Genomic DNA, 57,186 nt, shown 5'->3' on the forward strand with positions numbered 1-57,186 from the left:
AAAGAACATACCGGTCCTGCTCGGCCTTCTCGGCTTCTACCACCGCAACGTGCTCGGCTACCCGTCGCGGGCAATCCTGCCCTACGACCAGCGCCTGTCGCGTTTCCCCGCCTACCTGCAGCAGCTCGACATGGAATCGAACGGCAAGGCGGTGACGCTCGACAGCAAGCCCGTGGAATATTCGACCGGTCCGGTCGTCTGGGGCGAGCCCGGCACCAACGGCCAGCACGCCTTCTACCAGCTCATCCATCAGGGCACCGACGTCATTCCGGCCGAGTTCATGATCGCCGCCAACGGCCATGAAAAGAACCTGCGTCACCAGCACGAGCTACTGATCGCCAATTGCCTGGCCCAGTCGGAAGCGCTGATGAAGGGCCGCACGCTCGCGGAAGCCAAGGCGCAGCTGACAGCCAAGGGCATGGCGGACGCGAAGGCCGATAGGATCGCGCCGCACCGCGTTTTCACCGGCAACCGCCCGTCGCTGACGATCGTCTACGATCAGCTCGATCCCTTTGCGCTCGGCCGCCTGATCGCGCTCTACGAACACCGGGTCTTCGTCGAGGGCGCGCTCTTCAACATCAACTCCTTCGACCAGTGGGGCGTCGAGCTCGGCAAGGAACTGGCAACCGGTCTGCTGCCGGTCGTCGAAGGTAAGGAGAGTGCTGCCAGCCACGATTCTTCGACGGCAGGTCTGGTCGCGGCCCTGCTGAAGGCCGCTCGATAGCAACCGAGATTTCGGGCCGATCGCGCCCTCCATCGCCTGCTACCGTCACAAGATCTGGCCGCTGCTGCCGAATTGTCATTTCGGGATCTTTGCGATCGCTGCATGCCTTGCAGCTTTCACGGTTTCCGGCAGAAGCCTATTATCGACCACAACCTGCTTTGTAGCCTCGTCTCCGCCCACAACGTGGTCGACATCGCCCATCAATGCATCGAAGCCTTGTTTCGCAACGAGGACACGATCATTTTTGCGACTTCTGCCGATCGGGGAGTTCCCCATCCCGGCATTCGCGTGGAAGTCGGTGTCCGTTGCACCTGGCAGCAATGCGGTCACTGTGACTCCGCTTCCCCTAAGTTCCTCCCGCAGGGATTCTGCGAACGAGAAGCCGAACGCCTTCGAAGGTCCGTAGGTGGTTTCGAATGGTGTTGGTGAAGTCGCCGATATCGACGACACGACGAGGATACGGCCTTTCCCCCTTGCCACCATATGTTTCACGACGTGTTTGGCCAGATGCACGGTTCCGGTCACGTTGACCGCAATCACGCGAAGTTCGTCCTCGAGTGGAGTGTCTGAGAAGGCTCCTCCGACTGCTATGCCGACATTCAAGGCACACGCTTCGATTGGTCGGCCGAGGTCGATGACAAAACGCCAGAAGCCTTCCACACCCTCATAGGTTCCGGCGTCGGCCTGAAAAGGGAATGCCTCGCCGCCTTCCTGGCGAAGCTGCACAGCGGCCTCAAGTATTCTCTCGCTTGAACCAGAGATTGCGACATCGAACCCATTTTGCGCAAATTGCTTGGCAAGCTCCAAGCCGATACCTGACGAAGCACCTGTCACCATCGCAAGCGGACGACCGTTCATTTTCAACTCCAATTCAATTCCACGGGGAGATTTCATCGCTAGGCGATCACGCGGACAACGAACGGATCACCACTTTCCGAATCTAGGGGACGGGGCATCTGACGTGGAGAATGGACGGGTTCAACATGGCGATGAGCCGAGTTCATCACTGAATCCGGAACAGACGGCGGTAAATCCCGCCTGGGACTAATTGCACGTCAGCCCCAATAGCGCGTCAAATCTGACCCGCGCAGCATTTTTCGGAACTGACGTCCCAACTCCAAGACCCGGTTTGCGGTCGCGCCGTGTTGTCGCTGCCAACTACTGGCTGGCAAGCTCCGGCAATTCCACCATATCGTCGAACAGAACTTCTGGATTAAGTGCAGCAAGCGCCATCCGGTGGCGGTAATTTCGCGCATGGCTGCCGCCGGCAAAGGCAAAGACCCTCATGCCCGCTGCCTTTGCCGCTTCGATCCCGGCCGGACTGTCCTCGACGACGACGCAATCCTTGGGAGCAAACCCCATTTCCCGACAAGCGTAAAGGAACAGATCCGGTGCCGGCTTGCCCTGTGTCACCATCGTAGCGGAAAAGATATTCGGTTCGAACGTATCGATGAGACCGGTAACGGTCAGCGACAAGCGGATGCGTTCGGGCAGGCTCGAAGAGGCAACGCAGGAGGCCGCCCCCAAAAGTTCTACCGCTGTCCGAACTCCGGCAACCGGCCGAAGCTCACGCCGAAACCTTTCGTACAGCCGCTGGCGCATGTCGTGGAGAAACGCCTGATTTGTCGCGAAACCGTAGTCTTCATGGAGGATCGCCGACATGCTTTTAAGACTGCGCCCAAGAAAACGTTCGTTTGCCTCTTCGGCTGATATTGTCACGCCGGCCGAGGAAAGCAGTTCCACCAACATCTGCAGAGAGATCGGTTCGCTGTCGACCAAAACGCCGTCGCAGTCGAAGATCACCAGCCTATGCGCTGCGTCCGCCATCGCACTTCACCCCTCCAATTTGCCGTTCAGATAGTGTTGGAGCGTAGAGCGAGTTCCTTCAGACTGGAGCGAATGCAGGGCCTTGGCAAACCGCTGTCTGAAAACATTGGAAGCAGCAACATCACCGAAAATATCCTCGAGTTTGAGGAACGCATACGGATCGGTCTTCGCCTCGATCGCCGCAGCGCGGAGGCGTTCGATGTTTGGGTCGTTGAAGGCGATGGCCTTGCCGCTGTCGGTAGTGCCGGCAAAGTAGCGGCACCAAAGCGCCGAAACGAGCGAAAGACCGCGACATCTTTGCCCCTCGCCAGCCGATCGGCGGTCGACGGCAGGATGAATTTCGGCTGGCGATTGGAGCCGTCCTGCGCCAGCCGCGGGATCGTGTCGCCGATCTTCGGGTTCGAGAAGCGCGTCTCGATCAGCTTGTAGTAGTCGCCGAGGTTGGTGTTCGGCACCGGCGGGATGACCGGAATGATCTCGTCATGCTCGAGCTTGGAGAGAAAGGCGCGGATCAGCGGCTCTTCGATTGCCTCGGGCACGAAATGGATGTCGAGAAGCGCCGCGGGATAGGCGATCGCCGCATGGCCACCGTTGAGGATGCGGATCTTCATGTGCTCGTAGGGTGCTACGTCGGGCACGAACTGGACACCCACCTTCTCCAGAGCCGGCCGTCCGAGCGGAAAATGTCTTCGAGCACGCATTGCTTGAACTCTTCGCAGAACACCGGCCAGGCGTCCTCGATGCCGTAGTCGTCGGCGACGATGGCGATCTCGCGCAAGCCGGTTCCGGCGTGATCCGGTCGACCATGCCGTCCGGAAAGGCGACATTGGCTTCGATCCAGTCGGCAAAGACGCGGTCATGAAGACGGGCAAGGCCGGAAACCGCCGCATGAGTGACCTCGCCATTGCCGGGAATGTTGTCGCAGGACATCGCCGTGAAGGGCGGGACGTTCTTGTCGCGGCGGGCTTTCAGGCCGGCGACGATCAGCCCGAACACGGTTTTCGGTTCGGGATTGGCCGCATCCTCCGCGATTGCCGGATGCTTCGGATTGAACGCCCCCGACGCCGGCTGGCACACAAATAGGGGCCAGCCGCATGTCTCTTGGCGTGCTGTAGCCCTTCACACCGGGCCGAGCGCTTCGATCGCGGAGGCAGGCCTGGAAATCGCCAGCATTTTACCCGGCTCTAAGCGACCTGATGACCACGCAGGTCGCGGCCGAACGCCTTTCCTCTCTTCGAGTCGGTTGGGCACGTGGCCGCGGTCGCAAACACCGTGTGCTGGCTTCCTCAAGCGATACGGACCATCCGAACGAAGCGCACTGCAAGCCTATCGCTCTGGAGTAATGTGCTCTTGCTCCTGGCCGTTACACTCTGGTGCATCTATGGGCTCGGGATCGGGGCCGTCCCTGTATGATCGCGAACGCATGCTCGATAGTTCTGATCAGCATCATCATCTTCTTGAAAGTTAGACACGGATAGCGCCTTCGTTGGAGCGGCACCCGAGTGGAAACGACCCTAACCGCGCGCAAGCAAGTGGTGGGTCCGAGCGGCTGCGATATCGGCGACCACCGAAAGCGCGATCGCCGAGGCATCCCTAGCTTTGCCAAAGATCCCAATGGGCGCTTTGATGCGAGCTATATCCGCCTCGGCGACGCCAGATTTGCGTAGCGCAGCGACGCGCTTCTCATGCGTTCTTTGGCTTCCAAGCGCGCCGATGTAGAACGGTCTCGAAATCAGTGCCGCACCCAGGATCGGCAATTCACGATCAAGATCGTGAAGGAGAAGCGCGACGGCTGAGTTCTCATCGATCATCGAAAGGAAGGGACCGGGGTCCTTTTGCGGGTCTGCGGCGTGAACCTCGAAACCGGCCGCTTGGGCAACCCGCACCGTCATCGTCATTTCGATGGCACTTCCGCAAACGAGCAGGCGAGCGCGCGGACGGTATCCGGTTACAAAAGCGCCGCCTCTCCAGCCGCTTCGACTGTCGCCGACGACTTGGTGAACAACAGCTTCCAGCTTTGGATCGTATTCGAGCCCCGCGGGGCGTCGAGCCGCCAGTTCCGTCAAAATCCGGCCAACAGCGTCCGTGCTGCGCAAAATATGGATCGACAGACTGATCCCGCCACCGCACGGCAAAACAATGTCGAAGAATGGCGATCCCTGCCCCAGGCGCAGTACTCGATCATGTCCCGCGCGAAGGGTTTCAACGGCCTCGGCTGCTACAGCCGGCTCGGTGCAGCCACCTGAGACGAAGCCACAATAGAGACCGTCAGCGCGCACCGCCATCTGAGCTCCGAGCGGCCTAGCACTGCCACCCGTTATCTCCACCAGGGTCACTAAGGCGACTGGCATACCGTCGCGCGCCGCTGCATAAGCGTACTCGAGTATTTCGATCGGGTCGTCGGTCAAGAACGCGATTTTGGGCGCTGCGTTCTCGAAATTGCGACTATCAGCCTTTACCCTCCCCGCTGAGCGTTCCGTCATCATTTTTCGCCGAACAAGCGATCAATCTGCCCCGCCACTTCGGCAATGCTCTGAGTGGCGTCAATACGTCGGAGCAACTGCCGCGACTCATAAAAAGGCAGCAACACCATGGTCGCGCGGGTGAAGTCGTCGACTCTCCTTCTAAGTGCTTCGCTATTGTCGTCCGAGCGGACTTGAACGCCTGAACTCTTGGACTGGGCAACTCTCTTGGCTATTCGCTCAGCCAGTTCGCCAATCGCAATGTCAAAGACCACCACATGGTTCAATGGCTCGGCCATTTTTTGTAGAAGGACTTCGAGGGCGCGCGCCTGTTCCAAGGTTCTTGGGAAGCCGTCCAAGATGAATCCTTGCGCTTCGGCTTTGTGCGAGAGGGTTTCCTCGACCAAACCTATCACGACCTCATCGGGGACGAGTTCGCCGCTGTCTACGGCTTCTTTGGCTTTCAGGCCGAGAGGTGTCCCCTTTGCGATTGCTTGACGTAAAAGATCGCCTGTTGAGATATGAAGTAGACCGTAGTCTCGGACGAGGCGCTCCGCTTGCGTTCCCTTGCCCGCTCCGGGAGCGCCGATAAGGACCAAATTGACCATCGTCAGATTCCTTTGCACATATATTCTGTTTTCGGGGATGTCATGCTGGCCGTCCTCAGAGGCATTGTCGCCGTCAGCGCCTCCCGCGCACATCGACTTCAAACGGTGATGTCCAGCAGAAGAACGCGGTGAACGAAATTCCACGCCCAGCATCGATGGCCACCGCCGAGATTGTTTCGACGGCGGCCTTTGTTTAGCTTGTCAAAGCGTCGCTCATGACAAGTGGTCCCAGTACCCGCCTGGCCGCGTCGCCAAAATGATTGGGTCGCCGCGAGGCACGATTGACATTCACATGGATGAAGAAGCCCTCTGCCGCCGCGATCTCGTCGTCGTTGCGGAAAAGTCCGATCTCGTATCGAACGGACGAGTTACCAAGTTTCGCGACCCGAATTCCCGCAGTGATAACATCCGGGAATGCCATCTCAGCATGGTAGCGGCAGCCAGTTTCGACAACGAGAAAGATTTCTGAGCCGCCGCTTATGTCCAACACTCCGTTCTCGATCAGAAATCCGTTCACTGCGGTGTCGAACACGCTGTAGTGAACGACATTGTTCATGTGCCCGTAGGTGTCGTTGTCCGACCACCGTGTCCCTATCGTCCGAAAGACTTGGTAGGCCGACCGTTTGCTGGGCTCTATCCGTTCCTTCATCACCAAGCCGCCTTGTAAATGAAGAGTGCGTCCGCTTCGCTCACATCGCGTGGGTTGTTCGCCAGCAGCCGCGTTTGCTTCATGGCGTCACGCGCCATTGCTGTCAGGCTTTCCTCCCCAATGCCGACGTCACGCAGACGAGACTGCAACCCGAGCCCCGCGGAGAGTGCCGAAAGCCGTTCGATAAACGCAGCACAACGTCCCTGAACGCTTTGCTCAGAGGCGAGGTCCGGAAAGACGTCTGTGGCTACCTCGGCATAAGCCGGAGCAGCTTGAGGAGCATTGAAGCGCAATACATGCGGCAGCACGAGCGCGTTCGAGAGGCCGTGCGGAACGTGGAAGGTCCCGCCGATGGGATAGGCGAGCGCATGCACGGCGGCGACGGGCGAGTTTGCGAACGCCTGCCCCGCGAGCATCGACCCGAGAAGCATTGCGCCTCTCGCTTCCCGATCCTTGCCGTCGAGTACAGCCGTTTCAATGTTTGATCCCAGAAGCTGCAGGGCTTGCCTGGCGAGCAATTTCGACAAGGGGTTGTTGTTCGCGTTCTTGGACGTGTAGGCCTCTATCGCATGCACCATCGCGTCAACGCCCGTGGCGGCTGTGATGTGAGGCGGAAGGCCCACCGTAAGGTCCGCGTCGAGTATCGCCACATCTGGCAGGATAATCGGCGACGAAACACCGCGCTTCTCATCGCCCCCAACCGTGATGATGGAGACCGGTGTGACTTCCGATCCGGTGCCGGCTGTCGTTGGAATGAGCGCCAGAGGGAGCCGCGGTCCCTTTGCGTTCCCAACACCCCAGGCTCCGTCGACGTCTTCGCCGGAACCGCAGAGAAGGGCGACCACCTTCGCCACATCGAGGGACGAGCCGCCGCCGAAGCCGATGACACCGGTCACTCCAGCCGCCTTCGCAACGTCCGTGGCTGCGAGAAGCGTTGTAAGCGAAGGGTCTGCTTCGACGCTGTCAAATATGATCACGTCGATTCCCGAGTTCGCCAGGGATTTCAGGGCAAGGTCGCAGAGGCCGAGCCTGCGGAGTCCTGTGTCGGTGACAAAGAGGATGCGGTCACCGAGCTTGTGCTTCACTAGACCGCCGATTTCGGACGAAGCACCAGGCCGAAAAACGATCTGGGCGGTCGTGCTGAAAACAAAGGGATTCATGCAAAACTCCATTCTGTATACTTAGTTACGCCGCTGGAAGCCTCTCACGAAGCTTCACTCGCAGGATCTTGCCTGATCCGGTGCGCGGAATTTCATCCACGACGTAGATCCGATCGGGAATCTTGTATGCGGACAGACGTGCCTTGCAGTGGCCGATGAGGTCATCTTGGTCGAGCGTGGCTGCAGTTTTGAGTACCACGCAGGCGACCGGTACTTCTCCCAACATGGCATGAGGCATGCCTATGACTGCGCAATCCATCACTGCATCGAGGAGAAGGATCGTCTCCTCGACTTCCGCCGGCGCGATGTTCTGCCCACCGCGAATGATCAACTCTTTCAGACGGCCGGTGATCGTCAGGAAGCCGTTCTGGTCGCATCTCGCCAAATCCCCGGTGTGATACCATCCGTCTATGACAACCTTCTGCGTCTCCTGGGGCTTGTTGTGATAACCCTGCATCAGGTTGGGACCCTTGCAGATTAGCTCGCCTTCCATATCGACAGGCATGTCGAGACCTGTGTTGGGGTCGACAAGCCGGACACTTAAACCCGGCAGGGGCAAACCACAGGAACCCGAAACACGCCATTTGCCTGGCCAATTCATGGTAACCATCGTCGAGGTCTCGGTAATGCCGTAACCGTCAAGCAGAGGGACACCGAAGAAATCCTCGAAATCGTTGTTCAAGCTGCCTGGCAAGATTGCTCCGGCGGATACACAAAGCCGAACCGAAGATAGGAGTCTTTCGCCGCTCGTCTGGCATGCCGATAGGAAGTAATGGAAAACCGTCGGAACGCCCGGCATGAACGTGAAGCGGCCTGTCCGAAGCAAGTCCGTGGCTTGAGAAGTCGAGAACTTCTCCATGATGTACTCACTCGCACCAGTGGCGATGATTGAGAGTACTGCGATGTTCAACGCATATGAATGATAGAGGGGTAGCGTATTCAAGACGACGTCGTTTTCGCTCAACCCTGCGATCGGCGCCCAACACGATGCAGTGACCCACAACATCGATCGCGTCGATAAAAGCACTCCTTTGGGCTGCCCCGTCGTTCCCGACGTGTAGACGATATAGGCAGGCCGGTCGATATCCCGGTCGTCCTCAAAAGACGTAGTGGAAACGTCCAACTGAATCTGAAAGTCAGCGTTATCGCTCTCAGTCACAACTAAGGTAGAACGGCCCAGCCGCCGCACCAATTCTTCCGCCATCGCTCGCTTTTCCGGCGGGACCACCAAGAACGCGCAATCGGCATCTGTGACTCGATAGCTAAGTTCTGCTTCCGTAGATTCAATGCTGACGGGAACTGCGACGCCTCCAGCGCGCACGGCCGCAAGACACGCGACGACCCAATTGACAGAGTTCGGCAGAAAAATCGCCACAGCCTGTCCCTTTTCGAGACCCATAGCGATGAATTGAAAGGCCAGGTTCCGTGTCTCGCTTTCCAGACCTCGATAGGAGACGGACCGCCTCCTGTCCTCGAATGCCAGCTTTTCGGGGTACAGGCCGGCATTCCGCCGGAGCATCTCTCCGACGGGCGCGATAAGCTCAAAGTGTATCATGTTTCCTCCTCCCGCTCCTTCGGTTAGACCATGCAGAAGCCGCCGTTCACGCTGATAACCTGCCCCGTCACCCAAGACGCCGCCTCTGAAGCCAGGAACGTAACCATCGGAGCAACGTCATCAGGTTTTCCGATCCGGCGGAGCGGATAGGCCTTGACGATCTTGTCGAGGTTCCGGGCTAGGAATTCGGGGTCGGAATGGGACGTCTCGATCAAACCGAGCGACACGGTATTGACGGTGATATTGTTGCGGCCAAACTCCCGGGCCAAGGACTTTCCAAGCGCTATAGTGCCGCCCCGCGCAGCCGCGGCGAGCGCCAAATTGGCCTCCCCAATTCGCGAGCTGTCACCCACGAGATTAATGATGCGGCCGGAGTTCTGTGCGATCATTGATGGCGCAACCGCATGGCAGCAGTTGATCGCGCCGTAGAGGCATACGTCGATCTGCTTCTTCCAGTCCTCCGGAGTCGATTCCACGAACCGCTGGTATTTGACGTAGCCGGCATTGTTGACCAGCACGTCAATCGTTCCGAAATCCGCATGCGCGGCAGCGACCATCGCCTTGACCTGTTCGTTGTCACTGATGTCGGCTTGGTAGGCTTTGGCCCTTCCGCCAGCGTCCTTGATGGACCTGACAACGGACTCGGCCTCCGCTTGCGAGCGGCTATAATTGACCGCCACAATCGCGCCTTCGGCAGCGAGTGCGCGAGCGATGTCACCGCCAACGTCTCGCCCGCCGCCTGTAATCAGCGCGACCTTGCCATTCAGATTGGTTTGCACTGCGATATCTCCTTGAAGTCTTTGCTGCCCTCGGCAGCCCGATTTGCGGCCACACGATGTGGCGGCTTAATACGTCGAGGCGTGTTGGCTACCGCCCCAAGAATCGCGGCGACCGCTTTTCCTTGAAAGCCTTGCGCCCTTCGACATAGTCATGACTGGCGCTTGCCTCGTCGATCAACCGCTCGGCGGCGTTTCGATTTAGTTCGCCGCGCGCGCAGCCGTTCAGAATGAACTTGGCGCCCTTGATGGTAAGGGGAGCGCTCTCGGCCATTTCCGCAGCGCGATCACGGGCCGCGGCTTGCGCTTCCATCGCGATCTCATCGACGAAGCCAAGCGCAAGGGCCTCCTCGGCATTGAACCGCCGCCCCGTGTAAAGTATGCGCTTCGCCTTCGTGACGCCGACGAGTGAAAAAAGCTTACGCGTAGCGGAGACGCCGTAGACGATAGATAGACGCGCGGCCGGGATGCCAAACACGGCGCTGCTTTCCGCGATCCGGAAATCACAGGACATAGCGAGATGCGCAGCTCCACCCAGGCAATAACCCCGCAAAACTGCAATCGTCGGCTTCGAAACTCCGTAGATCGCATCACCCGCGGCATCGACGGCTACTTCGTAGCGCTTGCTTTCTTCAAGTCCCTCGCGAACTGCCTCGAACTCGCTGATGTCGGCTCCCGCTGAGAAATCAGCGCCAGCGCCCGTCAGGATGATCGACCGCACTGCGGAGTCGTGATTAAACCGTTCAAATAGATCCGCAAGCTGCTGCCACATCTCGTACGTAACAGCATTACGATGCTGAGGTCGGTTCAGCGTGACCAACGCAACCCCACCGGCATTCTCTACTAAGATGTTACTCATGTTCCCGCTCGCATAACGTCCTACTGCGCGCTAAGTCGCATCGGCATCTCGATTGTTTGGGGTGCCCGGCCCACGGATAGCCGGACACCGCTTGGCTTAGTTTTTGACCAGCGGGCACTGGCTTTCCGACAAAGGCCTAAAAGCCTTGTCTCCCGGAATAGTCGTAACAAGCTTGAGCAGATCCCATTCGCCGGTAGATTCTGCGGGCGTCTTGACCTGGTAGACGTACATATCGTGCACGAAACGGCCGTCCTCCCGGATCTTTCCGTTCTTCGCAAAGAAGTCGTTGACCGGCATCTCCTTCATTTTTGCCATGACCTGTCGAGTATCGGTCGTGCCCGCGGCCTGGACAGCCTGCAAGTAGTGCATCGTTGAAGAGTAATCCCCTGCGTCTCCCATATGGGGGGGACGGCCGACGCGTAGTTCAAACTTCTTGGCAAACGCTCTCGTTTCGTCGTCCCGGTCCCAGTAGAACGCGTTTGTGAGGATCATGCCCTGTGCGGTCTCCAAGCCGAGGGAATGTACATCGGTGTCCCAGACGAGCAGGCCTGCGACGATCTTTCCCGACGAGGTCAGGCCGAACTCGGCGGCCGATTTGACAGCGTTGACGAATGTCGTTCCTGATCCTGCCAAGGCAACGACTTGCGCAGGGGACGCCTGGGCCTGCAACATGAACGCGCTGTGATCCGAAGTCTCGATCGGATAGCGCACTGCTCCCGACACCTCACCACCGTTCGCCTTAACAATCTGCGTTGCATCAGCTTCGAGCGCGTGACCGAAGGCGTAGTCGGCAGTCAGGAAGAACCAGTTCTTCAACCCCTGTCGGATCAGCTCGTTTGCGGTTCCGTTCGCGAGAGCGTAGGTATCGTAGGAATAGTGAATGCTGTTTGGCGTACAGCTATCATTGGTCAGGCGGGACGAACCCGACCCGTTGACGATCGCGATCTTGTCCTCGTCTTTTGCAACCTGCGCGACCGCAAGCGCGATTCCCGAGTTGATCAAATTGTTGATCATCGTGACGCCTTGGGACTCGTACCACTCACGCGCTGTGGATACCGCGACCTCGGGCTTGTTCTGATGGTCGGCGACGACAACCTCTAACGGTCGATCCAGAACTTTTCCGCCGAAGTCCTCGACGGCCATCTTCACCGCCGCGATCGCCCCCTCGCCGGCTTCATGTGAAAACTGACCGCTAACATCGGTGAGCACGCCAATCTTTACAGGGCCCGCGCTTTGCCCCGCAGCTGGCATGGCTACAGTCCCGAACGCGGCAGCGCACGACAGCAACATCCTCAAATGTCTCATGATCCATCCTCCCAGTTTCGGCGTCTATGCCCTCAAAACGCCAACTTCGTAAACTTGCGCTATCATACTTGAACTCGCATGATCCTGTATCTTGATCGCTAATTCGTTGGGCGCATGATAAGTGTAAGCAGAAAATTTAAGTCAGCGCAAGCTTGCATTATTAGACTTGATGTGTTTTCCTGAATTCGCCTTCTCAAGCAAGCTGAAGGTTGCGGGCCGACTCTTGATCGCCCGCCGGAGGAGAAAAAAATTCGGTAAGGGAGGACTCGTGCCGGATAACGCACCCATCATCGAGGCGCGCGAACTGACGCGCGCATTTGGCGGCTTCATTGCCGTCAGCAACGTCAACCTGAAGATCAACGGCGGGACGATTCACGCGTTGATCGGACCCAATGGCGCAGGCAAAAGCACGCTCTTCAATCTATTGACGAAATTCCTCTCGCCGAGCAGCGGACGGATATTTTTCAAGGAGAGAGACATTACGAATATGGCGCCGGCGGAGATCGCTCGTCTCGGCCTTGTTCGGTCTTTCCAAATCTCATCGGTCTTTCCACACCTCAGCGCACATGAGAACGTCAGGGTGGCACTGCAGGCTCGCGAGCGCGAAACCTTCGCATTCTGGAAATCCAATAAGAACCTTCGACGGTTCAATGATGAAGCCACCGCCCTTCTCGAGAGCGTCGGCTTGGCTGATAAGGCTCGGACGAAGGCGAGCGAGCTGTCTTACGGACGAAAGCGCGCACTGGAACTGGCGACAACATTGGCGCTGGACCCGGACGTGCTACTCTTGGACGAACCCATGGCAGGCATGGGGACAGAAGACATCGGCCGAACGGCGGAACTCATTCGGACAGTCGGACGAGGGCGCACCGTTCTCATGGTCGAACACAACCTGGGCGTCGTCGCAGATCTTTCCGATAAGATCACAGTTCTAAGGCGCGGTGAGGTCATCGCCGAGGGGACCTATTCCGAAGTCTCCGCAGACGATGAAGTCCGCAAGGCGTATTTGGGAGGAGCCCATGGCTGAGATCCCGCTCCTAGCAATCGAAAACCTTGAGGCATGGTACGGCGAAAGCCATGTGCTGCATGGAGTCAACTTCGACGTCAAGAAAGGTGAAGTCGTCACGCTCATCGGCCGCAACGGCGCGGGAAAGACGACGACACTTAGGAGCCTTATTGGCGTAGTCAATAAACGCCGTGGCACGGGCATCTACAAGGGCGTCGACCTTTTGACGGTTGCGCCACACAAAGTCGCGCGTCTCGGTATCGGCTACGTGCCTGAAGAGCGCGGGATCTTTTCGACGCTGAGTGTACTTGAAAACCTGCTGTTCCCGCCCGCCTGGCAGGCAGGCGGGATGGAGATAGATGAGATTTACGGTCTGTTTCCAAATCTGAAGGGACGCGACAACACCCCAGGAACGCGCCTATCAGGCGGCGAACAACAGATGCTGGCAATCGGACGCGTGCTGCGGACAGGTGCCGATCTCATCCTGCTCGACGAGCCGACCGAGGGCATCGCACCTGTCATTATCGAAGAGATTGGTGCGGCACTGCGCATCCTCAAGGACAGGGGCATGACCATCATCCTGGTCGAGCAAAACCTGCGCTTCGCTGCCTCCGTTGCCGATCGCCATTTCGTCCTCGACCAGGGGAAAGTGATCGACGAAATCCCGAACAGCTCGCTCGATGCCAACATGGATCGGCTGAACCGGTATCTTGGAGTTTAGACCATGATCGTATTCTCAAAACAGGTGGAAGCCGATGACTGAGATCTTCGGGGTTCCGACACCCGTCCTTGTCGGCCAGCTGCTGCTCGGCCTCATCAATGGCTCCTTCTATGCGCTATTGAGCCTGGGGCTGGCGATCATCTTCGGCATGCTGAATGTGATCAATTTCGCTCATGGCGCGTTCTACATGCTTGGTGGATTTGCCGCCTGGTTCCTGCTTTCGACGCTGGGCCTCAACTATTGGGCGACCCTTATAGCAGCGCCCCTGCTGGTGGGCCTAGTCGGCATTGTGGTAGAGCGGCTCTTCCTCAGGCGACTGTATCGGATGGACCATCTCTACAGCCTGCTGCTGACCTTCGGGGTAGCACTGATGATCGAGGGACTGTTTCGCCATATCTTCGGTGCGGCAGGCAAGCCCTACCCGGTTCCATCCGCACTTTCCGGAGGAATCAATCTCGGCTTCATGTTCCTGCCGATCTATCGCGCCTGGGTGATCGCGATCTCCCTCGTGATTTGTCTCCTGACCTGGCTAACCATCGAGCGCACGAAACTCGGCGCCTATCTGCGAGCAGCGACAGAGAGTCCATCTCTAGTACAGGCGTTCGGGATCAATGTCCCACTGATGCTGACACTGACGTATGCATTTTGCGTCGGCCTCGCGGGATTCGCCGGGGCCCTTGCAGCCCCCCTCTACCAGGTAAGCCCAGGCATGGGGTCAAGCATCATCATCGTTGTCTTCGCGGTTGTCGTCATCGGCGGCATGGGATCGATCGGTGGAGCCATCATTACCGCACTGGCCCTGGGTGTCATCGAGGGCCTGACGAAAACATTCTATCCAGCAGCGTCCTCGATCGCGGTGTTCGTCGCCATGGTCCTGGTCATACTTATACGTCCGTCCGGCCTATTTAGTCGCGAGGCATGATCATGAGTTCGACCCTATCTCCTTCCATGCCGGCGCCCACCTTCGCCCGCAAAACTGGACCTATACTTCTCGCCGGCGTCGCGCTGCTGATGCTATGCGCCCCGCTGGTGATGTATCCGCTGTTCCTCATTAAAATCCTGTGCCTCGCGCTGTTCGCGGCAGCTTTCAACCTCGTACTCGGGTATGCAGGCCTACTTTCATTCGGACATGCCGCCTTCTTTGGTGGCGGGGCTTACATCGCGGCGCATGCCGCCAAGGTTTGGCACCTGCCGTTTGAACTCGCCGTGCTTTCCGGCACACTTTTCGCTGCCATCCTCGGCTTCGTGTTTGGAGCCTTGGCCATCCGTCGTCACGGCATCTACTTCGCAATGATCACGTTGGCGCTTGCGCAAATGGTCTACTTTATGGCCGTGCAGATGCCGTTCACAGGCGGAGAGGATGGGATTCAGGCGGTTCCGCGCGGGTACCTGCTTGGAACAATCGATCTGCGGAACATCACCGCCATGTACTATACGGTGCTCGGCGGGACCGTGTTAGGCCTCGTGGTCATCTGGCGAGCAGTGAACTCCCCCTTTGGCCACATCCTGGCTGCGATCCGTGAAAACGAGACCCGAGTGACGTCTCTCGGCCTCAAACCTGAGCGCTACAAGCTAATAGCATTCACGCTCTCAGCGAGCCTGTCAGGTTTCGCAGGATCCCTCAAGGCGATTGCCTTCCAACTCGCCTCGCTCGTCGATGTGACTTGGCATATGTCGGGCGAAGCCATCCTCATGACACTGCTGGGCGGCATGGGAACGCTAATTGGGCCCATCGTCGGAGCGTCTATCATCGTCGGCTTGGAGCATTTCCTGTCGACCAGCGGCCTGCCGATCACTTTCGTCATCGGCCTGTTCTTCGTCGTCTGCGTGATGGTCTTCAGGCGCGGAGTGTTTGGAGAACTTAAAGCGGCCTTAGAGCGCCGCTCAAACTAACCATAAGTCTCGTTATGCAAGCGTTATTGGCCGGGGTCTTGTGCAACCCCGGCTCTTTTGTTTATCAACCACGGATGCAGGAACGCGCTCCGAAGAGATAACCGATGGCGGCAGCCATAATCAGTTGCACGACGCTCGCCAGGTCCGGCGATATGTGCGCGCGGCCTTCTGCAGCCGGCGCAATACTGGGGAGCAATCCACCGAAAATCGCCCAAATGGCCACCACCACCGCTGCAAAGACAACCGCCGCAAGTATCGGCAGGCTCGGGGAAGCAGCCGTGCCCATGGCTGGCGCTGGCGAGGCGGGACGATGCGCAGACGCCGCGCTCACATCGGAACCGTTTGCTGCAGGCGTAGTGCCCTGCTGTTTCTGCTTCGTTTCAACAGGATCGGATCGATCGGTCGATTCACGCACCCCTTGGCGCGCTTGGATTTCTTGCGCAAAACGTTTGAAGAATTGGCCGGACATCTGTTTCGCCGTCACGTCGATAAGGCGCCCCCCAAGCTGTGAAAGCTTCCCACCTATCTGCGCGTCGACCGTGTAGTGCAAGACGGTTCCGTCTACGACCGACTCGAGCCGCACATTCGCGACGCCCTTCGCGAAACCGGCGACGCCGCCCTGCCCCTCGCCTGTGATCTTGTAACCGTTCGGCGGATCGAGATCGGACAATGTAACCGCCCCCTGAAAGCGCGCTTTTACGGGACCAACCTTGATAACTGCGACCGCCGCCATCTCCGTATCCGAGGACTTCGTAAGCTCTTGGCAGCCGGGGATGCACACCCTTAGCACCTCAGCGTCGTTAAGCGCGCTCCACACCTCCTCCTTGGTTGCTGCGATATGCTGTTGACCCGTCATATCCATGGACTTTCCTCCTCATATATCTTTGCGATCGCCCTTCCTGTCAGGGCCAGCAGGTCGCTTGACATTCGTACATTAAGTCTAATAATGCAAGTTACAATGACAATAATGACCCACTGAGGGCGAATATCGGAGGAAAGCCCAAATGGCATGTTTCCCACCAACTGCACACCGCACCGCGGTCACATCGGCCCAGCACTGTCGCCGGGTTCTTCACTCCTTGGTGGAAGCGTCCATCCGCAAGGCGACGATATGAAACCGGCGCAATTCGAATACCTCGCCGCATCGACCATAGCCGAGGCCGCTGAAGCACTAGCCGCTGCGGACGGTGACGGCAAAATTCTCGCGGGCGGCCAGAGCCTGATGCCTATGATCAATTTCCGCCTGGTAAAGCCAGCCATCCTCGTCGACATCAATCGTATCGCCGGTCTCGATCGGATCGAACTACAAGGGGATCGGCTGCGCATTGGAGCCACGGTCCGCCATCATATGACGGCTACTGACGCTCTGGTTCAGACGCATCTTCCGATCTTGCACGACGCTATGCACCACGTCGCGCACATGACCGTACGTAATCGCGGGACGTTTTGCGGGAGCGTTTGCCACGCAGATCCCGCGGCTGAAATGCCCATGATGACACTCCTTCTCAATGGCACGATCACGGCCTGCTCCATCCGAGGTGAACGACATATCCCAGCCTCAGAGTTCTTCGTCGGCTCACTCATGAACGCCCTTGAGCCAGACGAATTCGTCACTGCAATCGAAATCGACACGCTGCCTGCCGACACGGGATGGGGCTTCGAAGAATTCTCCAAGCGTCACGGGGACTTCGCGCTGGCTTGCGTCGCTACAACAATGCGTAGCGTTGACGGCGTGGCCTGTGACGTCCGCTTCGGCATGATGGGCGTCGGTGAGACGCCGCTGCGCCTGTCAGAGATCGAACAACTCATCGAGGGGAAGACGATATCCGACCACCTCCTAGCCGACATCGCGGAAACCCTGAACGGCGCACTGCACCCGAACACGGACATACATGCTTCCGCGGATTATAGACGGCATCTTGCCGGAGTACTTGCACGACGCGCCATTCGCAGCGCGTGGAAACGGGCACATCCTCAGGAGAGCAAGGCCGATGACTGAGAGAGCAATCACCGTCACCGTCAACGGTTTGAGCTACACGAAGTCGATCGAGTCGCGCTTGCTGCTCAGCGACTTCCTGCGCCATGAGTTGGGGCTAACCGGCACGCACGTTGGTTGCGAACACGGGGTGTGCGGGGCTTGCACGGTCATTCTGAATGGGCGGAGTGCCAGATCTTGTCTTACGCTTGCAGTGCAGACTGACGGCATGCAGATCGAGACCATCGAAGGACAGGGGGACGTGGAAAACCTGGGCCGCGTCCAAGACGCATTCCGGCAGCATCACGGCCTTCAATGCGGATTCTGCACACCCGGTTTCATTATGGCCGTGACCGACCTCCTGCGACACCACCCACTCGAGACCGACGACCAGATCCGGGAGGCGCTGTCAGGCAACATCTGTCGCTGCACGGGCTACGAACACATCGTCGACGCCGTCCGCGAACTGGCAAAAGAAAGAGGACCCCTGAAATGAAGATGCACTTTCTCGCGGGCGGCCGCTTGCGCATGCGCCGATCCATCTACTTCTCTGGGGCCGCAAAAGAAGAAACGATCGAGTTGCCGGTGCATGCAACGCTGATACGGCACTCTCAAGGCAACGTACTTTTCGACAGCGGATGCAACCCCGGAGCCGCAATCGATCCACAGGCGCGCTGGGGCGGCCTAAGCAAGGTCATGACACCGATCTTCGCACCCGAGCAAACGGTTGTGTCTGAACTCAAGCGACTTGGATTGACACCCGGCGATATCGACGTCGTGATCTGCTCACATCTTCATCCGGACCACTGCGGCTGCAATGCGAGTTTCCGGCGCGCCACGATCCTCTGTCACGAGGCGGAACTGGACGCCGCGAAAGCTGACGGCGCTGAGCAACAGGGCTATCTGAAAAGTGAGTGGGAGCAACCCCAAGGTTTCCAGACATTCAGGGATGAACACGACGTTTTCGGCGACGCGCGTGTCGTACTTCTTCCGATGCCGGGGCATACCCCTGGGATGACTGTAACTCGGCTGACGCTGGAACGAGACGGAACGTTCATTCTCGCTTCAGACGCGGCCCCTCTACAAAAGAACATTGACGACGGGATCGCGCCCAAAAACACGTGGAACATGGATCTAGCCGAACAGGCGCTTGGACGGCTCAAGACGTTCAGGGACGGTGGCGACACAGTCATCTCTGGGCATGATGACACGCAGTGGCAAACCTTGCGAAAAGGTACGGAGTTCTACGAATGAGCCAGCACGACCACTCCGTCGAGCTCCGCCCCAAACTCGTTGGCCAAAGGATAAGGCGCACCGAAGACCCGCGGCTCCTAGCGGGCGTCGGACAGTATGTAGATGACATGGCACCGGCGGGAATGCTCCATGTCGCGTTGCGGCGATCCGATCAGCCGCACGCGCGTATCGTGGGGGTCGATATTGGAGACGCCTTTTCCGTTCCGGGCGTCGTGGGGATATACGACGCAACGGACCTCGAAAACGACATCAAACCCGCCATTCCCACGTCGCGAATGCCCGGTTACTACGCCACCCCGATCTGGCCGCTGGCACGAAAAAAAGTGCGTTATGTAGGGGAACCGGTGGTCGCCGTCGTTGCGGAAAGCCGCTATGCCGCCGAAGACGCCTTGGAACATATCAACATTGAATACGAACCCCTGCCATTCGCCATCAGGCAGGTTGACGCAGTCAAAGACGATGCTCCCTTGTTGCACGAGGAAGCTGGGACGAACACGATCATTCGACGTGAATTCAAACGTGGCGACGTCGACGCCGTATTCGAGGGCGCAGCGGTCACGGTCAAAGGTCGTTTCCGCATGACGCGCAAGACCGCAGTCGCAATGGAGAACCGATCCTATCTCGCCGAATGGGATGCCCGGAAGCAGTCTCTGACCCTCTACACATCCTCTAACATCCCTGGCGTGATACGCGACGTGTTATCTGAATGTCTGGGGCTTCCCGGCACCCGCCTCCGAGTGGTCGCTCCGGACGTGGGCGGCAGTTTTGGCGGAAAGGGATCCCTGTATGGCGAGGAAATGCTGGTCTGCCTCCTGGCCCGGAAACTCAAACGGCCGGTGAAGTTTATCAGCGATCGCCTTGAAGATCTCTCCGCGACAAGCCAAGCGTTCGACGAGTTGATCGACGCCGAACTTGCGGTGACGAAGGATGGGATGTTGATCGGGTTGCGAGCCGAGGTCATCGGCGACGTCGGGGCGTACTCAATCTACCCTTGGACTGCCGCGCTGGAGACAGTCCAAGTAGTCAGTTTCCTACCCGGTCCCTATAGAATGGAACACTATCGGGGCCGCATCAGAGGGGTTCTTACACCAAAACCACCCACTGGCCCCTACCGCGGCGTTGGTCGTCCCTCGTCCACATTTGCGATGGAACGCCTTGTCGAGATGGCGGCACGGAAGCTCGGAATGGATCCTGTCGAGTTTCGTAGAAGGAACTTGGTCCGGGCCGAAGAATTTCCGTATCGCACCGCTTCGGGCATCATTTGGGACAAGTCGGCATTCCAGGAATGCCTAGCAGGCGCTTGCGATCACGTTGACTATCCCAATCTGGTTCGAGAACGCGACAGGGCGAGAAAGGAAGGCCGCTGGGTTGGGATTGGGCTTGCGAGCTACGCGGAATTGACCGGGATTGGATCGCGGATATCGGTGGCGCCTGGTATGCCCATCAACACAGGCACGGAAACGTCGAAGATCGAAATTGACGCCACCGGGGCCGTCACTGCGGCCTTCGGCATTTCGTCTCACGGCCAGGGGCTGGAGACGACGCTCGCCCAGGTGATTGTTGACGAACTTGGGTGCAAGCTCGAAGACATTGTGGTCAGGCACGGCGACAGTTCGCTGGTTCCGATGTCGAGCGGAACCTACGCTAGCCGTTCGGCGGTGCTGGGTGGAGGCGCGGCGACCTTGGCGGCTCGCGCGGTCAAGGCAAAGGTGCTGCGTGCCGCAGCCTATCTAATGGAGCAGAGCGCCGAAGATCTCGATATCCAAGACGGTATTGTCACGAGCCGCGCCTCGAACCTAACGATGACACTCAAAGAGGTAGCATCGGCGGTTTACACCCAGATGGGGCGTATACCCCGTGACCAGAGGGAGGACCTGATTGCGTCGGAGACATACGATCCCTATCTGGGCACGGCTTGCTCATCAACGCATCTTGCCATGGTAGAGGTTGATCCGGAGACCTACCACGTAAAGATCCTGCGGTACGTGGTGGCCGAAGACTGCGGCAAGATCATCAATCCGATGATCGTCGATGGCCAAGTGCATGGAGCCGTAGCGCAGGGGATTGGTGCCGCCCTGCTGGAAGAGATCATTCATGACGATCAAGGACAAGCAGTGGCCGCCAGCCTCGCCGACTACCTTGTTCCGGTGGCGAGCAGTATCCCCCCGATTGGGATCGTGCATATCGAGGCGGACCTCCCCAACAATGTCGGCGGCTTCCGAGGTATGGGCGAAGGGGGCACCATCGGCGCTCCGGCTACAATCGCGAATGCGGTGTCTGATGCGCTTTCGCATCTCGGTATTTCGGTGCAAACGCTTCCTGTGACACCTGAACGAATATTCCAGATGCTTCGCGACCGGATATAAGACAACCTTTCGCCGCCCAGAGGCGGACCACTATAGATGCCTATTCGGATTTTCGTGTGGGATCGGATCCGCACGGCACACGTTCCGGCACGAAGCGTCCGAATAGCCTATAGATCAAACGGATACCGAAGAACGTAGTCGGTGTCCTTAGCCGCAATTGGCTTCTTGCATTCCGAGCAAACGACGACCGCCGAGAAATCCTGCCCGCACGCCTTGTGCCGCAGCCGCATCGGCGGCTTGCCGTCCGCCAGCCATCGATCGCCCCAGGCCATCATCACCAGCATCGGCTTGTAGAGATCAAGGCCCATCTCCGTGAAGCGATATTCAAACCGGTCACCCGAATTGTACGGAACTTTTCGAAACACCTCCGCCTGCACCAGTCTCGCCAGACGATCGGCTAGAATATTGGTCGCAATGCCCAGGTTTTCGCGCATCTCCTCGAAGCGCCGAACTCCGTTCCAACCTTCTCTGAGAACCAAAAAGCTCCACCGATCGCCGATGATCCCGAGGGTTCGCGCTACCGAACATGGCCTAACCCTTTCCAGCAACGTCGCGTCCGAACTTCGACGCGACGTTGGCCGGTTCTCGACCGGTGCATAGCCGGCGCCTGGTCCGTCGCGGGGGGCAACCTCCCGTGCGGTAAAGGGCTCCAGGCATTCACTGCAGGCAGTCACCGGATGACACTCACAACCGCAGTTTTTGTGGATCAATTGGAGTGGCGGCTGCTTATCGCCTGCCAACCATTTGTCGCCGAATTCCATCATAGACAGCATGGTAGGAAACAGGTCTTTCCCTCGGACGGTCAGGAAATACTGTTGCCCGGGCTCTCCTGGCCGCTTTCCCACGCTTAGAATCTCGTTGGCCACCAATGACGAAAGCCGTGACGATAGCGTTTGTCGGGGTATGCCGAGCCTTTGTTGAAATTTGTCGAAGCGGCGAACCCCGAAATAGGCCTCGCGGAGAATCAAGAAGTTCCACGTGTCGAGAACGATCTCCATGGTCCGGCGCACCGACGACTGGCGCTGCATCAGCCGGCCCGGTTTACCTTCGTCCTTAGGAGGTTGATCGAAATTCAGCGGGGTCGTGTCTGTCTTATCCAAAGGAATTTCAACTCTTCACAAGGGCACGTTCGCCAACGATTGGCTGTGACATTGTAAGCAAAGAAGTCTAACAATGAAAGTCGTCTCTTGGAGCTCCCGCTGGGCACGGCGGCGGTTCTGATCTCTCCGCCGCCTTGTTTCCCTTATGCAACCTTCAAGGAGTGTCTTGGCAGTATGGCCGGCTGGGTGTCTGGCTGGCTGAGAAGCGTAAAATGGGAAAGACGCATCCGCAGATCACCGCTTTCTCTTGCAAGGTGAACGCTGGCGGCGCTCGTCTCTTCGACCATGGCGGCGTTCTGTTGGGTTAGTCGATCCATTTGCGTGATCGCCGTGTTCACTTCGACGAGGCCGATGGACTGATCTCGCGCACTATTCGCGATCTGTGACATATGTTGGTTGATCCTGGTCACATAGTCGCCGATCTCGCGTAACGCAGCTCAGGTTTCGCCCCGGGTGGCCGAGAATGCGGGGCGCACCAGACCAGGAGCGGCGAGCACCCCCACTCCGAGCGCTGAACCGATGATGAACCGGCGACGGCTGACCAGCGCCTTCTGCATGAAGTCATTCATGTCCATTTCAGCATTCCTCCTCTCGAGCGCCCAAAGGACGCAGGTGTTCGTTGCCAACTGTTGAGCGACAGCGGCGAAAAAAACTAGACGATTTTTACACTCGTAAATTTCCTACCCCTCCTCGGGCAGGCCATGACATCTAAATCCAAACAGGAGAACGGCCAATTGCTAAATGGATTTAGCAATTGGTTTAGCAAAAAATATTTCGACAGGGCGGCTGTCGCCGTGCCGTTTAAAGTCTCATGGCGCCGCCAACAAGCGTAGCTCAACGAAGCTTTGCAGGAATCAAAACTTTTGGCACGTCAACTTCTGGGAAATCGTCTATCAGCGCGAAGCTTGCGGCAATCATGGCGTCCACGTCTTGGCGAACCATCGTAACGTCGTAGGGCATCTGTGCGGCGAAGGGATCCCAGTCGAATGCCGCGATCTTAGTCAAATTCCAGCTATCCCTTGGCAGGTTCGCTAGGAACGCTGCGGCGCCTTCAAGGCCGGTGATGCCGTTGACGAAGAGACCCGCCGGCAGACGCCCGAGTTCCGCGTACCGTTCGGCAAGGGCCGCTTCCGCAATCCGCGGCGAGTACCCTTCGCAACGGAAAGCGCCTTCGCCGATTTGCACGCCGTGTTTCCCGAGTGCGGTTTTGAAACCTTCGATGCGTTCTCGTGTTGAGTTATCATCGCGAACACCCCCGAAGAAAAACCAGTCATCAACGGGGAGTCCGGCCTCGAAGAGTTTACTGATCATCAGTTCGGTAATGGCCAGGGCAGCTCCGCGGTTGTCCGACACGACTGACGGCGCTTTCGGCCCCGGAAGGTCAACATTGATACAGGGGATGCCCGCAGCTGCGCACATGTCGTTCAACGGCGAAGGATCGCGCACACCTGCGATAAACAAAAACTCGACCTGTTGCGCTAGCAGCGTTTCCGTTATCCGCGCCTCTATGGATGGCTCGCGCTGTGTGCTGACGACTATCGGACACAGGTTTCGCTCGCGAGCTTCGGCCTCGAAGGCCTCGGCCAGGCCAGCAAAGAACCGATTGCGGTAGTGCGGCAGAACCATGCCGCAAAGGCCGGATCTCGAGAGGCGCAAGGCCCGCGCCTTCTGATTGGCCGAATAGCCGAGTTCACCAGCGCATCTGAGGATGTGCGATGCAGTCTCCGGCTTGATGCGGTGTTTTTTCCACTGGCCATTCAACACCAGGCTTACTGCGGTCGTTGATGCGGAACTCGCCGCAGCGATATCATAAATGGTCGGCCTGCGTTTGGTGGTCTTCATAGCTTCAACCGTAATTCGATTTAGCGGTGGTCGTCGATTTCGCCGAGACTATTCCGCGTCATCACCACAACTGATTGATTTCATCATCACATTTGAGAATTCACTAGGTCAATTCCGTCAAATGCGTCCGCTGCTCGGGTAGGCTGCGACGGAGTTTGCCGAACGTGGCTCTGCGCGAAAGCCTCTCGAGAAGCGATCGCCTCTGAGCGCTATCGGGAACACAAACTGGTTAGCCCATCGCGGGCCGGATAACAAAATCGGGCAAGTGCATCCAACACTATAAGTTGTATAATTAGCCAATGCTAAATCTGGAACCAAGGAGATGGTCGATGAGGTACTTTTGTGCATTTGGACTCTTAGGGTTGGAAATCCTCTCGGCGGCGACCGCCAACTCTCAGGAAATCCTCGTTAATCGATACGATGTGCTGGTTCAGCACGACAAGCTGAACGTGTTCCAGAAAACAGGGCAAGAACTCGACACCGACGAAGGCAGAGCCCTCGTTGCCGCCGCGTGCGCATACTTCGGCTGTGATCCCAGCAAAGTCAGTGCCGGCATCGCGGGGGCGGCGAAGCTGATTGTGCCAGGCGGCCAGCAAGACATGAAAGGTCTGATCCAGACACCCGTCGGGTATACGATTTGCTATGCCGCACCCGCGAACCCGAATATGGGGTCGGGCGACAAGGGCGTAGAAACTCACGGCGACACTACGTTCAATACGACTTTGCTTCGCGTTGCGCCGGGCGTTAGCGACCTGGATGGACTTGCTTGGTACATGTCGGTGCCATTTAAAGCTGGAACCGATACCAGGGTGAATGCCGTTTTCGATGTGACGTGGGTTAAGGCAAGCCCCGGATGGCAGCAGAAATATCCTCAATGTCGCAAAAGAGGCGAGCATCCATGGCTTGCCAGAAATAACGAAACGCAGCTGAACGTGCCTTGCACACTCGGAACCGCTGTCTGTGAGTAGGCCTGACCTAAGACATAGGACGTGACTGTCATCACCAGCCTTGTTCGGTTCTTCACGCACGCCTGGAGTAGGCTATGTCTCAATCAACGTTGCGAACCATCTGGATGACAGCAGCGCTGCTCATATTCGTGTTCGTCTTCAACATGTACGGAGGAACTCAAAAGGCAGAGTTTTCTCTGGGCATCACGCTTCCCATCGAATTCAAGGCCGCCGAGAACATTACGCCTGTAGGCTACGCTCTCCATGGCCTCCGAGCGATTGCCCTGTTTTTCTGGGCGATACCTTTCCTAGCCTGGATACACGCGCGAGGCGAATCTGGATCGGCGGCCTCCGCCTTCCCGTTTCGCTTGCTGGACATCGCGCCCGCTAGCAAACCTGGCGTTGTCGTTCAGGTTTTAGCGTTCCTGCTTTTGATCTTGTTCCCCTTGGGTTCAGCGTACCACTTCTGGCAAATACTCGAACGCAGAGCGATGGTATGTCGTCCGGACCCTGCAACTCCCTGCCAGGGGATTTGGAGCAGACCAGAAGTTCCAGCCGGATTTTGGGATCATACCTACCGGTTGACTGAAGGCGCATCGAACAATGGCCCAACCTATGAACCCATCATCGAACCGGTACTTGCCTCGGTCATGTTAATCGTAGCTATCGGCTTTGTAGGTCTGCTGCTGAGGGAAATGTATCGGGCCCAAAATCGACCGGCCACTGTCGGTCATACCTGAGTCGTTGTCGCGACGAGTCAATCCAAGTGATGTTTTCGTGTGGCACTCACACTTCTTACGATCAGGAGGCTGAACCGGCTCCTGATCGTAAAAATCTCCTCACAAACCCTTTTCTTTTGGAGGAGCCTCCGTCTCGGATGCGCGAAGAGCTTTTCTACGAGGAGGATTTTGTCTGTGCCGGGCGGGGCGATCACCCTGCCCTCGCCGGCGCACTCGATCTCGACAGCTATCTATCGCTGCGGCATCTTCAGGTATCGACCAGCGGCAATCCGCATGGCTACGTGGATAGCTTCTTGGCGGAGCGCGGGTTGAAGAGAAAAGTCGCTGTTACCGTCGGACACTTCCTGATGGCACCGTATTTGGTCGACTCCTCGGACCTAGTGGTCGAGATCCCGCCGTTCCGAGTCGTTCAAGCATGGCACGCACGCCATGATGCGGATTCCGGTCACGAATGGCTTCCACGCGTGCTTCGTGAAATCTCGCAACAGACGTGACGTTGGGGCCGATGTCACTTCCACGCGGACTGAAGCGATAAGCGATAGACGGTCCCCACAATGGCTGAAAAAACCACCGCACCGATAGAACGGTGCGGCGTCGTTGGACTACTTGCTTATGTCACGCTGGCCGGTCTCCGGTAGCAACGCTGTGCACAACAGCGACAAGAGCGCAAGACCGGCTACAAACGCAGCTGTCGGATATGCGGACTGATAATGATCGACGAGGCCGGCAGCCAACAACGGAGCCAGTCCGCCGCCAATGATGCCCCCCATGTTGTACGCGATCGCCGAACCGGAAAAACGGACATCCGTTGGAAACAGTTCGCCCGTGAAGGACGGAATCACCCCGTATACCGCCGAATAGGCTACCATCAGCAAGCACGAACCCGCCAACATCGGCAGGAACATACCCGTGTTGAACAGCAGCCAGAACGGATAGATGCTGAGGAAAATGAATACGAAGCCCTGCATCAGGCACTTCCGTCGACCCAGACGGTCCGACCTGGCTGCCGCATAGGGAATTGCGAACAGGTGGGTTGAGACCGCGAGCATCGATATCAGCAGGATTTCCGCGCGGGTCATGCCGAGCGTCTTCGTCGCGTAACTCAGGCTGAACACCGTGAAGGTATAGAACGTCGCGAAATGGCAGATGTTCGCACCACTCGCTAGAAGCAGCATCTTCGGATGATTCCTGAAAAGTGCCGAAATTGGCAGCTTCTTGGTCTCGTTGGCAGTGCGTTTTGCGTTGCGCGCCTCGAACATCGGGGACTCCGGCACGCGGCTACGCACATAGATTCCCACCGCCAAGAGGAGAAGGCTGGCCAAGAAGGAAATCCGCCAGCCCCAGGACATAAAGTCGGCTTCATCCATGAGGTAGTTCGTCCCAAGGAACATGGCGGACGAGAAGACAAAGCCGAACACGGGGCCGATGTTGTTGAGACCTGCATAAAAACCGCGCCGCTTTGCCGGCGCATGTTCCAGCAACATGATCACTGCGCCCGAGTATTCTCCCGCATAGGCAAAACCCTGAATGAAGCGGAAGACACACAGTAGGAGCGGCGCGATGAAACCCGCGCTCGCATAGGTCGGCAGAAAACCGATGGCAGCTGTGCTCAATCCCATCGCGACGAGAGTGAGGAAAAGCAGCTTCTTTCGCCCCAGCTTATCGCCGTAGTGACCAAGGACGATCGATCCGATGGGACGAGCGACAAACGAAATTGCGAACGTGGTCAGCGACAGCAGCAGCGACACGTTCGGATCGGTCGATGGGAAGAAAAGCGGAGCGAAAATGAGTGCGGCCGCGGTTCCGAACAGGTACAGATCATAGGCTTCGAGCGCCGTTCCGAAGATACTCGCGAACATCACGCGACGCATTACACTCTCGTCAAACGCCGCCGTCGCGACGCCGCGACCGTCTGCCGCCGTATTAACTGACATAAATACCTCCCTGCCGGACGAAGGTACGCCCGGTTTTTTTTAGAATTGGCGATTGGAATAGCGGCGCAACCTCCTCCCGGTCGCGCCGCTTCATAGCTCAGGCATCCAAGGCGAGCATTTCCCGAACTTCCTGCGGAGTTGCAGGTTCTCGTCCTGCAGCGCGGATGACGCGCACCGTCTCGCGGATAAGCACTTCATTGGTCGGATGACCAAGCTCTGGGTAGGGATAGTCACCGATGCCCATCGCCAAATGGCCGCCTCGACGGGCAATGGTATCTGCCAGGGCGAGGAGATTGCCTCCAAGAACGTTCACCGTCCATTCTATCGGCCGGTCCGAGGGAAGGAACATGAGGTGCGCCTCCAGTCCCTGAACCGTCCCTGGATGACCTGTGATAACCCTGCCGTCCGTCATGTGGAACAACATGTAGCCGGGCTCTTCGATCAACCCCATGTCCATGAGCATAAGGGCCCGCCGGGTAAAGCCGACCGACCAGCTGACCATTTTGGGCTTCACACCCGCCCGTTTCAGTTCGCGAGCATAGTGCATCAGGGAGTCAGTCGTGTTCACATAGATGCGCTCTGCGAACGAAATGCCACGCTCCTCGCCATCGTAGGCTTCCAGGTTTGCGCTCCCAGTATCGATGGGAGCGATGTCAGGCTTCGTGATTGGATCTTGCGCAAGTCGAACTACGTTGTCGATGCGGCTGCGAGCGTCGGTATCGTTCGAGAAGAAGCCGAGGGTGGGTAGAATGAGGATGTCCGACTTCGCCCTGACCTTCCGGATAATCTCGTCATACGCTTCGAACGTGTTGAGCGGCTGGCCGTCTACCATGCGTGCGTGAAAATGGAGGATCGACGCACCCTCTTCACGTACGCGCGCAGCCGTCTCGGCGATCTCATTGGAGGTCCAGGGGACGTTCTTGTTGTGGTCACGCATCGCATATTCGTTGATGCGAGCCTCAAGGATAAGTTTCTTCATCTCACTCCCCCGGAATTCTATTTCTCTGTGCCGCGAAGAACGCGGATGAAGTAGTCATCGTCACCAACCTGCCCCCCCTTGAGGAGAACCTCGAGCCCATCGAGCCCGCCCCCCATCAGTTCGCAGAGATGCCCGTGCTGCACCCGGTCGAAGACTTTGATGGTCAGAGATTCCGCGTCGCTGTTGCGAACGGCATAGCTTGAACTGTCGCCGCCGGCGAAGACCACGCGTTGGATGCCCGCTTGCTTCCGCGCTGCGATCATGAGCTTGGCATATACGAAGCCAATGAGCTGTGGTGGGATGTCTTCAAAGCGCGCCCGATCCATGTCATTTCCGCGGGCAGTGTAGACGATCGTAGGTCGATTGGCCGCCAAGTTCGTCATGATCTCTGGCTTCAGAACGTCGATCTTTTGATTGACTGCTCGCTCGTCGCCCAACTCTAGCGGATCAAGGTGGATGGTCGCCCAACCTGACTGCGCTGCTAGGTCGATCTGGCGACCCGTCTGGATGGCGCAGCTTCCTGACAGCACCAGGAGATTCGACGATGGAGAAATTGCAGTTCGAACTTCGATGAGTTCCGAACGCTCCTTCTTGTCCGCAAGGTGCTTGCCTAGATGCTGGGCCAGTCCCTGAGCGGCGACCGCGAAAACCGGGCGGCTTTGGTGACGCTCCCACAACGCACTAGCGATATTTTCAAGATCGCGGTTTTCGACACCATCGAAGATAACGCCTGCGCCTTCGGCAAGGAGCTCCCTGAGACGATCCACCAGAACATCTCGATCTCGGATTTCCGGCAGAAGGATGTTCGCAAACCGTATAGAACATAGGGTCTCCAGATGCCGGCGCAGATCCGCCTCCTTCATCGGAGTGCGAGGATGGTTGGACATGCTCGGGTGCCTGTCCAGGCGAACGATCTCGGCCCCGAACTTGGCATAGTGGTTGCCGAACGCAGTGTATCGACCGAAATCGGGCGTAGCCGCGAGTACAACGAGGTCAGAACCGCTGGGAGCGATGGTTTCCGCGACGTAGCCAAAGTTGCCGACCTGCGCGGCCGAGTCAAACGTTGAGCAGATCTTGTATTGAAGGAAGGTGCAGCCCAAAGCGCGAAGCGCTTCGTAGGCCGGGCTCACCTCCTCGGCAATCTGGGTGTTGTTGAGCGCCCTTGCAGTTCCGGCAAAGCCCACCACGTCCAGGTGTGCCGCTGCTTCGCGCAGCGCATCGATGGGCGGCATCTTCAGGTAAAGCCGCGCCCTGAGGCCGCTCCTATGAAACTGAGCGAGGTTCTCCGACGACCCCGTAAAGTCGTCGCCATAAAAGCCAACGAGCGGCCTCTTCGCGTGCATGTTTTCTCCTCCCGGTCGCGCTGGGATACGACCTCCAGCACTTGACATTACTCATAGGGAAGGATCATATCGAGGTCAAGATCATACCTCATACCTTTGGTTTGATCGAAGCTATTTTTCGGGAGGTCATCAATGCGATTGAATGGGAAGACGGCAATTGTAACGGGTGCGGCGCGAGGCATTGGCAGGGCCATCGCTGTAGCTTTTGCCCGTGAAGGCGCAGAGGTCGTAGTGTGCGACCGCGATGCGGAGGCTGCGGAAGCCACCGCTCACGAAATCGGATCGGCGGCACTTGCGGTGCGCGCCGACATCTCAGTCGACGAAGACGTGAATGGACTTGTAAGTCAGACACTTAGCAAGTTCGGCAAGATCGACATCCTCGTCAACAATGCCGGGGTCGGAGCTACCACGCTGTTCCTCGAAAGCTCCAGGGAGGAGTTCGAAAGGGTTGTCCGTATCAATCTGACCGGCACTTTCCTGGTATCACAGGCCGTCGGCCGGACTATGGCGGAGCGTCGAAGCGGGTCGATCGTAAACATCGCCTCGCTCTCCGGTCAGAAAGGCGGGGTGGGTCGGTCCGCCTACGGCGCTTCGAAGGCGGGCGTCGAGCTTCTCAACAAAGTGATGGCGGTTGAACTCGCTGACTACGGGATCAATGTAAACGCCATCGCACCTGGGCCGATCCTGACCGAAGTGTCCCGCACTATGCACACGATTGAAACCCGGGAGGCATACCATCGGCTTGTTCCACAACGTCGCTACGGAGAGCCCGAAGAAATCGCGGACGCGGCCGTATTCCTTGCCAGCGATGAGGCTCGCTACATCACCGGGCATACATTGAACGTTGACGGCGGGTTCCTCGCGGCGGGCCTACTGTTCCCGTTCGATCCCAAGAGCTCAACCAAACTCGCCGACGAACGATAGGCGCTCTCGCAGGCACATCAACAATTGGTTGGTGTTGCCGGCGCCCAACATTTCTCTTAGGTGTATTTGGCGGGGTGGTATAACGTATAACGACCACCCCGACTCTACTGGGGAGTGGAGTTGGGATGCTGAAAGGAACGCCAAGTGCTGGACGGAACTAAGAAATATCAGACGCGAGTCGAATTCGCGTTGGATTATATTACCCAGGAGATCGCCCAGGGCAATCTCAAGGCCGGCGACAAGCTCCCCAATGAAAAGGACCTGGCCGAACAGCTCGGTATCAGCCGAACTCCGATCCGCGAAGCGATGAAGACGCTTGCCGTCGCTGGTCTGATCGACATCCGGCACGGTCATGGAAGCTACGTTCGTGGGGAACAGGGTGCTCCAGCGTTGCCGCTGAATCTCTTCCAGCTTTATCTTCAGGATTCCACTCCCGAGATGCTTATGGAACTGCGGGATATTTTCGACCGCAACTGTACCGAACTCGCGGCACAACGTCGAACAGATGCCGACCTTACCAAAATGCGCGAATGTATCGACAGACTAAAGGCCCTGACGGAACAGCCAGACGCTTCCTTGGACGACATGTTGAAGGCCGACCTGGATTTCCACCGCGCGATTTATGAGGCGACGGGGAACAAGCTTATCGTGACGGTCGCCGACTTCGTCCTCAATATGGTGGCCCCTTGGGTCAAGAAGTCACTGGACGTGAGTGGACGAATTCGCGCCGTGGATCTGCATGAGCAGATGTATGCGTCCATCGTCGACCAAGAAGTTGGGGTACCAAGCCGCTTGAGCGTCGACGCCAACATGAAGCATTTCAAGCAGTCTCTTGACCAAGAGTAGAACACAAACATTGGCGTACGGCTCATCACCCTCTTCGATTCTCACGCCGATGTAAGAGTGGCGTCCCGGCTTCGGCCTAACCCAGGTCTCCGGCATCCTGGTCGACTGCATTCTGGCCTGCGATCGACTTAGGGAAGTGCCGACAGCGAACAGGCCGACACCGCGGGTTCGATACTCAATCCAAGCAGGCACTATATCGCTCCGCCGGTGGGAGTATCGGTACGACGCAAGATCGCCGCCATCATGAAACGTGGCTGGCTCCAGAACCCATCCCTGGGCCGTCGCTGATGCTACTCATCCGCCCGGCCCCTCACACCTCGCCCTTGAGAGTTTCCTTCTGAGTTATAAGGCGCGCGGAGTGATGCCCCGACACAAAGACCCAGAGCCAGTTCAGGGCGACGGCCATTCTGCTGCGAGTTCCGATTAGGAAGTAGATGTGTGCCAGACCCCATATCCACCAAGCGATCCAACCTTTTAGCCTCAGCCTTCCAAAATCGACAACCGCCGAGCTCGGACCGATGGTCGCCAAGTTACCAAGGTGCTTGTATTTGAAGGGCGGCGGAGTTTGCGACTGCAGCCGGCGCGCTTTGATAACCGCTGCAACGTATTTTCCTTGCTGCTTGGCCGCCGGAGCAATCCCCGGAACCAGATTTCCTTCCGCCGTTTTGACGGAGGCCGTGTCGCCCACGACGAAAATCTCCGGATGCCCATCAACGGTCAAGTCCGGCTGGACAACAGCCCTGCCTGCCCGGTCTCGTTCGGCTCCGATCCAAACGGCAGCCTTGGACGCCTGCACTCCGGCGGCCCATATTACGGTCCGGCTGGCGACGAATTCTTCTCCGATAGAAATTCCGTCTTCATTGCAAGCAGTGACAGGTCGGCCCGTCCGCACTTCGACGCCCATCCCCGTCAGTGACTTCCGCGCGTACTCCGACAGTGTTTCCGGAAACACCGGAAGGACGCGCGGCCCAGCCTCTATAAGGAGGATTCGCGCGTCCGTCGTGTCGATGCTCCTAAATTCCTCGACGAGCGTACGGTGCGCGAGCTGAGCGATAATGCCCGCCATCTCCACACCTGTCGGTCCCGCTCCGATGATGCCGAACGTGAGCAACGCCTTGCGGGCATCGGGGTCCGTCTCGAGCTCGGCCTTTTCGAACGCCAAGAGAAGGCGTCGGCGGATCGTAGTCGCGTCTTCAAGCGCCTTCAGGCCCGGAGCGAAAGGTTCCCAATCATCACGGCCGAAATAGGCATGGCGCGCTCCAGTGGCGAGGACCAGGGTGTCGTAGGGGACGGCGTGCCCGTCTTTCATCTTCACAAGCTTATTTTCCACGTCGACACCGACGACTTCACCGAGCAAGGTTCGGACATCCTTGCGGCCGCGAAAAACAGCTCTGATTGGCCAAGCGATTTCCGACGTAGCAAGCACCGTTGTGGCGACCTGATAGAGCAGCGGCTGGAAGAGGTGATGGTTTCGTCGGTCTATGATCGTAACGTTGGTTTCCGGACATTTGAGGTCCTTAGCCAGCTGTAGTCCGGCAAATCCGCCCCCAACAATTACGACCCGATGATCCATCTTCTCTCCGTTTGTTAGTTTGAAAGACGCGCCTACTGGAAGCACGTCTTAATCGTCCGAAAACGGACAGGATCAGTCGCTGATACGTTTGCTGACGATAATGGACGGCGGACGGACCAAGAGCGGCAGGAGGTGCTCCAGCACTCTCCTCACGTTCGGATGCTCGCCGTGCCCAGCGGCCGCAGCTTGGCTCGACCAGCCATCAAGGATGAAAAACGTGTTCGGATCGTCGGCGCGTTGATAAAGGTCGTAGTATAGACAGCCGTCTTCTCCCCGAGCCGGGCCTATGAATTCCTGCAACAGTTCCTTGACGCGGTCGCGGTTCGGCGTCTCGCATTTGAACTCTACGATAAGGTGCTGCTCGTCGGACTTTGTGGATGTCATCTGCCGGCTCCTAGTTGAACACGATAACGGGCTTGATCACCCGCCCAGCTTCCGCGTCCGCGATCGCTTCGTTGATTCTTTCGAAGGGATACTTCGTGATCAGCTTTTGGAATGGGAATAGTCCCGCCTGGTTTAGCTCCACCATCTGCGGGATGAAGAGTTGCGGAATCTGATCGCCAAGGATCGCGCCCTGGATTTTCCGGTTAAAAACCATGAGGTCGAGCGGGATCGGAATGTCTTTGCCGAGAGCGTCGAGGCCAAGGAGCACCACATGCCCCCCTGCCCGCGTACACTTAATGGAGTTGAGGATGACAGGGACGATCCCCACGGCATCGATAGCGAAGTCAGCGCCGCCGCCGGTGAGTGCGTGGATCTGCTCGACCACGTCAAGGTCTTTCCCGTTGATCGCGTGGGTGGCACCGAGTTCGATGGCCATGTCCAGTCGCTGCTGATTGAGGTCCACGATGATGATCTTGCTGCATCGACGGACCTTAGCGGCCATTATGGCCGCCAAGCCGACAGCTCCTGCACCGAAGACGGCAATCGTCGAACCGATTTCCGGTTTCATGGCATTGATGACCGTGCCCGCCCCCGTCGCCATCCCACATCCCAGCGGCGCGGCAATCGTCAGATCGAAATCTTCGGAGGGCAGCCGCGCTGCGTTATTTTCGGTGGCGAGGATATGCGTCGCGAACGACGACTGGCCCACGAAGTTACTCCCAATCCCAACCTCGTCGCACAGGAGCGCCTTTTTCCCGTTCGGTCGGAGGCCAGTCAGGTTGTACTGGGTATAGTTCTGGCAGTTCATGGGGTGAGAACGACGGCAGTCCGCGCAGAACCCGCAAGAACTCTGGCTCAGTGCGATCGCATCTCCGATCTTTAGGCTCTGCACATCCGAGCCCACGGCTTCGATGATGCCAACGCCCTCATGACCGGGGATCACTGGAGCCGGAGGGCCAAAGATGCCGTCGCGCAAAAGCAGGTCCGTGTGGCAGATGCCTGTCGCAACGGTCCGGACGAGGATTTCGTTGCCTTCGGGGTCAGCGAGTTCCAGCTCTCGGAATTCTAAAGGAGCCCTGGGTTTGACGGCGACGGCCGCGGTGATCTTTACCATTTGCACTCTCCTGCTTTCTCCCATCCAGTTGACGGGAGTAGGGTATATCGAGCTTGATTCTGACCTCAGACGCGTCCCGTGCGCATCCCGTATATGATTGCGGCGAGCGCGATGATCACGCCTTGGACGATGAGCTTGCCGGGCTCCTGGATGCCAAAAACCGTCAACATCGCGAAGAGGAAGCTGAAAGCCACGACGGCGACGAAAGGTCCGGCGACGCCACCCCTGTCTACACCGAAGGTCACGCCGCCGAGGATCGTGGCGGCAAGAGCATTCATAAAGGTGTCGAAACCCGGCTTGATCGTGCCGACGGCCAACGCCGAGACCTGCACCAGCGCTGCAACTCCCGTCAAAACGCCAGCCATGACGTGTGCTGTGAAGATCGTGCGGGCGAGCGGGATGCCGGTGGTTTCAGCTGCGCGGGGATTGTCTCCGACGGCCCTGAAATAACGGCCGACGATGAGGAAGCGAAACGCGGTGGCGACGATAAGCGACATCGCCATCCAAATTAGAACGGAATACGAAAGACCGTAGACGTTTCCGCTCGTCAGTACTCGTAGCCAACTTGGTGTGGAGCCGGGTGCCCTACCCGCGCTCATATACTGGACCATGCCGATAAGGATCCCCGAGACGCTGAGTGTAGAAATCACCGCGGAAGCACGAATGTAGGCTACCAGAACGCCATTGACGAGGCCTATGACCAAACCAACGATGATTGGCATCAACACAACGATGAACGGCGGGTAGTTGTTGAGAAGTCCAGAGCTGGCGAGATAGATCGCGAACGCGAACACACCGCTAACCGACAAGTCGATCGAGCGTACCCGCATCACAAGCGACTGGGCGAGCACCGCGATGCCGAGGGGCGCTGATTGCTTCAGGATGACGAACCAGTAGTTCGGGTTGATCAGCGTGGCGCTGACCGCGGGGGCCACTGCGATAAGGATCGCAAGCACGTAGTAGGCGGGCGGCAGACCAAGAATCCATAACACCGTCCGCTTGACGCTGAAGGGAGTCGACGACGCTTGAGTGTTCGTATTGGCTGTAGTCATCGAGGCATCCATCTTCAAAGTCCGATTGTTTTGCGGCGCTGGGAGACCACCAGTGCCAAGAGCAGCGCGCCCTTCACGACCGACTGAAGGAAAGCCGACACGTTAGCGAGGTTCATCACGTTATTTACGATGCCAAGCATTGCCGCGCCGACGACAGTTCCGAGAATGCTTCCGATGCCCCCAGCAAGGTGGACACCGCCCAGAGCAGCGGCAGTGACGGACTCAATGCCAAAAGCGGCTCCTCCCTTCGGGTCACCCGAGGCAAGGCGTCCTGCGAGGAACATCCCCGCGGCACACGCGAACAGTGACGACAGCACATACGCGGTCACAATGGTGCGCTCTACGGGCACGCCGTTCATGCGTGCGTTGAAGTCGTTGCCACCGGATGCGAATAGGTACAGCCCGAAGGGACGCCGGTATAGAAGCCAAGCTGCGACAAGCGACGCGACAACTAGCCAAAGAAGCGAGTTCGGCACGGGACCAATCGAGCCAGCTACGGAAAGGGAAAGCCAGTCGGGGACCCGGCCACCGGGGATCGGCAAAACGATAAGCGCGAGCCCCTGCCCGATACCCATAGTGGCGAGCGTCATAATGATTGGATGAACATTAAGCCTTGCGACTCCGAAACCGTTGACGAGGCCGAAAGCGGTGGCGATCGCAATACAGAGAAGAATGCGGACGAACGACGGCAAATCGAGTGTCATTATCGCGGTCGTCACGCTGATAATCGAACCCACGGAGACATCGAGCCCACCCGTCAGGATCACGAAAGTCTGCCCCAGGGCAGAGATGACGAGTGTCGTGGACTGCGCGAGAAGATTCGAAAGGTTTTCGGCGGCTAGAAAACCGGGAAGAAAGATGATCGACGCGAGGATCATGACAATTAGCGTGCCGATCGATAGACGGATCGCGCCAGCCCGATATGGAACCTTGATCAAATTCGCTACGGTGTTCAATTGCTTCTCCTCAATGGATCGCAGCGTGCGGAGCATGCGAAGGGTGCGCGCCCAGGGCCGTGCCGAGGATGCTTTCCTCGCTCGCCTCGTCTGCCGCCAGATGTCCGACAATCTTCCGATCGTGCACAACGAGGATGTTGTCGCAGAGGCCGATAAGCTCAGCGAGCTCCCGCGACGAAACGATGACAGAGCCGCCGCGATCGCTGAAATCGCGCAACAGACGGTAGATTTCGGCCTTTGCACCCACGTCGACACCGCGGGTTGGCTCCTCGATGACAAGGATATCGACGCCCGACAGCAGCCAGCGCCCCAGAAGCACTTTTTGTTGATTTCCACCGCTCAACTTTCCCACCGGCGCGCCGGGATCGGCTGCAGCCACGCGCAGCGACTTTATGACGTCCCGCACCTTGGAAACCGAGCGCCAGGCGACGCTCGCCATTCTCCGGTTAAGGTGTTTGCCGAGCGCAATGTTGTCGTAGATAGGCAGCCGGAGGAACAGACCTTCCAGCTTCCGGTCTTCGGGAATAAAACCGATGCCGGATGCTATGGCCTTCGGAAAGCCGGACCCCACGTCGACCCGGATCATCTCGTTGGCGGGACCGCGGCGGCTGATTGCAGCGCTCTTGGCGTCCTCGATTCCTACGACGGCACGCATGATTTCCCGCTGCCCCTGCCCTTCGAGTCCGGCCAAGCCAATGATCTCTCCCTTACTTACGGAGAACTTGACCGGTGGGCCGTTTGCATTGAGGCGTAGCTCTGAAACCTCAAGCATCGCGGCTCCTGTCTCCGTCGCACGCGGTGGGAAAAAATTCTGAAGTTCGCGTCCGACCATTGTTGCGACGAGGGACTGGAGGGTGAAGTCAGAAGCCTTCGCCGTTTTCACCCAAGTCCCGTCTTTCATGACGGTGATGGTGTCACAGAGTTCGAACACCTCATTCATTCGGTGCGAGATATACACGACAGCCTTGCCCTGGCTTTTAAGATCGCGGATCACCTTGAAAAGGTGCTCGACATCGGCCGAATTTAGAGCAGCGGTAGGTTCGTCGAAGATGAAGACATCTGCGTTGGAGGTAAGACCTTTGGCAATTTCGACGGCCTGCTGTTGGGCGACTGTCAGCGTCTCCACTATGGCTGCGGCGTCGAGTTGCGGAAATACATCAGCGAGAAGATGTCTCGATCTCGAGATGACTTCCGCACTGTCGATCGAACCATCGGCACGGCGCGGCTCGTGGCCAAGAAACATGTTCTCGGCCACCGTTAGGTTCGGAATCAGTGTGAACTCCTGAAACACTGTCGACACCCCGGCCAGGCGTGCTTCTTTTGGGGTGCGGAAGTGCGCCTCTTTGCCTCTCAGGCGCACGTTCCCCGAAGTCGGCTGGTACACGCCTGCGAGTATCCGCATGAGGGTGGACTTTCCCGCCCCGTTTTCACCCATCAGTGCGTGCACCGATCCACGCTCGAGCGAAAACCGGACGTCGGAAAGAACTTTGGTCGCGCCGAACGCTTTGTTGATGCCGACCATTTCGACAAGCATGCTCATGAATAACTTCCGCTTTTGAGTAGAGTACGGGCGCGGTCCTCCCGCGCCCGGCTTTCATCAGCCTTTGAAGTATTCAAGCAGCTTCTCGTTCGGCATCTCGGTCGGCGCCCAGTAGGCGTCCGTGAGGTCGGAACGGTAAAACTGTGAAAGAGTATCGTCGCTGATCGGCTTTGGACGGTTCGTCCAGTTGCGCTGGATCGGCTTACCTTCCAGGAGCGCGAACGACGCCCTGAGTGCGGCGGTGGAGAGCGCGGGCGGGCAAATCGGCCCGATCGAGGAAAGCTTCTCATCATTCCAGCGGCGCATCCAGCCGTTCAGCGCTTCGCCCGTGATCGGAGGGATTGTCGAAGCACCAGCCTCCTGGAGCGCATCGAGAACGCCTAGTGACATGTTCGCACCATCCGTCCAGACGCCTGCAACATCCGGGTCCGACAGGTAGAGGCTCTCGGCGATTTTCTTTGAGTCTTCGTAGGACCAACTGCCATGCTGCGTAGACGTAATCTCGAGGCCGGACTTGCTAAAGACTTCCATTGCACCGCTGTAGCGGTCGGCATCGATCGGGTGTCCGGCGACACCGCGGAGAACCCACACCTTGCCCTTGTTGCCGAGCTTATCGACGAGGAACTGAGCCATGACGCGACCGAAATAAAAGTCGTCGCCTTGAACCTGGATCGTGAAGTCTTCGGTGTCGACGCGGCCCAAGTAGACAACGGTCGGGATTCCCGCCGCTTTAGCTTTTCTGATGCCTTCCACGGCTGAGCCCGTAGTCAGTGGCGCGATCATAATCGCGTCTACCTTCTGGGCGATGAGGTCTTCGATGTCAGCAACCTGTTTGGACGGATTTAGGTCTGCGCTCCGGAACTGATAGTCGGCGACCCGATCCTTGTTTTTGGAGATCTCGTATTCGGCCTCGAACGCAGTTTGGTAGGTGTGGGTGGAGCCCGCGAGGCCGTAGTGGCTGTGGCCAATTTTCCACGGACCGGGCTTGGCAAACTTGCCAGCTTCCACGATCGGATTATCCCCTTCTGACGGCCACGTATCGGGAAGGATGCTGATTGTGTCCGAAGCGCGCAGTATCGACGGAACGCCGAACGCTCCAGCCGCTACCAACGCTCCACCAGCCTGCAGGAATGTACGTCTTTTCATAAGTTTCCTCCTCATAATGCCGGAGCGGTAAAAATTGTCTGCTTACGCGAGAGCTGTGATCTCGCGTTCATCGCCAGACTCTCCTCAGAACGGCGATGACAATGCTTATAAATCATCAGACAATCTGTCAATCATCTGAACCGATTAGATTCCAATGAAATCATAAATTGTTCTATTATTCTGATATTATTCACTTTTTTATGCCTATAGCCTGGATTTGTGATATAAGACAATCTTAGCCCGAGCAATTAAACTCGAAAGGGTCATCCTGTCATTGGGGATCGCGACCGTACGCCGCCGCGATGGCGTCGTGATTCAACGCTGAAAGAGCTTTCCGACACCCAGACTGAAAGTCGATGGCTTCCCTCGCGGGACGCAAAAACCGCGATTTTAATCAGGCAATCTGTCACCTTCAATGCGAAACTGGGTCGCGCATAGTTCGCAGTTCCACAGAAATGGACGAGGAAAAATGAATAAGAAGCTAATTCTACGCGCGAATTTACGCTTTTATGAGCGGAGACCCTTGAACGAGGGAGTGCACATTTAGTGACGCTCTCTGATTAATATTGACTGATTGTCTGATACTTCGTAATTCTGCATCGGTCCGCGCTAAACGGCGTCGTGGGAGGGAGTCAATTTCATGAAGCAAGCATACGCAGCCATATCGCGCGAGAAATCCAAGCCGCTCGTCCTGGAATGCATCGGTATAGAGGAACCTCGTCCTGACGAGATTCTCGTTCGCATCGTGGCATCAGGCGTTTGCCATACCGATATGGTTGTGCGTGACCAAGGGTACGATGTGCCTCAGCCAGTGGTGCTCGGCCACGAAGGTTCCGGCGTCGTCGAGGCGGTTGGCTGCAACGTGAAAGCGCTCGTGCCCGGCGATCACGTCGCACTCAGCTACGCATATTGCGGGACATGCGACAAGTGCCTCGCAGGAACGCCATACTATTGCGAGGACTTCTTTGGCCGGAATTTCCGGGGAACGCGGCCCGACGGAACCTGCCCGCTACACGATTCCCAGGGCACTCAGATCAGCGGCTGCTTTTTCGAGCAGTCGTCGTTCGCGACGTACTCGATCGCATCAGAGCGAAATGCCGTTAAGATACCTAAAGACGTTCCGCTTGATTTGATCGGCCCGCTCGGCTGCGGTCTCCAGACAGGAGCGGGAGCGGTCCTAAATTGCCTCAAACCGCCACCAGGCTCTTCCATCGCCATCTTCGGCGCTGGAGCGGTTGGAATGGCCGCCGCAATGGCTGCAAAAATCGCTGGTTGCGGCACCGTCATTGTCGTGGACCTTAATGCTGAGCGCCTGGAGCTTGCAGTCCAATTGGGCGCGACGCACACGGTCAATGCGCGGCGACAGGACAGCGTGAAGGCGATCAAGGAGATCGCTCCGAACGGTGTCGATTTCAGCCTTGAATGTACCAGCTCACCCAAGGTGTTCCGCCAGGCGGTCGATTGTCTCGGCGTTCCGGGAACTTGCGGCCTCGTCGGCTCGTCGGCCCTGGGAACCGAAGCGTCGATCGACATCGGCAGCTTCCTTTTTGGTCGAACGCTGGTCGGCATCGTCGAGGGCCAGAGCATTCCAGCAGAGTTCATTCCCCAGCTCATTGACCATTGGCGAAACGGCCGCTTCCCGTTTGACAAGCTCGTCCAATTTTATGAACTCGACGAGATCAACCAGGCGATGGCAGATTCAGAAAGCGGGCAGGTTATCAAGCCAATACTGCGCATGAAGCACTAGGCACTGAACCGCCGCACGAAGAAACCCTCCATCGCAGTCCTGCGAGGGGTCGATGGTAAGCGGACTTTGTCTTTCGTGAACTAAGTAGACATGCCTCCCAAGGCACGGGCGGAGCTAGAAATGGCTTCGCCCGTAACTTGTCTCGTACGCTAGGGATTTTCTCCGATGGCCTCGGCTGTAGTGGGAAGCACGGCGCGCTGGAAATATTCAGCGCCGCCGTCCAAGTGAGGGCGCCATCCGCGAACGCGTCAAAGAAATCTTCGGCCGATCTCCACGACAACATGTTCGTTCGCCATCCCTGACCGACGACGTTCACCTCGACTTCGTATCGCTCTAGGCGCATCAGCTGAGCGAAAGCGGCAAGACGGGACCCGAACCGCATACGACTGCTAAAGCAATATAGAGCACGAAGAACCCGGTTCACCGTATCCCGGGTCTTCGTTTGCAACGATGGATTTGCCAAGGATCAAGCAGATCCGCGGGATACATTGGACCTGGCTGGTGATCCTCTGCCTTCGATACTTGCCCGGGCTGCGAGATCAGCCCAATCTACTTCCGCGTCCGGCGTCGCGTCGGCAGTGCTTTTCCCGAACCATGCACCAACCTCTCGGTCTTCGTTGGATTTCGGTTCGCCGGACGATGAGATTTCCTTCATGCAGTCCTCCGTGGTCTCGTGCGCTGATCGGGCGGTTCTTCATGCGCGGGGTCGCAACCCAAGCAAATCCATGTAGTAACGACGACCTACGACCGAGCGAACGATAGCTCAGGCAGGGATACCGCCCATGCAGACGTACTTCATCGACAGGAAATCATCCAATCCGTACTTCGAGCCCTCGCGGCCGAAGCCCGATTGCTTCACGCCGCCGAATGGTGCCACTTCGGTCGAGATAAGGCCCGTGTTTACACCGACCATCCCGTACTCGAGAGCTTCGGTGACCTTCCAAACATTCTTGAGGTCATTCGCGTAGAAGTACGCAGCCAAACCGAATTCGGTATCGTTCGCGAGTTCGATGACCTCGTCTGCCGTCTCAAACTTGAACACAGGCGCAAGCGGAGCGAATGTTTCCTCGCGAGCGACCTTCATATCCTTGGTTGCTCCGGAGAGAAGGGTTGGCTGCACAAAGGTACCCCCTCTTGCATCGCGCTCGCCACCCACGACGACGGAAGCACCACGGCTCACTGCATCGTCGATGTGATTATACAACTTTGCAACCGCCTCTTCATTGATAAGCGGACCGATCGTCGCGCCCTCGTCGAAACCATCGAGAACCTTTAGAGCAGAGACACGCTCGGCGAGCTTTTGCACGAATTGATCGTAAATGCCGCTTTGAACGTAAAGACGATTGGCACAGACGCAGGTCTGACCAGCATTACGGAACTTCGACAGCATGGCCCCTTCGACGGCTTCATCGAGATCGGCGTCGTCGAATACTATAAACGGTGCGTTGCCGCCGAGTTCGAGACTGAGCTTCATGATCTTCTGAGCGCCCTGCGCCATTAGAATACGTCCGACCTCCGTCGAACCGGTGAAGGTCAACTTCTTGACGATCGGATTCGAGCAGACCTCCTCGCCGAACATGCGCGCGCTGTTTGTGGGCAGGACGCTGAACAGGCCATCTGGAATGCCGGCGCGCTCGGCGAGTATTGCCAAGGCAAGCGCCGACAGCGGAGTCTCGGCTGCGGGCTTGAAGACGATTGCGCAACCGGATGCGAGTGCGGGCGCGATCTTACGGCAGACCATAGCGGACGGAAAATTCCAGGGCGCGATCGCCGCTACGACGCCAACCGGATGCTTGATGACGAGGAGACGCTTGTCCGCCTGATGGCCGGGGATGGTGTCGCCGTAGACGCGCTTGGCCTCCTCCCCGAACCATTCGATATAGGACGCGCCGTAGGCGACCTCACCACGGGCCTCGGCCAGCGGCTTTCCCATTTCAGACGTCAGGATGATTGCAAGGTCTTCGGCGTTCGCAACGACCTGATCGTAGAACTTCCGCATGATAGCAGAGCGCTCCTTGGCGGAGACTTTCGCCCATTTCTTCTGCGCTGTCTTGGCGGCATCAATGGCCGCGCGGACATCGCTGAGCCCCGCGCTCGGCAGTGAGGCGAGAATGTCCATTGTCGAGGGATTCTGCACCTCGACGCGGATTCCCCTTTCACCGTCCTTTTGCCATGCCCCACCGACCAACATTTCCTCGCGAACAAGAGACGGGTCCTTCAGTCGGCCCAGAAGGGTGCTGGAAATAGCCATGGTATTCCTTTCGGTAATTCGGTTCAGATCTGGTTTCGGATGTGCGGGGAGCGCGCGTAGATCGCGACCATTGGCACGATGAGCAGTCCCACGACCGCCTGTTGGGCGGGGAAGCTCAGGCCGAGGCCGACGAGAAGCGAGGTCAGGACCGTGAGCACCAGTACGCCGAGGACGGTGGCACCGTATCCTCCCGCTCCTCCAAGGAGCGAGGTCCCGCCTATGACGACCGCTGCGACTGTGGTGAAGAGGTAGGGATCGCCAACGCCCACGAATCCGCCACCAGAGAACCCGAGAAGGAGCATGCCGGTAATCGCCGACATTGCCCCGCTGACGCAATGGATGGCGGTCCACACCTTGAATTCCGAAATGCCAAGCCGCGCTGCGGCGGTCCGGGCACCGCCGATCGCATAAATGCTGCGTCCGAACCACGTGTTGTACATCGTCCATCCCAGTGCAACTGCGACGACGGCCCAGATGATGATCACTGGAGGAATGGGCAGGCCTAAGAAGGTGCCGTTGAAGGCCGAGATGTTTCGAAGCCACTCGGGAACCGGTGTGAAGACGGTCCCTCCGAACTGAGTGCCAAGAGACGTGTATATCTGCACAGCTCCCACCGCCGCGAAGCCAACACCCAACGACATGATGAGCGCCTGTCCCTGCAGCTTGAAGCTCAGCGCCCCGTTAGCTGCCCCGACACAAGCGCCGAGTACGACAACAACCAGCATTGCAAGGGGCGCAGGCAACCCCGCCACCATCAAGCTGGGAAGGAGAATGTTCGCTCCGCCAATAATATATGGAATTGACAGGTCGAGTGCGCCAACCAGCGCGCAAAGGGTCTGCCCTATCGAGGCAAGACCCAGGAACGCCGCGAGAAGAAGGATCGAGCGCGCGTTTTGTGACGAAACGAATCCCGGAACAAGTAATGCCCCTGACAACAGTAGGCACGCGAGAAGAGCGAAGCCGATCGAGATGCTCTTGTGCGTACGAACGGGATTCGACGGTTGAACAGCGCTGATCTCGTTAGTCATGAGCCTGGAAACCATTGTACTTGTCCCTTCATGCGGCAGCGCGGCGGCTGATGACGAAAACGTTGACGAGGAGCGATCCGATGAGGATGAGCCCGAACGCCATCTGCGTGACGAAACCTGAGACAGTGCCGAAGTTGAACGTGGATAGCAGGTAGGAAATCAAAAACATATTGATCGCTCCGAGGGTCGATCCCAGCGCACCCCCCCTACCACCAGACAGGCTCGCGCCGCCGAGAACAAGCGCGGTCACCGCCTGCAGCGTGTAGGTGCTGCCCTGAGTGGGATCACCCGACGAGATCAGCGCCGTGTAGCTGAGGCCGGCCAATCCAGCGAAGATGCCACCGACGACATGGGCGATGATGCGAACTGCGTCGACCCGCACACCACTGGTGTAGGCCATTCGCTCGTCGGCACCCGTCATACGCAGGTTCCGATAAAACATTGTGCGTCTCAGGAATACCCATACCACGTAGGCAGCCACGAGGAGCAGCAACACCGGAGAGAAGACGCTCGTTCCCGCACCCCAAGACAGCATCCAGTCCGGCGCAATGCCGCCCGGACGGGACATGACCATGAGATTGATACCCGATAGAACAAGGAAGCTCGCCAGCGTGACTATGATCGGAGCCACGCGGACATAAATGATCACGAGTGCTTGGAGAAGTTGATATACGGCCCCGAGGCCAATGGCCCACGCGACTACTGCGACAGGATTGGTGATACCGTTGCCGACGAGCCAGGTGATGAGCGTAACGTTGATGAAGCCCATGAGCGGACCGATAGAAAGGTCGACCGCTCCCCGACCCGCCATGACGATTGGCGTGAGCGCGAGGGCTGTAAGGATCAAAGGCGTGGCCACCAGAATTGCTCCGGACAGACCGTTGTTCGTGAACAAGCCTTGAGCGCGAAAGGCGACCGCGATCAGAAGCACGACGAAAAGCCCGGTGGGGACAAAAAGCGAGCGATCCTGGGTGACTTGACGGATGATGGTTCCGGACATCATGCGGTCCTTTCCAAATCGAACTCTACCAAAGCGTTTTTCGACTTCCCGAACATCGCGGCGAGGATGGGTTCTTCGCTAATTTCATCACCAGAAAGGGATCTGAAGAGCTTTCCCGCGAAGAAAACGTCGACGCGATCGGCAAAGCCGATGAATTCCTCAATCTCACTGGAGAGATACACGACGCTGCCGCCCTTGTCGGCAAATGCGCGAAGCTCGCGATAGAGATCCCTCTTGGTTCCAAGGTCTACGCCGCGCGCCGGATCGTTCAAGACGATCACCTGCGGGTCGTTAGCGAAGGCTCGACCTATAAGTACCTTCTGCTGATTGCCGCCCGATAGCGACGTGATCTTGTTCGAAGGGCTTCCTATTTTGATGCGTAAGCGTTCGACCTCACGCTTGAACATCGGTTTTAGCGACTTCTTCCGAATTATGCCCAACGGACCGAGGTTTCGCTTGTAAACCCCAATTGCAAGGTTCTCGAAAATGCTTTGCTGCGGAAATATGCCCTCGCGCTTACGGTCCCCGGAAACATAGGAGATACCCGCGTTCGTCGCATCGCTCAGGCAAGTGACCGGTACCATTTTGCCCGTGTCAGCGGAAAGGACCTGTACCACACCGCCGAATGGCTGAACGATCCCGGCGACAGCGCGCACGAACGCGTCCTGGCCTTGTCCGTCAAGCCCCGCGACACCGACGATAGCTCCCTTTGGGAGTTCGAAATCAAACGGGCCTGCTGTTTTGTGGGTAGAAAGACCGCGAACTGTCAGAATTGCCGGACCTGTCTCGCGCCCCCGTGTCGACGCGTAGTCCTTGGCATCGCTCGCGCGACGGTCGGCCGGGGTCATCATCGCAAGGAGGTTTTCCTCGGTGATTTCGTGTTTGTCCAATACGCCAACTGTGACGCCATCCCTCAGGATAGTCGCCCGGTCGGCAATACGCACGAGTTCGGCAATCCGGTGGGTCACGATTAAGATCGTCGCGCCTTCGGTGCGGAGGCGGTCAATCTCTTCGTGCAAACGGATCGTTGAATCGAGATCGAGCGCAGCAGATGATTCGTCGAGAATTAGAACGCGTGGCTTTCTCAAGATTGCGCGGGCGATCACGATCCATTGTTTCACGCTAAGTGGAAGGCTGCTGACAACCTCGTCGAGATCGACAGACTTGCCAACAAGGCGGATGAGTATTTGCTGCGCCTCAGAGCGCCTGTTGTCGGCGCCCGTTTCAGACTTAAAGATGCCGTCACGGCCGACATAGAGGTTGTCGAAGACGGACGCCTCTTCGGCGACGAGCACTTCCTGGAATATCGTCGTGAGACCTATCTGTTTGGCCTCGGTAGGTGAAGTCACGCGTTCGCCGAGGATAGTCACGCGCCCCGCGTCGGGCAGGAGCACACCCGACATGATTTTGGCCATGGTGCTTTTGCCGCTTCCATTTTCGCCGACGATCGCGTGGACTTCGCCCGCATGGGCTTCGAAGTCACATTTTTTGAGGGCCCGGGTCTCGCCGAAAGACTTGGCGATGCCGACCATCCTGATTGTAATTTCTTTGGTCATGAGGGTTCTCCCCCGTAGTGGCCGCGCACAGCGGTCGTTCCTCCTGCGAATGGCGCTCCACCCGGCGGCCACAGCCGCCGGGTGGATACTCGCTTACTTCGCGACAGGCTTCCAAGGATCAGCAGGAAGCTCGAAGTACTGATCAGCGATACCCGCCGGGAACCAACCGTCGGCCTTCGGTTCAACAAAGTCCGTAGAGTTCAGATCGCAATCCTCGGGAAGCGTCGCCTTCACGTCTTCGATTGAGTAAGGCAGCACGGGCCGCAGGAATGACTGTACCTTCGGCCCCTGCCCCTGCAGCGTACGGAGCATGATCTCCCACATCTGCTGCATCTCGCGACGCGGCGGCCAGATGTGGAAGCTGGCATCGACCCAGTCGGGGTTCTTCCGCCAATAGCAAGCAGCCGATGCTTCACCACCAAGCGTGATCGGCACCATGGGTCGACCCGACTGCAGCATGGCATTGAGAACGCCGTTTTCCTGTGCACCCTGAGTGAGGATACCATCGATCTGGGTCGGGTTGGTTGCCAGGAACTTCTGGACTTCGACTTGAGCAACCTGATCAGTCCACTTACCTGCGACTTCTCCGACGATGTTGATGTCCGGGTACGTGGCGAGAGCCTCCTTGGCGGCCTTGTCAAAGCTGTCCGACGATGCAAAGCCCGGTATACCCGATACCAGAAGGACGTTGCCCTTCTTCCCGATCTTCTCTGCCAGCCAGGCCGCCATTTCCCGGCCGCCCTGGGCATGGTTGGCCGCTCCGTTGATCGCGTAAGGCGACGTCACGTAGCCGGAGAACGAAAATACAGGAACCCCTGCCTTGTAGGCGTACTCGATCGTCTGATTCAGCGCAGTGACGTTGGAGCAGCAGATGATGATCGCGTCTACCCCGTCGTCTACCATCTGACGCATCTGCTGGATCTGCACCGCGTCCTTGAGATCCGACTGGGTTACCACCACTTCAGAGATCAGTCCGGCCTCCTTCGACCGCGGCAGCAAGTCGCTCATGATCGCGTCAAGCGCAGCAGCGCGCCACGTGTTGCCTGCGTAGCTGCTCGCGTAGCCAATCCTCCAAGGCGGCCCCTTTTTGGGCTTGAAATCCTTGTAGACGCTTGCGCCAAGCGGGATTTGCGGATCGACCACCGCGTAGATCGCCTGCTCGGACCCTGGCAGTTGGTCCACCCCGTCGGCATGGGCCGCGCCGGCAAACGCGCAGGTAGCGACCAGCATCCCGAGGGTATGTTTCAACAAATCATTCATTCGATATCCTCCTCCCAAAGGGGCTTCAGGCGACTTTCGCGCGTGCGTCAGATGACTGCTGAATCTCGTCGAGGATCGGCAGCAGATACTTGCGGAACTCGGTGTAGTCTTCGGTGACCGGGAAATGCCCGAGCTTCTCCATCGTCCAAAACTTGCTGCCCTTGACGAGGTCCGCGGCGATCTTGGTATCCGCCGGCGAGGTGTTCGGATCGTACTCGCCCGTCAGGAAGTAGAGCATGCACTTCGACGTATCGATCTTGCTCGCTTCTTCCGGAGAAACGTTGTGGTCGTAGTAATAGTAATAGAGGTCGCCCGCGAAGATGCCCGGGCCGCCACAGCTGTATTCCCACTGAATTTCGCGGACATTGGATTCCGGCGAATAAGGGGAAATGTTCAGCAACATTGCCGCACCGATCGATGTGCGGTTGACGTTCGGGTTGTCGAATTCCTTGCGGATGCCCGCCATGCCGACATCGACGTATTCGGCGGCCGAGCGCAGTGCGCCTTCAACCGAGATCGTGGCGCGGAAGTTGTCGGGGTAGTTCGATGCGAGGTCGATCGCGAGATGGCCGCCCATGGAACTACCCATGTAGACCGGGCGATCGAGACCAAGAGCCTTCGAAAACACGAGTTGGAAGTCCATCATGAACTTCTTCGTCATGTTGTATTCCTTCTCCCACCAGCGGACGCCGTAGGGCGGGAGTGATTTGCCGTGGTAGGGTAGGTCGAACGCGATGACACGGAAGTTCTTCGTCACTTCCTCGTCGCAAAGCATGTGGCGGTACTGCCTTCCGTCGGAACCGGCCGTGTGGCCGACGAGCAGCGGAATGCCCTGCCCGGCTTCTTCATAATAGACGCGGTATTCGATACCTTCGATCGTGAGATAGATGTAACGGCCAGTGATCGGATCATGCTTGGTCATGCTGCTACTCCTTTCGGACGGGCATTGCGCATCAGGGTCGTCATGCGGTTCAGAGCAGGCAGATACGCGAAGGTTTCGTTGTTGTTGCTGAGGTGAAGCCCGTGCTTGATGTTGGAGGACTGTAGGCACTGGTAGAATGGCAGCGGCTTGAGCTGCAGCAGAGCATCCCACTGTTCCGCTGAGCCACGGATGACGATCTTGCACTTGTCGTCGTCATAGTTGGCCACTTCAACATTCACCAGCTTACCGTCTTCAAAATGAAGAGCGACGCTGCGGCCAGGAAAGTCGCATTTGATGATGCCGTTCAGGTAACGGGTTTCGCGTTTGAATTCGAAGTCCTCGTGCGCGAGTCGGGTGAACTTCTCGAGATCGATAGCCAACTTCGGCTCCTCCCTAATTGATCGACGCGGACAATTCCGCGATCACAGTTTTGGTCGCCCCTCCCAGGGCGACGACGAATTCAGATTCCCATTTCGTTGAACACTTCCTGGGCGTGGCGGAAGCTATCGATTCCGGCAGGTACGCCCACATAGATCGCTACCTGCAGAAAGATTTCCTGGATTTCTTCCTTGGTCAGACCGTTGTTAATCGCACCCCGGACGTGCCCCTTGAGTTCGTGCGGGCGGTTCAGAACCGAGATCATTCCCAGATTGAGGATGGACCGCGAACGCCTGTCGAGACCGGGGCGGTTCCAGATCGTGTCCCAGCAGTACTCGGTGACTAGCTGCTGCATGGGCCATGTGAAGTCGGTCGCCTTTCCAAGTGCGGCGTCGACGTATGCATCCCCCATGACTTCACGACGCGTCGCAAGTCCATGAGCAAATTGCTCAGACGGCACCGGCCGTTCTCTGCCGCTGGTCTTTAGTTTCGCTGCTTCCGTTGCGGTCATTCCATAAAGCTCCCTAGCATTCGGTTAGATGACATTGACAGATTGTCAGACAATCTGTCAAATCATTTTAACACCCATTGACGGCGCTGATGGCTTATTTTGCGTGATGCTTCAGGTACTGGATGACCCGGGTATGGTCTTCTGCAGGCCCGAGGTCTTTCTGAGCCGCATCCCATGCGTCCGCAGTGCTTGCGAGAGTTTCCAGACGAAGCCCGAGCGTTTTCGCGAGGTCCGCGGCGATACGGATGTCCTTCGCCATCAACCCGAGAGCGAAGCCGGATCCAAACGTCTCCGACAAGACAAATTGCTTCATCTTGACCTCGGTTGCGTTGTTCTTGCCCGAGGAAGAGTTGAGGATGTCAACGACCGTATCGGCCTCGAGTCCAAATGAACGGCCAAGGATCACAGCCTCAATCGCCGCCAGTACGCCAGCGCCGGAGACGAAGTTGTTGATGGCCTTCATCGCATGGCCTGATCCGATGGGTCCCGTCTTAAATATCGGCGATCCCAGGGGTTTCAGGATGGCTTCCGCCTCGGCAATATCAACCTCCGCCCCTCCCGCCATGATGGTCAATGTGCCAGAGACGGCCCGCCTGACGCCGCCAGATACGGGAGCGTCGATTAGCCTGAGACCCCGGGCAGCCAGCTCGCCGCCGAGTTCCCTGGTATCGTTCGGAGCCGATGAACTCATGTCTATGACGAGGGCATTGGGCTTTAGCCCTTCGTAGGCGTTTCCCCTTAAAAGGGCGTCGCGGACGACCTTGCCATTCGGAAGCATGGTGATGACGCAGTCAGTACCAGCCATGGCATCGGAGATCGATTCGGCGGCGCGGCCGCCTGCTTTCGCGAGATTTTGCCTAGCGTCTTCCGAGAGATCAAATCCGGAGACGTCGAAACCTGCTGAGATAAGATGTTGAGCCATAGGCTGGCCCATCGCGCCCAGCCCGATGAAGGCTATACGCGGGGTGTTGACTGTCGCTGACAATGTTTCCTCCGAGTTCAAACAAGCGATTGCAGCGCCTGTCTTCTTCAGAAGCGAATAAACGGATTATCAGACAATCTGTCAATCACAAAATTAAGATTCGTTGGCCGCGTTCTTTCGCAAGTATTCCAGCGCCACCTTTGCAGCCTGGTCGATATGATGCTTACAGGCGGCGGCAGCCAGCGGACCGTTACGGTTCTTGATAGCCTCTGCAATCTCTTTGATTTCCGCGATGCTGTGCGCCAACCGTCCCGGTTGTGTCATCGACGTCATACGGAGAAGATTGATCCTGTTGTGTAGTGAGGTAAGCATCTGTCTGACGAACGTGTTTTTGCCGCCATCCATCAAACAGTCATAGAAAGCATTCTTCGCGTCGATCAGACGGCTACCTACCCCGCTCGCGGCGGCGGCTTCGAACTCAACTACGGCAGCCTGAAGTGTCGCAATATCCGCGGGCGTACCGTGTTCTGCAAACTGCTGCCCTGCAAATCCCTCCAGAAGCGCTCTAACTGTGTAAAGTTGGGCCGCCTCCTCGTAAGTGATCGTGCTGACTACCGGCCCCTTATGCGGATAGCTTGTGATGATCCCCTCAGCCTCAAGTTGGCGGAGTGCTTCCCGAACTGAGGTCCTGCCGACACCTAGCATCTCGCACAGCTCACGCTCGACTAAGCGTTGGCCCGGCTTAAACCGGCCGGTTGCAATCGCCTGACGAAGAGTCTCTTCGACCTTTACGCGCAGGGAAGCACTTTGTCTCATAATCTGTAGATCTGTCTGCATCACCATCACCAACAAGCGGCCGCACAGCCGCATAACCGTCTTTCTGAATACATATGGCGGCTTTCCCCGTGGATATCAACTTGGATTGTCTGATGATCCGCGGTGGCTAAGCACTATTTCCAGCACCACATCGGCGCAGGGACTGATCGACAACCTAGTTTCCAGCATCTTTCGATGAATGCTCTTCATCGCTCCGTAAAACGGCATGCTGCATACGAAAGTCGACGGCACGGTTATATTCAAGCGCGTCCCATGGCCGCAACGGCGTCAACTACAATCTTGATTTGGGTAGCGAGGCCCAAAGAAGCGGTTTGATCAAATGGGATGGTCGGCACGCCGCGAGGTTCGGCATCTCACAAGACCATTACCGCCGACCGCGATCGCATCGCAGGTTAAAGTAACTCAGGAAGCGACAAACCAACAATGACAGAACGGATGAATGCAATACTTGCACCCGGCAGAGTGGCGGTAGTGACAGGTGCCGCCAAGGGACTTGGCGCAAGCGCTGCTCGAGCTTTTGCAGCCAAAGGTATGGATCTTGTTCTCTTTGACAAAGACGAGCAGACGCTGATGGCGCTCGCGAACGAATTTAGCGTGAGAGTGCTTGCGATCATCGGAGACGTCGCTGATGAGGCGGATTTGGGCCGGTTACGTGATGAAACCCTCGAACGGTTCGGCGATGTCGCGATCCTCATGAACAACGCAGGTATTATAAAGGGCGCTGGGCCATGGGACGCCCCGTCGGCGTGGAAGCGACAGCTAGACGTGAATTTTGGAGGGATCCTAACCGCCCAGCATCTTTTCGTACCACAAATGATTGAGGCTCCCCGTCCTTCGGCGGTCATCAACCTCGGGTCCAAGGAGGGCATTACCACTCCTCCCGGCAACGCCGCCTATTCAGTCGCGAAGGCAGGAGTGAAGGTTCTGACGGAGCAGTTGTCCCACGAACTGCTGAAGGTCACCGATGGTCGTGTCTCTGCCCATCTGCTTGTCCCGGGCTACACCTGGACACCGATGAACTTCCCCGGAGTGAATCCGGTCACCGACGAGAAGCCTTCGGCTCCGTGGACTGCGGAACAGGTAATCGAACGACTTTTCCAAGGGCTGTACAACGACGAGTTCTACGTGATCTGCCCGGACAACGAGGTCACCTCGGCAATTGACGCCAAGCGTATTCGATGGGCCGCCGATGACATGATCGAAAACCGACCGGCATTGTCCCGGTGGCATCCGGAGTGGAAGGCCGCGTTTGCGGCGTGGTTGAAGGCGTAGATCGGGCGCGGACAGACGAATGGCCTATGAAACCCTACGTGGAAACACTATATTTGGCATTCCCAACTGGACCGGCCGTCGGGCGGCCGTACACCGTACGGATCCGACGGCGCTCGCAATCAGAAAAAATTTTCGGTTGCATGGCAATATCTACCATCCCATGAGCATATGTAGGTAGACAACGCATTTCTTATGATCGGAGTTCGATATGCCCTCAGAGGGCATTGTGTGGAGTGAAATTCAGTGGGATCAGGTTCTACCGCGCGTCCTCCTCTTCGCGGTTCGTCTTATGAAAAAGAGACCTTTTGCGGGGGCCGGCACTTCCGCAGAGGATTTGGTGTTTGACGCCGTCGGAAAAACAATGAGCGGCGCAAGGCAATGGAGACCAGAGGAAGTGGGTCTGACACAGCACTTGATGGGCGTGGTGTCGAGTGACCTCTACAATCTTGTCCGCAAGTCTGCGGCTTTTAAGAGCGAGAGCCTTGACGAGGCCGCAGTTGAATCGTTGGCGTCCAACGAGCCAAGCCCAGAAGAAACGACGATCGACCGCGACGAGATCAGTGCTTTCCTCTCCTTCCTCAGGAACCGCGATAGCGCACTGGCCGACGTTGCTTCGGCCATGATCCTACTGGGTGTAGAACGTCCACGCGAGTTGGCAGAGAGTTTGGATATCACGATCGAGAACGTTCACTCGATCAAAAAGAGACTGCGACGGGCGTCAGAGGACTACCTTGCGCAGGGTGAGAGAAAGTAAGATGGCACATCTCCTGAACCTCAGCATTGGGCACCCGGCGGACGCAGATAATTTCCGCGTTTTGGAAATGGACCACAAGGATGTCGATCTGGAACTGGCTCAAAGCGGCATCGCGGTCAATGAATTGATTTCAAGGGTGAAAGTGAAATCGGCTGCCATCGACGGGTATCTGGCGACCGTGGAGCGGGAAGATTCACCACGTGTCGTGAAAGGAAAGCTCCGGAAATTCGTTATTATGGGAGCCGGTCCGTTGGTGGTTGCCCTCGGAACCGCCGGAGCACTCCGAGCGGGGCTTGTTACCTCGGAAAACGCCATGATTCTGGCGGGTATCATCCTCGTGGGATGCGCGGTGATCATGGGAATCGCGGTTTGGGCAGCCCTTAACGTTCTTCTGGAGTCGGCGTTCAACAACTGGACGAGAGCTAGGCGCGCCGACGCAAAACTCCTGGCAACCGAAACCGCTATACAATCGTACGTAGTGCACTACCCGGAAACAGCAATGTTGCTAACTACCCACTTGGCGAAATTCCACATCACGTTCCTCCAAAAGCCATAGAGGATCACTTGTCTGACCAAACACTCTGCTTCTGCGCGATTGTATGCGTACTGATTTTCAACTTGTATATCCTACACTTCGCGCGGGATACTGGGTTGTTTGGCTTTCAGGGACTGAAAGAAAAAAGCAGGCACTGCGTGAAGATGTATCGAAGTTGCGCCGCGTGGCATGAGCGCATCTTCGTGGCAGTGACGTGCGCGTTCGTACTGTCCAGGTCAGGCTTGGCAGCAGTCCTGACCTTGGCGTCCGCGACGTCACTCCTCGTCATCGGGGCGGCGTGCAAGTACGAACCGCTGAAGGACATAATCGAGTTCGTGAAGTGGGTGGCCGAGTGGTTCGCACCTCAACCGCCTGCCGCGCCTCAGCAACTTCCCGGCCAGGGTGCGGTACATCCAAACTGACGATGTGGCCGAGCGTCACTCACGCCGGCCAGTTCGCGTTAAGCAGCTAATGCCAAAAAAAGGTCCCGCGAAATTCGCGGGACCTGGAGTTCGGACGGCAGGGTTTCCGTCCGCTGGGAGCTGAATTGACTGACTTAGGTGAGCTTGCCGACGGTCTTTTCCAGAATGGCCCACAGTTCTTCGCCATATTTTTCGCGCCAACCGGTATAGAAACCACCATCCCGCAGCTTCTGGCGGAATGGCTCGGTATCTGGTTGATTGAACACGAGGCCCTGTTTCGCCAATACGTCCTTGAGGGACTCCGATAGCTTCGCCATGTCCTGACGCTCGTCGAGCGCGGCCTGGTTGATGTTGCGGCTGACCACTTCCTGCACATCCGGCGGCAAGCCTTCCCAGTTGCGCTTGTTCGCGACGCAGAAGAATGCGTCCCACATGTGGCGGGTCAATGCGCAGAACTTCTGAACCTCGACGATGTTGGCCGTCTTGATATTCGCGAGGGAGTTTTCTTGGCCGTCGACGACTTTCGTTTGCAGCGCTGAGTAGAGTTCGTTGAAGTTGATCGACGCGGGAGCGGCTCCGAACGTCTGGAACATGGAAGTCCAAAGCGCCCCCACAGGCACGCGGATCTTCATGCCCTCGAGGTCCGCAGGCGAGTTGACGGGATGGGTGCTAGTCGTGATGTGCCGGAACCCGTTGTCCCACATCTTCTCCATCGGCAGGAGGTTGACCTTTTCGATGAGCTTGCGAAGCGCGACCCCAAGTTCGCCGTCCATGGTCTTCCAAACGGTATCATAGTCCGGGAAAATGAAGCCGAGGCCGTAGATAGACGCTGAGGGAACCATCGTTGAAAGCACGTTAATGCCGGAGTTCAGGAACAGATCGATGCCGCCTGCCCTCACCTGGGACAGCATATCAGTGTCGCTGCCGAGTTGGTTGTTCGGATAGACCTGCAGTTCCACCCGTCCGTTTGTTTCCTGCTGAATGCGCGCTGCGGCCTCCCTCGCACGCGCTGTGATCGGGTGGGTTTCGGCCAGGTTGAACGCGAACTTCAGTGAGTACTCAGCAGCGGCCGCACGCTTCACCGAAAAGCCGAGCGTAGCGGCTCCGAGACCGACAGTGGTCGTCATAGTGAATGCGCGTCTAGTCAAATTTACCATTTCGTTCTCCTCCTAATGAATTTTGCGAATGTTGATGAATGACGTCGGATTACAGGAACCCGATCGAGAGCCACGGAACAGCAGCGACGACAGCGAGGCCAATGGCCATGGCGATGATGTAACCAACGATCGGCTTCATCCCCACATCCGGGCTCACCCGACTGATTGCACAGGCGGCGTAGTAGCCAACCCCGAACGGCGGAGCGAAGAGCCCGATACCCATCGCCAGCACCACCACCATCGCGTAGTGCACCTGGTGGATCCCGAGTTGATGGGCAACCGGAAACAGGAGCGGCGCGAACAGGACGATCGCGGGAATACCCTCAAGCACGCTGCCAAGGATGATGAAGATGACGATCGAGACAATCATGAACGTCACCGCACCTCCGGGGAGAGCAGAGAGGCTTTGCGCTAGAGCCGTCGAGAAGCCAGATTGGGTCAAGCCCCAAGCCATCGCGGTGGCCGCGCCAATGATCAGAAGGATCGAACCCGAAAGGCTAGCCGTCTCCACAAGCATCGGCTTGAGCCGCCGCCATTCGAACTGACGGTAGAACAGAAGGCCGGCAATGACTGAGTATGCAATGCCGATCGTGGAGACCTCCGTCGCCGTCGCGACGCCCTCGATGACGGCGGAGCGGATGACGAACGGAAGCGCGAGCGCCGGAAGAGCGGCGAGAAGCAACTTTCCGATCTGCCGCCGGCTTGCCTTCTGGACCTGGCTGGTATCGTCGTTCCGGCAGCGCCACCGAACGAGGAAGCAAAGGGTAATCGCCAGAATAAGTCCGGGAAGAAGACCGCCCGTAAACAGCGCGGCGATCGATACCCCGGTCGCGGACCCCACCGTAATCAAGACGATGCTGGGCGGGATCGTTTCAGTCTGGGCACCCGTAGCCGAAAGAAGCGCGACCAGATCGCCTTCGTCAGCGCCGCGCGCTTTCATTTCGGGGAACAGGACGGGAGCGACGGCAGCCATGTCAGCGGCCTTCGATCCGGAAATCCCGGATACAAGGTACATCGCCGCGACCAAGACGTAGTGGAGCCCGCCGCGAACATGACCAAGGAGGCTGGCAAGGA

Annotated in this window: 55 protein-coding genes and 2 pseudogenes (1 of these 57 cut by a window edge); 19 read left to right on the forward strand and 38 right to left on the reverse strand. The window is 57.8% G+C overall.

Annotation, left to right across the window (positions count from 1 at the left end; genetic code table 11):
- Positions 1–724: pseudogene (locus ASE71_RS29360) on the forward strand (glucose-6-phosphate isomerase); the annotation flags it as partial.
- A gap of 75 nt (positions 725–799) precedes the next feature.
- On the opposite strand, the gene ASE71_RS29365 reads toward ASE71_RS29360, so the two are convergent.
- From ASE71_RS29365 to ASE71_RS29375, 3 genes and pseudogenes are all read right to left on the reverse strand, one after another.
- Entirely contained in the window at positions 800–1,582 is a 783-nt protein-coding gene (locus ASE71_RS29365) for an SDR family NAD(P)-dependent oxidoreductase (protein WP_200949981.1), read from the reverse strand.
- A 300-nt stretch (positions 1,583–1,882) separates the two neighbouring features.
- Complete coding sequence (locus ASE71_RS29370) at positions 1,883–2,551, reverse strand: HAD family hydrolase (protein ID WP_060521592.1); 669 nt, start codon at positions 2,549–2,551, stop codon at positions 1,883–1,885.
- Positions 2,552–2,557: 6 nt separating this feature from the next.
- A pseudogene (locus tag ASE71_RS29375) lies at positions 2,558–3,616 on the reverse strand (mannitol dehydrogenase family protein); the annotation flags it as partial.
- Between the two features lie 186 nt (positions 3,617–3,802).
- Here ASE71_RS29375 and ASE71_RS37690 point away from each other — a divergent pair.
- On the forward strand, positions 3,803–3,964 hold the full coding sequence (locus ASE71_RS37690; protein ID WP_082566539.1) for a PQ-loop domain-containing transporter: 162 nt from the start codon (positions 3,803–3,805) through the stop codon (positions 3,962–3,964).
- Positions 3,965–4,065: 101 nt separating this feature from the next.
- Here ASE71_RS37690 and ASE71_RS29380 read toward each other — a convergent pair whose 3' ends face one another.
- From ASE71_RS29380 to ASE71_RS29415, 8 genes are all read right to left on the reverse strand, one after another.
- On the reverse strand, positions 4,066–5,037 hold the full coding sequence (locus ASE71_RS29380; protein WP_320410644.1) for an XdhC family protein: 972 nt from the start codon (positions 5,035–5,037) through the stop codon (positions 4,066–4,068).
- Positions 5,034–5,774: an adenylate kinase gene (locus ASE71_RS29385; protein WP_244496954.1), complete on the reverse strand. Its 741-nt coding sequence runs from the start codon at positions 5,772–5,774 to the stop codon at positions 5,034–5,036. The genes ASE71_RS29380 and ASE71_RS29385 overlap by 4 nt, the downstream gene beginning before the upstream one ends.
- A 40-nt stretch (positions 5,775–5,814) precedes the next feature.
- Entirely contained in the window at positions 5,815–6,270 is a 456-nt protein-coding gene (locus ASE71_RS29390; protein WP_060521595.1) for an acyl-CoA thioesterase, read from the reverse strand.
- Positions 6,270–7,430, reverse strand: coding sequence for an iron-containing alcohol dehydrogenase (locus ASE71_RS29395; protein ID WP_060521596.1), 1,161 nt, complete (start codon positions 7,428–7,430; stop codon positions 6,270–6,272). The genes ASE71_RS29390 and ASE71_RS29395 overlap by 1 nt, the downstream gene beginning before the upstream one ends.
- Positions 7,431–7,455: 25 nt before the next feature.
- A complete protein-coding gene (locus ASE71_RS29400) occupies positions 7,456–8,985 on the reverse strand; it encodes a class I adenylate-forming enzyme family protein (RefSeq protein ID WP_060521597.1) in 1,530 nt (509 codons plus the stop codon).
- A gap of 23 nt (positions 8,986–9,008) precedes the next feature.
- On the reverse strand, positions 9,009–9,764 hold the full coding sequence (locus ASE71_RS29405) for an SDR family NAD(P)-dependent oxidoreductase (protein WP_060521598.1): 756 nt from the start codon (positions 9,762–9,764) through the stop codon (positions 9,009–9,011).
- An 88-nt stretch (positions 9,765–9,852) separates the two neighbouring features.
- A complete protein-coding gene (locus ASE71_RS29410) occupies positions 9,853–10,620 on the reverse strand; it encodes an enoyl-CoA hydratase-related protein (protein ID WP_060521599.1) in 768 nt (255 codons plus the stop codon).
- A gap of 96 nt (positions 10,621–10,716) precedes the next feature.
- On the reverse strand, positions 10,717–11,925 hold the full coding sequence (locus ASE71_RS29415; protein WP_060521600.1) for an ABC transporter substrate-binding protein: 1,209 nt from the start codon (positions 11,923–11,925) through the stop codon (positions 10,717–10,719).
- Between the two features lie 268 nt (positions 11,926–12,193).
- On the opposite strand from ASE71_RS29415, the gene ASE71_RS29420 reads away from it, so the two are divergent.
- The 4 genes from ASE71_RS29420 to ASE71_RS29435 are packed head-to-tail and all read left to right on the forward strand — an operon-like array spanning position 12,194 to position 15,545.
- A complete protein-coding gene (locus tag ASE71_RS29420; RefSeq protein WP_060521815.1) occupies positions 12,194–12,952 on the forward strand; it encodes an ABC transporter ATP-binding protein in 759 nt (252 codons plus the stop codon).
- Positions 12,945–13,652 carry an ABC transporter ATP-binding protein gene (locus tag ASE71_RS29425; protein ID WP_082566541.1) on the forward strand — a complete coding sequence of 236 codons (708 nt, stop codon included), beginning with the start codon at positions 12,945–12,947 and terminating at the stop codon, positions 13,650–13,652. The genes ASE71_RS29420 and ASE71_RS29425 overlap by 8 nt, the downstream gene beginning before the upstream one ends.
- Before the next feature lie 34 nt (positions 13,653–13,686).
- A complete protein-coding gene (locus tag ASE71_RS29430) occupies positions 13,687–14,574 on the forward strand; it encodes a branched-chain amino acid ABC transporter permease (protein ID WP_060521602.1) in 888 nt (295 codons plus the stop codon).
- Positions 14,575–14,600: 26 nt separating this feature from the next.
- Positions 14,601–15,545 carry a branched-chain amino acid ABC transporter permease gene (locus tag ASE71_RS29435; RefSeq protein ID WP_060521816.1) on the forward strand — a complete coding sequence of 315 codons (945 nt, stop codon included), beginning with the start codon at positions 14,601–14,603 and terminating at the stop codon, positions 15,543–15,545.
- Between the two features lie 64 nt (positions 15,546–15,609).
- Here the strand turns inward: ASE71_RS29435 and ASE71_RS29440 are convergent, their stop codons facing one another.
- Entirely contained in the window at positions 15,610–16,407 is a 798-nt protein-coding gene (locus ASE71_RS29440) for an SRPBCC family protein (protein WP_060521603.1), read from the reverse strand.
- Between the two features lie 147 nt (positions 16,408–16,554).
- Here ASE71_RS29440 and ASE71_RS29445 point away from each other — a divergent pair, with 147 nt between their 5' ends.
- Genes ASE71_RS29445 through ASE71_RS29460 form a run of 4 tightly spaced genes read left to right on the forward strand, consistent with a single transcriptional unit; the run spans position 16,555 to position 21,140 of the window.
- Positions 16,555–17,544: an FAD binding domain-containing protein gene (locus ASE71_RS29445; protein WP_113544693.1), complete on the forward strand. Its 990-nt coding sequence runs from the start codon at positions 16,555–16,557 to the stop codon at positions 17,542–17,544.
- Positions 17,537–18,016 carry a (2Fe-2S)-binding protein gene (locus ASE71_RS29450; RefSeq protein ID WP_060521605.1) on the forward strand — a complete coding sequence of 160 codons (480 nt, stop codon included), beginning with the start codon at positions 17,537–17,539 and terminating at the stop codon, positions 18,014–18,016. Before ASE71_RS29445 ends, ASE71_RS29450 begins: the two co-directional genes overlap by 8 nt.
- Positions 18,013–18,774 carry an N-acyl homoserine lactonase family protein gene (locus ASE71_RS29455; RefSeq protein ID WP_060521606.1) on the forward strand — a complete coding sequence of 254 codons (762 nt, stop codon included), beginning with the start codon at positions 18,013–18,015 and terminating at the stop codon, positions 18,772–18,774. The genes ASE71_RS29450 and ASE71_RS29455 overlap by 4 nt, the downstream gene beginning before the upstream one ends.
- Positions 18,771–21,140 (forward strand): xanthine dehydrogenase family protein molybdopterin-binding subunit, encoded by a 2,370-nt coding sequence (locus tag ASE71_RS29460; RefSeq protein WP_060521607.1) that lies wholly within the window; start codon positions 18,771–18,773, stop codon positions 21,138–21,140. Before ASE71_RS29455 ends, ASE71_RS29460 begins: the two co-directional genes overlap by 4 nt.
- Before the next feature lie 107 nt (positions 21,141–21,247).
- Here the strand turns inward: ASE71_RS29460 and ASE71_RS29465 are convergent, their stop codons facing one another.
- The 4 genes from ASE71_RS29465 to ASE71_RS29475 form a co-directional block, all read right to left on the reverse strand.
- The gene (locus tag ASE71_RS29465; protein WP_244496955.1) at positions 21,248–22,240 is read right to left on the reverse strand and encodes a winged helix-turn-helix transcriptional regulator; all 993 of its coding nucleotides are present in this window, start codon (positions 22,238–22,240) and stop codon (positions 21,248–21,250) included.
- 143 nt (positions 22,241–22,383) lie between these two features.
- Positions 22,384–22,629 carry a hypothetical protein gene (locus tag ASE71_RS36070; RefSeq protein ID WP_060521608.1) on the reverse strand — a complete coding sequence of 82 codons (246 nt, stop codon included), beginning with the start codon at positions 22,627–22,629 and terminating at the stop codon, positions 22,384–22,386.
- Between the two features lie 48 nt (positions 22,630–22,677).
- Complete coding sequence (locus ASE71_RS36075) at positions 22,678–22,815, reverse strand: twin-arginine translocation signal domain-containing protein (protein WP_156400764.1); 138 nt, start codon at positions 22,813–22,815, stop codon at positions 22,678–22,680.
- A gap of 259 nt (positions 22,816–23,074) precedes the next feature.
- Positions 23,075–24,082 carry a substrate-binding domain-containing protein gene (locus tag ASE71_RS29475; RefSeq protein ID WP_060521609.1) on the reverse strand — a complete coding sequence of 336 codons (1,008 nt, stop codon included), beginning with the start codon at positions 24,080–24,082 and terminating at the stop codon, positions 23,075–23,077.
- A 362-nt stretch (positions 24,083–24,444) separates the two neighbouring features.
- Between ASE71_RS29475 and ASE71_RS29480 the strand changes: the two genes are divergently transcribed.
- The 3 genes from ASE71_RS29480 (at position 24,445) to ASE71_RS29490 (ending at position 26,263) form a co-directional block, all read left to right on the forward strand.
- The gene (locus tag ASE71_RS29480) at positions 24,445–25,050 is read left to right on the forward strand and encodes a hypothetical protein (protein ID WP_156400765.1); all 606 of its coding nucleotides are present in this window, start codon (positions 24,445–24,447) and stop codon (positions 25,048–25,050) included.
- 74 nt (positions 25,051–25,124) lie between these two features.
- Positions 25,125–25,769: a hypothetical protein gene (locus ASE71_RS29485; RefSeq protein WP_060634997.1), complete on the forward strand. Its 645-nt coding sequence runs from the start codon at positions 25,125–25,127 to the stop codon at positions 25,767–25,769.
- Between the two features lie 137 nt (positions 25,770–25,906).
- The gene (locus ASE71_RS29490; protein WP_244496956.1) at positions 25,907–26,263 is read left to right on the forward strand and encodes a hypothetical protein; all 357 of its coding nucleotides are present in this window, start codon (positions 25,907–25,909) and stop codon (positions 26,261–26,263) included.
- A gap of 108 nt (positions 26,264–26,371) precedes the next feature.
- On the opposite strand, the gene ASE71_RS29495 is transcribed toward ASE71_RS29490, so the two are convergent.
- From ASE71_RS29495 to ASE71_RS29505, 3 genes are all read right to left on the reverse strand, one after another.
- Positions 26,372–27,703 carry an MFS transporter gene (locus ASE71_RS29495; RefSeq protein WP_060521612.1) on the reverse strand — a complete coding sequence of 444 codons (1,332 nt, stop codon included), beginning with the start codon at positions 27,701–27,703 and terminating at the stop codon, positions 26,372–26,374.
- Between the two features lie 97 nt (positions 27,704–27,800).
- Entirely contained in the window at positions 27,801–28,682 is an 882-nt protein-coding gene (locus ASE71_RS29500; RefSeq protein ID WP_060521613.1) for a 3-keto-5-aminohexanoate cleavage protein, read from the reverse strand.
- Between the two features lie 17 nt (positions 28,683–28,699).
- On the reverse strand, positions 28,700–30,025 hold the full coding sequence (locus ASE71_RS29505; protein ID WP_060521614.1) for a four-carbon acid sugar kinase family protein: 1,326 nt from the start codon (positions 30,023–30,025) through the stop codon (positions 28,700–28,702).
- Between the two features lie 132 nt (positions 30,026–30,157).
- On the opposite strand from ASE71_RS29505, the gene ASE71_RS29510 reads away from it, so the two are divergent.
- Positions 30,158–30,949: an SDR family NAD(P)-dependent oxidoreductase gene (locus ASE71_RS29510; RefSeq protein ID WP_060521615.1), complete on the forward strand. Its 792-nt coding sequence runs from the start codon at positions 30,158–30,160 to the stop codon at positions 30,947–30,949.
- A 144-nt stretch (positions 30,950–31,093) separates the two neighbouring features.
- Positions 31,094–31,795, forward strand: coding sequence for a FadR/GntR family transcriptional regulator (locus ASE71_RS29515; protein WP_060521616.1), 702 nt, complete (start codon positions 31,094–31,096; stop codon positions 31,793–31,795).
- A 310-nt stretch (positions 31,796–32,105) separates the two neighbouring features.
- On the opposite strand, the gene ASE71_RS29520 is transcribed toward ASE71_RS29515, so the two are convergent.
- The 7 genes from ASE71_RS29520 to ASE71_RS29550 form a co-directional block, all read right to left on the reverse strand.
- The gene (locus ASE71_RS29520) at positions 32,106–33,368 is read right to left on the reverse strand and encodes an NAD(P)/FAD-dependent oxidoreductase (RefSeq protein WP_060521617.1); all 1,263 of its coding nucleotides are present in this window, start codon (positions 33,366–33,368) and stop codon (positions 32,106–32,108) included.
- Between the two features lie 72 nt (positions 33,369–33,440).
- The gene (locus ASE71_RS29525) at positions 33,441–33,752 is read right to left on the reverse strand and encodes a putative quinol monooxygenase (protein ID WP_060521618.1); all 312 of its coding nucleotides are present in this window, start codon (positions 33,750–33,752) and stop codon (positions 33,441–33,443) included.
- Positions 33,753–33,762: 10 nt separating this feature from the next.
- Positions 33,763–34,866 carry an NAD(P)-dependent alcohol dehydrogenase gene (locus ASE71_RS29530; protein ID WP_060521619.1) on the reverse strand — a complete coding sequence of 368 codons (1,104 nt, stop codon included), beginning with the start codon at positions 34,864–34,866 and terminating at the stop codon, positions 33,763–33,765.
- Positions 34,867–34,931: 65 nt separating this feature from the next.
- On the reverse strand, positions 34,932–35,930 hold the full coding sequence (locus ASE71_RS29535) for an ABC transporter permease (RefSeq protein ID WP_060521620.1): 999 nt from the start codon (positions 35,928–35,930) through the stop codon (positions 34,932–34,934).
- Positions 35,931–35,932: 2 nt separating this feature from the next.
- The gene (locus tag ASE71_RS29540; protein WP_060521818.1) at positions 35,933–36,874 is read right to left on the reverse strand and encodes an ABC transporter permease; all 942 of its coding nucleotides are present in this window, start codon (positions 36,872–36,874) and stop codon (positions 35,933–35,935) included.
- 10 nt (positions 36,875–36,884) lie between these two features.
- A complete protein-coding gene (locus ASE71_RS29545; protein WP_060521621.1) occupies positions 36,885–38,414 on the reverse strand; it encodes a sugar ABC transporter ATP-binding protein in 1,530 nt (509 codons plus the stop codon).
- Positions 38,415–38,471: 57 nt separating this feature from the next.
- On the reverse strand, positions 38,472–39,560 hold the full coding sequence (locus tag ASE71_RS29550; RefSeq protein ID WP_060521622.1) for an ABC transporter substrate-binding protein: 1,089 nt from the start codon (positions 39,558–39,560) through the stop codon (positions 38,472–38,474).
- Positions 39,561–40,200: 640 nt separating this feature from the next.
- Between ASE71_RS29550 and ASE71_RS29555 the strand changes: the two genes are divergently transcribed.
- Positions 40,201–41,307 (forward strand): NAD(P)-dependent alcohol dehydrogenase, encoded by a 1,107-nt coding sequence (locus ASE71_RS29555; RefSeq protein ID WP_060521623.1) that lies wholly within the window; start codon positions 40,201–40,203, stop codon positions 41,305–41,307.
- Positions 41,308–42,070: 763 nt separating this feature from the next.
- Here ASE71_RS29555 and ASE71_RS29560 read toward each other — a convergent pair.
- The 10 genes from ASE71_RS29560 to ASE71_RS29605 form a co-directional block, all read right to left on the reverse strand.
- Positions 42,071–43,558, reverse strand: coding sequence for an NAD-dependent succinate-semialdehyde dehydrogenase (locus tag ASE71_RS29560; protein WP_060521624.1), 1,488 nt, complete (start codon positions 43,556–43,558; stop codon positions 42,071–42,073).
- Between the two features lie 23 nt (positions 43,559–43,581).
- Positions 43,582–44,586, reverse strand: coding sequence for an ABC transporter permease (locus tag ASE71_RS29565; RefSeq protein ID WP_244496958.1), 1,005 nt, complete (start codon positions 44,584–44,586; stop codon positions 43,582–43,584).
- Between the two features lie 28 nt (positions 44,587–44,614).
- The gene (locus tag ASE71_RS29570) at positions 44,615–45,589 is read right to left on the reverse strand and encodes an ABC transporter permease (protein WP_060521626.1); all 975 of its coding nucleotides are present in this window, start codon (positions 45,587–45,589) and stop codon (positions 44,615–44,617) included.
- A complete protein-coding gene (locus ASE71_RS29575) occupies positions 45,586–47,142 on the reverse strand; it encodes a sugar ABC transporter ATP-binding protein (protein ID WP_060521627.1) in 1,557 nt (518 codons plus the stop codon). The genes ASE71_RS29570 and ASE71_RS29575 overlap by 4 nt, the downstream gene beginning before the upstream one ends.
- A gap of 93 nt (positions 47,143–47,235) precedes the next feature.
- The gene (locus tag ASE71_RS29580; protein WP_060521628.1) at positions 47,236–48,402 is read right to left on the reverse strand and encodes an ABC transporter substrate-binding protein; all 1,167 of its coding nucleotides are present in this window, start codon (positions 48,400–48,402) and stop codon (positions 47,236–47,238) included.
- 25 nt (positions 48,403–48,427) lie between these two features.
- Positions 48,428–49,324, reverse strand: coding sequence for an alpha/beta fold hydrolase (locus tag ASE71_RS29585; RefSeq protein ID WP_060521629.1), 897 nt, complete (start codon positions 49,322–49,324; stop codon positions 48,428–48,430).
- Entirely contained in the window at positions 49,321–49,704 is a 384-nt protein-coding gene (locus ASE71_RS29590) for a hypothetical protein (protein ID WP_060521630.1), read from the reverse strand. The genes ASE71_RS29585 and ASE71_RS29590 overlap by 4 nt, the downstream gene beginning before the upstream one ends.
- A gap of 80 nt (positions 49,705–49,784) precedes the next feature.
- Positions 49,785–50,213 (reverse strand): carboxymuconolactone decarboxylase family protein, encoded by a 429-nt coding sequence (locus ASE71_RS29595; protein ID WP_197423400.1) that lies wholly within the window; start codon positions 50,211–50,213, stop codon positions 49,785–49,787.
- A 94-nt stretch (positions 50,214–50,307) separates the two neighbouring features.
- A complete protein-coding gene (locus tag ASE71_RS29600) occupies positions 50,308–51,198 on the reverse strand; it encodes an NAD(P)-dependent oxidoreductase (RefSeq protein ID WP_060521631.1) in 891 nt (296 codons plus the stop codon).
- A 90-nt stretch (positions 51,199–51,288) separates the two neighbouring features.
- A complete protein-coding gene (locus ASE71_RS29605; protein ID WP_060521819.1) occupies positions 51,289–51,972 on the reverse strand; it encodes a GntR family transcriptional regulator in 684 nt (227 codons plus the stop codon).
- Positions 51,973–52,395: 423 nt separating this feature from the next.
- Between ASE71_RS29605 and ASE71_RS29610 the strand changes: the two genes are divergently transcribed.
- The 3 genes from ASE71_RS29610 (at position 52,396) to ASE71_RS29620 (ending at position 54,554) form a co-directional block, all read left to right on the forward strand.
- Positions 52,396–53,244, forward strand: a complete 849-nt coding sequence (locus ASE71_RS29610; RefSeq protein WP_060521632.1) for an SDR family NAD(P)-dependent oxidoreductase — start codon at positions 52,396–52,398, stop codon at positions 53,242–53,244.
- Between the two features lie 208 nt (positions 53,245–53,452).
- Positions 53,453–53,998, forward strand: coding sequence for a hypothetical protein (locus ASE71_RS29615; protein WP_060521633.1), 546 nt, complete (start codon positions 53,453–53,455; stop codon positions 53,996–53,998).
- Between the two features lies 1 nt (position 53,999).
- Positions 54,000–54,554: a hypothetical protein gene (locus tag ASE71_RS29620; protein WP_060521634.1), complete on the forward strand. Its 555-nt coding sequence runs from the start codon at positions 54,000–54,002 to the stop codon at positions 54,552–54,554.
- A gap of 535 nt (positions 54,555–55,089) precedes the next feature.
- Here ASE71_RS29620 and ASE71_RS29630 read toward each other — a convergent pair.
- The gene (locus ASE71_RS29630) at positions 55,090–56,112 is read right to left on the reverse strand and encodes a TRAP transporter substrate-binding protein (RefSeq protein ID WP_113544692.1); all 1,023 of its coding nucleotides are present in this window, start codon (positions 56,110–56,112) and stop codon (positions 55,090–55,092) included.
- Between the two features lie 49 nt (positions 56,113–56,161).
- A protein-coding gene (locus ASE71_RS29635; protein WP_113544691.1) for a TRAP transporter large permease subunit crosses the window boundary here: on the reverse strand, positions 56,162–57,186 show its 3' portion. The gene runs 850 nt beyond the window's last position; only the last 1,025 of its 1,875 coding nucleotides appear in the window; its start codon lies beyond the right edge, outside the window — the gene reads right to left on this strand; it ends in the stop codon at positions 56,162–56,164.

This window comes from Ensifer sp. Root954, from assembly GCF_001429005.1.
GTDB classification, from domain to species: Bacteria; Pseudomonadota; Alphaproteobacteria; order Rhizobiales; family Rhizobiaceae; genus Ensifer; species Ensifer adhaerens.

Bases quoted from the DNA above. Each gene is read 5' to 3' on its own strand.
- ASE71_RS29365 (WP_200949981.1), bottom strand. From the start codon at position 1,582: ATGAACGGTCGTCCGCTTGCGATGGTGACAGGTGCTTCGTCAGGTATC.
- ASE71_RS29370 (WP_060521592.1), bottom strand. From the start codon at position 2,551: ATGGCGGACGCAGCGCATAGGCTGGTGATCTTCGACTGCGACGGCGTT.
- ASE71_RS29380 (WP_320410644.1), bottom strand. From the start codon at position 5,037: ATGATGACGGAACGCTCAGCGGGGAGGGTAAAGGCTGATAGTCGCAAT.
- ASE71_RS29385 (WP_244496954.1), bottom strand. From the start codon at position 5,774: ATGCTGGGCGTGGAATTTCGTTCACCGCGTTCTTCTGCTGGACATCAC.
- ASE71_RS29390 (WP_060521595.1), bottom strand. From the start codon at position 6,270: ATGAAGGAACGGATAGAGCCCAGCAAACGGTCGGCCTACCAAGTCTTT.
- ASE71_RS29395 (WP_060521596.1), bottom strand. From the start codon at position 7,430: ATGAATCCCTTTGTTTTCAGCACGACCGCCCAGATCGTTTTTCGGCCT.
- ASE71_RS29400 (WP_060521597.1), bottom strand. From the start codon at position 8,985: ATGATACACTTTGAGCTTATCGCGCCCGTCGGAGAGATGCTCCGGCGG.
- ASE71_RS29410 (WP_060521599.1), bottom strand. From the start codon at position 10,620: ATGAGTAACATCTTAGTAGAGAATGCCGGTGGGGTTGCGTTGGTCACG.
- ASE71_RS29415 (WP_060521600.1), bottom strand. From the start codon at position 11,925: ATGAGACATTTGAGGATGTTGCTGTCGTGCGCTGCCGCGTTCGGGACT.
- ASE71_RS29425 (WP_082566541.1), top strand. From the start codon at position 12,945: ATGGCTGAGATCCCGCTCCTAGCAATCGAAAACCTTGAGGCATGGTAC.
- ASE71_RS29430 (WP_060521602.1), top strand. From the start codon at position 13,687: ATGACTGAGATCTTCGGGGTTCCGACACCCGTCCTTGTCGGCCAGCTG.
- ASE71_RS29435 (WP_060521816.1), top strand. From the start codon at position 14,601: ATGCCGGCGCCCACCTTCGCCCGCAAAACTGGACCTATACTTCTCGCC.
- ASE71_RS29440 (WP_060521603.1), bottom strand. From the start codon at position 16,407: ATGGATATGACGGGTCAACAGCATATCGCAGCAACCAAGGAGGAGGTG.
- ASE71_RS29445 (WP_113544693.1), top strand. From the start codon at position 16,555: ATGTTTCCCACCAACTGCACACCGCACCGCGGTCACATCGGCCCAGCA.
- ASE71_RS29450 (WP_060521605.1), top strand. From the start codon at position 17,537: ATGACTGAGAGAGCAATCACCGTCACCGTCAACGGTTTGAGCTACACG.
- ASE71_RS29455 (WP_060521606.1), top strand. From the start codon at position 18,013: ATGAAGATGCACTTTCTCGCGGGCGGCCGCTTGCGCATGCGCCGATCC.
- ASE71_RS29460 (WP_060521607.1), top strand. From the start codon at position 18,771: ATGAGCCAGCACGACCACTCCGTCGAGCTCCGCCCCAAACTCGTTGGC.
- ASE71_RS36070 (WP_060521608.1), bottom strand. From the start codon at position 22,629: ATGTCACAGATCGCGAATAGTGCGCGAGATCAGTCCATCGGCCTCGTC.
- ASE71_RS36075 (WP_156400764.1), bottom strand. From the start codon at position 22,815: ATGGACATGAATGACTTCATGCAGAAGGCGCTGGTCAGCCGTCGCCGG.
- ASE71_RS29475 (WP_060521609.1), bottom strand. From the start codon at position 24,082: ATGAAGACCACCAAACGCAGGCCGACCATTTATGATATCGCTGCGGCG.
- ASE71_RS29485 (WP_060634997.1), top strand. From the start codon at position 25,125: ATGTCTCAATCAACGTTGCGAACCATCTGGATGACAGCAGCGCTGCTC.
- ASE71_RS29490 (WP_244496956.1), top strand. From the start codon at position 25,907: ATGCGCGAAGAGCTTTTCTACGAGGAGGATTTTGTCTGTGCCGGGCGG.
- ASE71_RS29495 (WP_060521612.1), bottom strand. From the start codon at position 27,703: ATGTCAGTTAATACGGCGGCAGACGGTCGCGGCGTCGCGACGGCGGCG.
- ASE71_RS29500 (WP_060521613.1), bottom strand. From the start codon at position 28,682: ATGAAGAAACTTATCCTTGAGGCTCGCATCAACGAATATGCGATGCGT.
- ASE71_RS29505 (WP_060521614.1), bottom strand. From the start codon at position 30,025: ATGCACGCGAAGAGGCCGCTCGTTGGCTTTTATGGCGACGACTTTACG.
- ASE71_RS29510 (WP_060521615.1), top strand. From the start codon at position 30,158: ATGCGATTGAATGGGAAGACGGCAATTGTAACGGGTGCGGCGCGAGGC.
- ASE71_RS29520 (WP_060521617.1), bottom strand. From the start codon at position 33,368: ATGGATCATCGGGTCGTAATTGTTGGGGGCGGATTTGCCGGACTACAG.
- ASE71_RS29525 (WP_060521618.1), bottom strand. From the start codon at position 33,752: ATGACATCCACAAAGTCCGACGAGCAGCACCTTATCGTAGAGTTCAAA.
- ASE71_RS29530 (WP_060521619.1), bottom strand. From the start codon at position 34,866: ATGGTAAAGATCACCGCGGCCGTCGCCGTCAAACCCAGGGCTCCTTTA.
- ASE71_RS29535 (WP_060521620.1), bottom strand. From the start codon at position 35,930: ATGGATGCCTCGATGACTACAGCCAATACGAACACTCAAGCGTCGTCG.
- ASE71_RS29545 (WP_060521621.1), bottom strand. From the start codon at position 38,414: ATGAGCATGCTTGTCGAAATGGTCGGCATCAACAAAGCGTTCGGCGCG.
- ASE71_RS29550 (WP_060521622.1), bottom strand. From the start codon at position 39,560: ATGAAAAGACGTACATTCCTGCAGGCTGGTGGAGCGTTGGTAGCGGCT.
- ASE71_RS29555 (WP_060521623.1), top strand. From the start codon at position 40,201: ATGAAGCAAGCATACGCAGCCATATCGCGCGAGAAATCCAAGCCGCTC.
- ASE71_RS29560 (WP_060521624.1), bottom strand. From the start codon at position 43,558: ATGGCTATTTCCAGCACCCTTCTGGGCCGACTGAAGGACCCGTCTCTT.
- ASE71_RS29565 (WP_244496958.1), bottom strand. From the start codon at position 44,586: ATGACTAACGAGATCAGCGCTGTTCAACCGTCGAATCCCGTTCGTACG.
- ASE71_RS29570 (WP_060521626.1), bottom strand. From the start codon at position 45,589: ATGATGTCCGGAACCATCATCCGTCAAGTCACCCAGGATCGCTCGCTT.
- ASE71_RS29575 (WP_060521627.1), bottom strand. From the start codon at position 47,142: ATGACCAAAGAAATTACAATCAGGATGGTCGGCATCGCCAAGTCTTTC.
- ASE71_RS29580 (WP_060521628.1), bottom strand. From the start codon at position 48,402: ATGAATGATTTGTTGAAACATACCCTCGGGATGCTGGTCGCTACCTGC.
- ASE71_RS29585 (WP_060521629.1), bottom strand. From the start codon at position 49,324: ATGACCAAGCATGATCCGATCACTGGCCGTTACATCTATCTCACGATC.
- ASE71_RS29595 (WP_197423400.1), bottom strand. From the start codon at position 50,213: ATGACCGCAACGGAAGCAGCGAAACTAAAGACCAGCGGCAGAGAACGG.
- ASE71_RS29605 (WP_060521819.1), bottom strand. From the start codon at position 51,972: ATGCAGACAGATCTACAGATTATGAGACAAAGTGCTTCCCTGCGCGTA.
- ASE71_RS29610 (WP_060521632.1), top strand. From the start codon at position 52,396: ATGACAGAACGGATGAATGCAATACTTGCACCCGGCAGAGTGGCGGTA.
- ASE71_RS29615 (WP_060521633.1), top strand. From the start codon at position 53,453: ATGCCCTCAGAGGGCATTGTGTGGAGTGAAATTCAGTGGGATCAGGTT.
- ASE71_RS29620 (WP_060521634.1), top strand. From the start codon at position 54,000: ATGGCACATCTCCTGAACCTCAGCATTGGGCACCCGGCGGACGCAGAT.
- ASE71_RS29630 (WP_113544692.1), bottom strand. From the start codon at position 56,112: ATGGTAAATTTGACTAGACGCGCATTCACTATGACGACCACTGTCGGT.